Genomic DNA, 53,969 nt, shown 5'->3' on the forward strand with positions numbered 1-53,969 from the left:
GGGCTTTCTTTCGCATAGGCGTTCTTGTCGAGCATGGCGCGGGTGACTTCGGCTTCGGAGATATCCGGACTGCCTTCCGGGTGGCCGGCGATGCCCAGGCTCTTGATGCCGTATTTTTCGAACAGGCCGAGGCGCAGAATCTGCATCGACTCGGTGAATTCCCCGACCGGATTGTCGACGCCGCCGCCGATCAGCAGGGCTTCCTCGACCCCCGTTTCGGAGGTCAGCATTTTCAGGTTTTCTTCGAAGAAATCCTTGGTCGGGATGGACCGGGCCGCGAAATGCGGCACCGGGCGCATGCCCTGGTCCTTCAGCTTCTTGACGGTGGAAACGGTATCACGGAAATCGGAGCCCGGCAGGAAGGTCACGTAAACAATCTGGCCGTCGCGCAACACGGCGCGAAAATCGTCGATCTTCGCCGCGCCGCCCGGTGTGACTTCCAGGGTCGTGGTGCTCATAAAATCGATGATCTGGTCGACTTCGGACATGGTCTTCACTTCCGTCATTTCGGCGTCTCCGTAATTTTGAACGGAGAGTGCCTCTAAACGGGACGACGGACCTTGGCGGTAGCGACAGAAAATCTATCCAAATACGACCCGTCGCATAAAGACCGAACGGGAGATAAGCCTATCGACTCAGCCTCGGCGCCGACGGCGGCGACCGCCGCCCTCGCCATCGCCCGCACCGCCCGACGTCGTTTTCTTTTCGGGCAGACGCACGACGCTGGCCAAGTTGGGGAAGGGGGCGGTCTTGTGCGGGAAGGCCATGGCGCCAACGAAATGTTCCTGGAACCGCGGCTCTACGGCGGTTTCGATCTTTTCGATATGCGTCACGATTTCCTTGATTTCGTTCCGCGCCTTTTTGTTTAGAAGCGCGATCCGCGCTCCGGTCCCGGCGGCATTCCCGACGGAAGCCACCATGTCCAGCGGGCAGTCCGGGATCAGGCCCAGGACCATGGCGTATTTGGAATCGATATGGCTGCCGAAGGCCCCGGCCAGAACGACACGCTCCACCGGTTTGCCGAACTTATCGATCAGCAATTGCGCCCCGGCGTAAAGCGCTGCCTTGGCAAGCTGAATGGCGCGGACATCTGCCTGGGTGACGCGGATTTCCGGCTCGCCCCGATTCAGGATATAGGAGAAGGTGCGGCCTTCCGGCACGATCCGGTCGGTCCGGTCCGCCAGCGATCCGTCGATAATGCCGTCTTCGGTGATGACCCCGGCCAGGAACATTTCGGCCAGGACCTCAATGATTCCGGACCCACAAATGCCGGTGACGCCGATCTTCTTAACGGCGTCGGGAAAGCCCGGATCGTCGGACCAAAGATCGGTCCCGATCACGCGGAAACGCGGTTCCAGGGTGGTGGGATCGATTCGCACACGTTCGATGGCGCCGGGGGCCGCGCGCTGGCCGGACGAAATCTGCGCGCCTTCCAGTGCCGGGCCGGTCGGACTGGAACAGGCCAGCAGACGATCCTTGTTGCCCAGGACGATTTCGGCATTCGTACCGACATCGACGACCAGCGTAACCTCGTCGCGGTATTGCGGACCTTCCGCCAGGACGACGGCGGCGGCGTCCGCGCCGACATGACCGGCGACGCAGGGTAGGAAGAAGGCGCGCGCACCGGGGTTGGTCTTGCCCTTCAAGTCCAATTCCGCGGCCGTGATACGCAACGCCTGATTGGTGGCCAGGGCAAAGGGGGCCCAGCCCAATTCCGTCGGGTCGATCCCCAGGATCAGGTGATGCATGATCGGATTGCCGACCAGGACCAGTTCCATGATCTCCGTCGGTGCGACCTGTGCTTCCGTAGAGGCCTGATTGATCAGATAGCCCAGCGTCTCGCGCACGGCGGCTGTCATTTCCGCATCGCCGCCCGGATTCATCATGACATAGCTGACGCGGCTCATCAGATCTTCGCCGAAGCGAATCTGCGGGTTCATCGCACCGACGGAGGTCACGACATCCCCGGTCCGCAAGTCGGTAAGATGCACCGACATGGTGGTCGACCCGACATCGATGGCGCAGCCGAAGGCGCGTTCATGGAAACCCGGCCAGATATAGACGAGATGATGGCCGTTGCGGATCGCCGCGGTGACCTTCCATTCGCCCTTGCGCAGGTTCTTTTGCAGCGTATGGAGGACATGCAGATCGGTTTCGTCGACCGTGATGTCCCATTGTTCCTTCAATGCCTGCTGCACCCGTTCCAGATCGCCGGACGGGTGATGCATATCGGGTTCTTCCACCTCGATATAGTGCAGGGTCGTGATCGGATTGATTTCGATGGCGCGGACTTCCGCCCGTTTGCGCACGACTTGCTTATGGACTTGACTGTCCGCCGGCACGTCGATGACCAAATCGCCCTCGATGAAGGTGGAACAGCCCAGGCGGCGCCCTTCCTTCAAGCCGCGTTTTTCCTTGTAACGCAGTTCGGGAGCGCTGGGCTCCGACAGGTTTTCCGCCCGGCTCTTGATCTTGAACTTGCTGAAATCGCCGACCGACGGCACGACCTGACAGCGACCGCAAATCCCGCGCCCGCCACAGACGGAATCGATGTCGACCCCCAATTGCCGGGCTGCTTGCAGAATCGGCGTCCCGATGGGGAAGTCGCCGTGTTTTCCGGACGGGGTGAAGACGACATGCGCCGTCTTCACCGAACCGGTATCATCGCTGGGAAGGCTCGTCGGGTCGACTTCCGCCATTTGGATACGCTACCTCCTGGTATAAATCAGGCTGCCGGTATTCAGGCTGCCGGGCGACGGCGGCGGCGTTCACCGCGGGCACCGCGTGCGCCTTCCTCACCCTCTGCCGCAGGCTCACGGAAACGCCGGATCCAGGCGGCGCAATCCTTGTCGTGACCGGCGACGACGTCGGCACCCCAAATGGCGTGCATTTCCGGTTCGTGCAAGGGGTTCATGATCGCGCTGGTCATGCCCGCGCCGACCGCCATGGACAGGAAGGCGCCGTTCAGGCCGTGCCGGTTCGGCAGGCCGAAGCTCAGGTTCGACGCGCCGCAGGTCGTGTTGACCTTCAATTCGTCATGCAGACGACGGATCAGGTTCAGGGCGCCGACACCGGCATTGCCCAGGGCGCCGACCGGCATAACCAGCGGGTCGATTACGACGTCGCACGGTTTGATGCCGAAATCCTGCGCGCGTTCGACGATTTTCTTGGCGACTTCGAAGCGGACGTCGGGGTCTTCGGAAATGCCGGTTTCGTCATTGGAGATGCCGACCACGGCACAGTTGTATTTCTTCACCAGGGGCAGCACCACTTCCAGGCGCTCTTCCTCACCGGTTACGGAGTTCAGCAGCGGGCGGCCTTCATAAGCTTCCAGGCCGCGTTCCAGCGCCTCGACGATGGAGCTGTCAATGCACAGCGGCACATCGGTCAGGCCCTGCACCAGCTTGATGGTTTTGGCCAGGATGTCCGGCTCGTCGGCCAGCGGGATGCCGGCATTGACGTCCAGCATATGCGCGCCCGCGGCGACCTGCGCCAAAGCGTCCTTTTCGACGGTTTCGAAATTGTATTCCTTCATCTCCGCGGCCAGCTTTTTGCGGCCGGTCGGGTTGATGCGTTCCCCGATGACGGTAAAGGGACGGTCGAAGCCGATGATATGGGTCTTGGTTTTGGATTCGAGTACGGTCTGGGTCATGGGGGTATTCCTTCCTCACCTCTTGTGGATAGAGCCTGCAAAAGGGCGGCAGGCTCACCGCATTTCGCAGCCGATAAAGCCCGAAGGCGCGGTCGGGGAACAGCGCGACCGCGCCTATTAACGTCGCAATCGCGTCGTCCCCGACAATTGTCGTGCCGACGACCCTTGTCGCAGGCCCTTGTCTACGTCCCGGCTCTTTTCTACGCCGTCGGACGCCGACAGTGGCGGTTAGGCGCTGATCTTCTCGGCTATGGGCGTTTTGCGCGGTTCCGGGAAGCTCACCCAACTGGAGGCCGGTTCGATCTGGTCGACCTCGCTTTCGTCGCGAATCCAACCCAGAACCGGGCGGTAGCCGTCTTCCGCGCGGTCGCGCAGCATGCGGTTCAACGCCGCTGTGTGTTCTGGTAGGGACCCGCCGCCGATCAGGTTGACGGTACCGTCCCGCAAGGCGCTGTCCAGCCAGGCCGCACGGCGCGCGTCGCCCGGACGATATTGGACGATCCCGTCGGCCAATTCGATGGTACGCGGCCCGAAACGCGGTCCGCCTTCGATGCGTTGCAGCAGGATGGCGACGCGGCTGTTCAGTTTCGCACGGGCCTTCCGCGCGCCTTCCAGCATCGCCTGGATGCGCCCGACACCCGGGAGGACGTCCAGGACGATTCCGTCGACCCCACCCGCGATCAGCCCTTCGGTCTGCACGGCGACGGCGGCTTCGACCGCACCCGGCGCGGCGTCCCAACCGTCATCGCGGATGGTGCCCAGGACGAAGCGGCGGCGGCCTCGGCCCGGGACGCTGTCCACGGCCTCGGCGGCGGCTTCGGCAGCCTTGAAGTTGATGATGAAGGCTTCGTCCTCCAACCCGTGATCGCGCAGGGTCAGCGGGTTGGCGCGCAGCGAATTGGTGCGGACGATATCCGCCCCGGCCTCCAGGAACGCCTTATGCACGGCGACGATCTTGTCGTACCGCGTCAGGTTCAGGGCTTCGGCGCAATCGGTCGCGCCGAAGAAATCCCGTGCGGCATCCAGATTCAGGTCGGGCAGTTTCAATTCCCGGGAGATGGAGCCGTCGGTCAACAAAACACGATGGGTTAGGGCTTCGGTGATGGTACGCATGATATTACGCAGCCTCCTCGGTTTTGAGCGGTTGGGCAGGCGCGGGAGCCGGAAGCTCTCCGATCCGGCCCAGTGCCCGGGAAATGGTCAGCGCGTCGCCGACCCGGTTCAGGGTGTAAAGGTGGATATGGTCGACGCCTTCGGCGATCAGCCGTTCGGCGATCGACACGGTCGTGGCGATGGACAGCGCGTGGAAGGCGTCGGGATCGTCCTCCAATCCGCCGAAGCGCGTGTCGATCCAGTCAGGGACACTCGCCCCGCAGCCGCCCGCGAAACGGTGCAGACTGTCCAGCGACGCAACGGGCAGAAGGCCCGGCACGATCGGCTTGTCGATACCCGCCGCCGCGCAGCGGTCGCGGAAGCGCAGGAACAGGTCCGGCTCGAAGAAGAATTGCGAAATCGCGCGGGCCGCACCGGCATCGAATTTCCGTTTCAGGTGGTCGAGTTCCGCAGCTTCTGACGTGCTTTTCGGATGCGTTTCGGGATAGCAGGCGACGGAGATGTCGAACCCGCCGATCCGTGTCAGCCCTTCCGTCAGATGGGCGGCGCAGGCGTATTCGTCGTCGGATTCCGCCGGGGCGTCTCCCCGCAGGGCAACGACCCGCTTCACGCCGATGGATTTCCAGTGCCGGGCCAGCGCATCAATGTCTTCGCGGCTTTGTCCGGCGGCGGTCAGATGGGCGGCGATCTGTCCCGCCAACCCGTTCTTCGACAGCACGTCGAGCGCGATTTCGCTGCGTTCCCGTCCGGAGCCGGAGGCACCGTAAGTGACGGAGACGTAATCCCCGGCGGAGGCCAGCGCCGCGACGCCGGATTCAAAGGTGACGGAGGTTCCGGCCTTGGGCGGGAAGACTTCGAAACCGATTTTGATGTTTCCGCTCATGCCACGGCTTCCTTCTCGATAACGGCCTTTCGGGCGCTCCAGATGCAGACGGTCAGGGGCCCGCCTTCCAGGCGATCAACGACGACGTCGGCGAAACCGGCGGATGCCAGCCAGGATTCCATCTGCTCGTCCGTGAAGCCGGGCCAGCGATGGGCATATTGGGCGCGCAGTTCCGCCAGATTATGGGCGGCGAAATCCACGATCAGGATACGGCCGCCGGGGGCCAGAGCACGGCTCGCTTCGCTCAACGCCAATGTCGGATCGTCGGCATAGTGCAGAACCATGTGGAAGGACGCCGTGTCGAATTCGCCATCCGCGCAGGGCAGTTCGTACATGTTGCCCTGACGGACCTGACAATGGGACAGGCCTTCCCGTTCCACGGTGGCGCGTGCGACGCGCAGCATGTCCGGCGACAGATCGATGCCGACCGCGCGGTCGGTCTGCGGCCCGAAGAATTCCAGCAGTTTGCCCGTACCCGTGCCGATATCGATATAGCGGCCCAGATGCCATCCGGCGGTCACCGTGCGCAAGCTGCCCAGCAAATCGTCTTCATCCACATGCATGGCGCGGATTTGATTCCACTGTGCCGCGTTGCGCTTGAAATAGGCCGCCGCTTCGGCATCGCGCTTTTGGCGCAGGCGATCCAGCCGTTCCAGGTCGCGGGCCAGAACCGTATCGTCATGCGGCAGCAGGTCCAGAACGGCGCTGGCGAAATCGGCGGCAATGTTTTCATCCGACAGGCCGGTCGACCCGGACAGACGATAGCGCGCCCAGGACCCTTCCTGATGCCGTTCCAGCACGCCGCCTTCCACCAGCAGCTTCAGGTGCCGGGACAGGCGCGGCTGGCTCTGGCTCAACAGGCCGACCAGATCGCTGACCGTCAGTTCCGAATGCGCGACGAGATTCAGAATCCGGAGCCGTGTCGGCTCCGCCACCGCGCGCATTGCCTGAAGAAGTTTGTCCATACTGTTTTGTTCCTCACAAGAATGAACATATAAAAATATCTTTATGTCATGCTGTCAATGAGATTCATGCTGGCGGGAAAGTTTTTAAATTCATCCCTTATTGCGGGTTGCGATTGTTGTTCGGTGCTCGATATCCTGTCGGCTTATTTCGCAGGCATATTCGGGGGAGAGAGATGCGTCCTTTATTAATCGGGTTGATCGGACTTGTTGCTGCGGCCTGCCAAACGACGGAAACCCGGATCGGGGCCGGTCCTGTTCCGAAAAACGCGACAATGGAACGATGCATTTCCAACTACATGCAACAGAACGGTTTTGCCTTGGCGCTTGCCGTCGATGGCAGTTCGTGCGGCTGGGTCTATTGCCCAGATAATGCGTGCCGTACCGGCGCAAGCATGCAGCGTGCGATAATGATATGTGAGAAGAATTCATCGGCGGACTGCGCCGTATACGCATACCGGAAGGAAGTTGTTTGGAAGACGGATGAAACCGGCCCGGTCACAAAGGACGCGCCGTGGTATGCTTCTGCGCGTTCGTTTAAAGACCTGCCAATTCGTGTGTATGACGACAATAAAACTATCCAAAATCGCAAACCGGCGCTTTTGAGCTATCGGCGCCTATTGGACGAGAACCAAAATTATTACGGGGTCTTTGCGGTAGGAGGGGCTGACACTTGGGGATACGGCGTCGCCAAAGAAAATGGCAACAAACCGCAAACTAAATTACAGGCCGCTAAAAACGCGTTGGCGTCATGCGAGGAAAAATCGAAGACAAACTGCCGTTTGTGGATCGATCACCGTACGGTGATTTCAAACGGCGTTAGCCTAGACGAGTTGGTGTCATCCTTGGAGTAAATCGGCCAGCGCCTAATCGGTTCAATCGCCTAAATAGGCAATCTCCACGACCTCGATTTCCTCGGGGCCGTTCGGGGTTTGGACGCGGACGACGTCGCCTTCGGCGGCTTTCAGCAGGGCGCGGGCGATGGGGGAAACCCAGCTGATCTCGCCCAGTTCCAGGCGGGCCTCGTCGACGCCGACGATGCGGATCGTCTTTTCCTCGCCGCGCTGGTTTTCATAGGTCACGGTCGCGCCGAAGAAGACCTGGTCGCGGTTGGTCTGTAGTTTCTGATCGACGACTTCGGCGATTTCCAATCGCTTGGTCAGAAAGCGGACGCGGCGGTCGATTTCGCGCAGGCGCTTCTTGCCATAGATATAATCGCCGTTTTCCGACCGGTCGCCGTTGCCCGCGGCCCAGGACACGATATCGACCACTTTCGGGCGCTCCTCGCGCAGCAGGAACTTCAATTCGTCCTGCAGGCGCTTGTGCCCCGCCGGGGTCATATAGTTCTTCGCCCCGCGCGGCAGCGGCTGCGCGCCTTCCGGCAGGTCTTCATCTTCCGCGTTGTCGGATTCTTTGGTGAAAGCTTTGCTCATTCTGGAAAAATAGCGGCTGTTTGCGCCTCTGCAAGAGGCGTCCTTACCAGTATTCGGTGCAAATCATTGAAAAGCGACCGTGTTTGCGTCTTTATTCGTTTCGGGAATTCGGTTCCGGAACGAAAGGGCGGCAATTGTTCGGTACAGGGTGCAGGGGTGGGCTTCGCAGGGGGAAGGGCGCTTTGAATGCCGCCATTCTTCTGATCGTCCTGGGCGTCTCTGCGGTCGCGTCGTCGCATTGGGCGTCGGCGCGGCCTTATTACGAGCCCCTGTGGAACGAGGCTGAAACCTATACGGAAGAACATGGCGGCCCGGACGAGGTGGAGGTTGGCATGTTCGTATCCTCCATCTACGACCTCGATTTCTATGACGGGACCTTCAAGACGATCTTCTGGGTCTGGTTCATCTATGACGACCCCGACTACAACCCGCTCGACGCGATCGAGGTTACGAATGCGCGCAGCTACGAGGTCCTGGAAAGTTACGGTCACGGCCGGGAGGACGGGCGCCATTACATCGCCGCGAAAATGCAGGTGACGATCAATCAGCCCTGGGACGTGTCGGACTTCCCCTTCGACAATCAGCGGCTGGAAATCATCTTGGAAAGCGTGGGCAAGGATGCGACCCAGCTCGTTTTCAAGGTGGACGACAAGAATTCCATCATTTCCCGCGATCTGTGGCTCAGCGGTTGGACGACGCTGCCGATCGAAAGCAGCCATGCGATCTATCAGTACAATTCAACCTTCGGGGAAGAATCGACCGACGTGATTTCCTTCCCCCGGCTGGAATTCGCGATCCCGATGGAGCGGAACAATCCGAAACTCTTTTTTGAGGCCTATATCGGTTATTTGATCGCGTTCCTGATGTGCGGGGCGATCTGGATTACCATTCCCTTCGGCATGGCGGATTACCGGATCGGGATGACGTTGGCGTCCCTGTTCGCGGCGATCGGGAACAAGAACGTCCTGGAAAGCAACTATCCGCCGTCGCCGACCATCGGGCTGTCTGATCAGATCGAGGTCATCACGTTCCTGCTGATCACGGTGTCGCTCTTCCTGTCCGTCGGCTGTGAGCGACTGCATATCAGCGGCCACCAGAAAATTGCGCATCGGTTGAATCTGTACGGGTTTCCCGCGATGCTGCTGCTGTATATCGGCCTGTTGAGTTTCTTCGTCCTAAGGGCCGCGAATTTATAACGCCGAACCACAGCGCCATCGGCGGAAACGGGGGGATACGTGACCGGTACGGGTAAAAGGGGCACCATCGTCGTCGATCACGGCGATCACGGGGCGTCGGTTGTGCTGGACGAAACGGTCGCCCTGGGTGTCGCGGCGCAGATCGACGGCAAGGATCTGGCCCAGGACGGGCAAACGCGGTTTTCCGACGGTGACCGTGTGGTGATCACCTCCGAAAACGTTCTCGATTCCGTGCTCAGCCGATTGGACGATCCGGAACGACGGCGCCTGATCGACGCATTGAAGAACAAGGACCGCTGCCGGGAATTGATGGCGGCGCGCTATCCCGATTTCTTCTATCGGCGGCTGCCGCTGGCGGATCTGCCCGGTCTGATACTGCCGGGAAAGGGGCGCTTCGTCGTGAAGCCGAACCGCGGGTATTTCGCGACGGCCATCAAGATCGTCACCGGCGACAGCGACCTGAGCGCCATCCGCCGGGAGATCGAGGAAGAAGTTCACCGCAACGCCGCCGTCTTCGCCGATACCGTTCTGTCCGACGCGGATGTGATCGTGGAGGAATTCATCGACGGTGAGGAATATGCCGTCGATATGTTCTTCGACGCAGCCGGGGAACCGGTGATCGTCAATATCTATCACCACCCGATCCCGGAAAACCCGGATTACCTGCACGCGCTTTATTATACCAGCAAGCCCGTCTTCGACCGGTTGCTGGGGCCGCTGACCGACTGGTTCCGGGAAATTAACCGGGCGTTGGGGGCGAAAGGGTTTCCGATCCATGGCGAATTCAAGCTCGGGGACAAGGGGCTGGTGCCGATTGAACTCAATCCGCTACGCTTCGGCGGGGACGGTCTGGTAGACCTTGCCTATCACGCGTTCGGACTGAACCCCTATATCGCTTTCGTCACCGATCAGGCACCGGATTGGGGGGCGATCTGGCAGGGCCGGGAAGACAAAATCTATACCTGGATGATGGGCTATGTCGGGACGGAGGTCGATGTCGCTTCCCATCGGCCGAATATGGGCGAGTTCCAAAGCCTGTTTTCCAATATTCTCAGCGACACGTTACTGAATTACGAGGCGCATCTGGGCTTTTCCGTCGTCTATTCGGAAGAAACCGATATCGACACCGTCAACCGCCTCGTGAATACGGATTTCAAGCAGTTCTTCCTGGGCAGCCGGGCCTTTACCGAAGGGGCGCTGACGAAACTGTATCGTTGCGGCGTGCGGGCGCATTTCGCCGCTGGGGAATGGATCTGGCGGGAAGGCGACCACGGCGATTACATGCTGCTGGTCATCGACGGCACGCTGGATGTTCTGAACGAAACTGCGGGGCTGGACCCGATCCTGTTGGACAGCGTCGGGTCGCAATCCGTGGTCGGAGAATTCTCCGTCATGGATGGCAAGCCGCGCTCCGCCGGGGTGCGCGCGGGCGCGGACGGCTGCACCGCCATGAAGATCAGCGGCAAGGCCTTCCGCAAGCTCCTGCGAGAGGCCCCCGGCCTGTTCGAAGACCTCTACTGGCAGCAGCAGACCCGCATCCGAAAAATGAACAAACGCCTGGGCGAATTGGAAGCCGAATTGGCCACCCTTAAGGGGCGTTAGGGGCGGGTAGGCGCCCGATCACGCCTTCGTGCGCCTCTGCGCGTCTTCTCAATCCTCGTAGTCACCGTCATCTACCATGATAGATTCGACTCGCTCTTCTTCCGTTACCCATGCACGAAGACCGAGAGGTTCAAAAAGGTATCCGGTCACAATACTTCCGTCTGCCATCTCGTCGCCGTCTGAAAATCGTTGACCTTTGAGTCTTAAGAAGCCTTCCAATTCGTTAAGAGTTACACCAATAAGGTTCTTACCATCCAATATTAAGGTTTCGTCACATCCTATCGTCTCAATTTTTCCATTTCCGTCGCCATATACGTCTAAATCGCATTGGATACATTCATACCATTCGTAGTCTTTGGACCATTCATCTGGGTCGACCTTTTCGAAACCCGTGATATCGTTCAGCACGTCAATCGGTTGCCCGAAGCGAATTGGTCCAACACCGATTTTAGGGGTTAATACACAATCTTCCTGCTTCATCGCTTGCGTCCTCTTGAATGATTCTCGCCTTTTTTCCGGCGGTTGCTGTTTTTATTGATTTTCTGAATTCGGTTTCTCAGTTCCCTCTTTTCTCGCCGAGTCTTCGCGCTGCTTTGTTTTTGTTGTAAGGCTTCAATTTGTTTTTGCGTTTTTTGCGCGGTCCGCCCGCCGTCACCATGGGCTTCGTTTTTACCATGGTCGGTTGCTTTTTTCGTCTTTGCTGAAAATACCCGGTCGGTAATCGTCTGGAGAGGCGGGCATCCATAGACGGGCGATGCCGGGTCGGTAAGCGTCAGATTGATATACAGAGAGGCGCACGGATATTCGTTCGTGCGCCTCTCCGTGTTGGTGTTCAATCTTCGTAGTCGCCGTCGTCAAGACTTGCAGAAAGGATTTCTCCGTCGGACGTTGTCCACAAGCTCATACCGAGCGCCTCAATATTGTAGATATCTTGGACTTCTCCCTCCCAAAGCTCGAAATCTTTTTCCAATTCGTATTGCGGATTTCCTAAGAGCCGAAGGGCGTCATTTATTTGCATGCCGATAATGTTCTCCCCATCGACGTACAGATATTCGTCACAGGAGATCGACCTGACTTTTCCATCTTCATCTTGGTACACGGTCAGATCAAGGGGATCGTTATCGTAGGTTGGGGGGGTGTCCGGATCGGGGTCGAATCGCTTTAATTTAAATCCTCTTATGTTTTTTATAGCGGTGAATGATTGACCAAAGTTAATCGGCCCGACGCCTTTTTTGGGGTGAAAAATGCATTCAAAGGGCTTCATTTCTTACCTTTCCGGGAATGGTTCTCTCCCTTTCCTTGGCGATGAGCGTTTTTTGTAATTTTATCTACTTTGCTTCGCGCCTTCTCTTTCTCCTTTCTGGTTGTCGCCGTTTCCAGTTTCTTCTTCCAGGCGCTGATTCTGGGCTGAGCTTTCTATAGCGCGTCCTTGTCACCATGGGCTTCGTTTTTACCATGGTCGGTTGCTTTTTTTCCATCCTTGCCGTTGACGTGTTTCCGGGCTTCCAGGAGGTTGGGCAAGACTGCGGCGGCGCCAATGCCGAGAATGGCGCCGGCGGCCCCGCCGGGCGACAGCATGCCGTCCTCATCCTGGTCCTGCCAGTTGTTCGGGTAGAGCGGTTCGAAATCCTCATGGGTTAGACCGAAGGGGTCGTCCAAGGTCCCTTCCGCTGCTTGGGCGAGCTGGATACCGACGGCGTCGGACGGTTTGGGTAAGACGGGAGTCTCCGTTTTCTCCACCTGTTTCGGGAGAAGTTTATCCGCGAGGCTCAAGGCCTGCCCGGTGGAAATGACGGGGCGGTCGCCCTTGCCGAAACTGCCAGGGCGGTATTCACCGGGATAGGCGGCCTTCCATAGGCGGGCGATGCCGGTTCGGTAGGCGTCTCGTTGCGGATGGTTCGGCTGCCAATAGCGGGCGTCCTTCATCATCTCCGTAATGGCGGCGTCGGCATCCTCCGACTCCGCTATGCCGGGCGGTTTCGCAGGCGTTTTATGTGCGAGGGCGGTGTCAACGGGTTGGATGCCGGAGGCTTGCCGCGAGGGCGGCGCAGTGCGTTTCTCCTCCTGCCGTTGGATCGAAAAGCGGTGCAGACCGGCTTCCAAGCGGGATCGGAACGGGCCGTCCGGTCCGATCCCATACGGGGTACCAGCCATGCTCTCCGTCTCTCGATCGCGGGGAAGAAGGGGTGAGGTGCGCCCCTTTCTTCGGCGCGTCGGATCAGGAAATTCATGCATAAAAGTTCCCTTTTTGTTCTTTGTGTGTTTGACATAAAAGGCGGGGGTGAAGCCGCCTTTTATAGGATCGATTTCTCACTATCACGGGCAATTATTATAGTCAATATAAAAAGAACATAAAAGGAATAATTATGCGACTTCTCTATTCATGCCTCAGGGCCTCTATCGGATTCAGATGGGCGGCGCGGCGGGCGGGAAAGTAGCCGAAGACGACCCCGATCAGGGCCGAAAACCCGAAGGCGAGCAGAACGATGTCGGCGTCCAGAATGAACGGAATTCTCATCAGTCCCACCGCCGTTCCGGCAAGGCCCAATCCAAGCACCACACCGGACACGCCGCCGATCAGGGAGAGCACGACGGCTTCCACCAGGAACTGCATCAGGACCTGATTTTCCGTCGCACCGATGGCCAGACGGATACCGATTTCTCGCGTCCGTTCCGTCACGGATACCAGCATGATATTCATGATGCCGATCCCGCCGACCAGCAGGCTGACACCCGCGACCGCGCCCAGAAGGATGGTCATGCTGGACGTCGTCGCGGTTTGGGCGGAAATGATCTGCTGCATGTCGGCGACGGCGAAATCGTCATCCTTGCCCGCCGTGATCCGGCGGCGTTCGCGCAGCAGCCATTCGATATCCTTTTGCACCTTCGCCGTTTCGTCCTTGGTGGCGGCGGAAACGTAAATCCGACCGATATCCGAATTCCCAGCCAACCGCCGCTGGAAGGTGCGCAGCGGCATCAACACGACATCGTCCTGATCCTGGCCGAAGCCGGACTGCCCTTTTGCGGCCAGCAGGCCGATGACGTCGCAGGACACGGTATCGACGCGGATCGTTGCCCCGACGGGGTTCAGCGACCCAAACAGCTTTTCCCTAACCGTCTCCCCGATCAGGCAGACCGCCTGTCCGCCGCGCAATTCGCTGTCCAGGAATTGGCGCCCGTCGGTAATATCCAGCGCCTGGGTGGTGAAATAGCCGTTATCCGTGCCGATAACGGTGACGGATCGATTCTCCGATCCGAAAACGATGGTCTTGCTGCTGCTGGATACCGGGGCGACGGCCTGAACGTTGCGCAACTGGTCGCGCAGGGCATCGACGTCGCGGGCATCGAAAGGTTGCGCGGTGGCGCTGGCCCGCCGCGGCCCCAATTGGCCCGGGATGACGAAGAGCAGGTTGGAGCCCAGCTTGGACATCTGCTCTTCGATCTTGGCCGTCGTGCCGTTGCCGATGGTCACCATGGCGATGACCGCACCGACGCCGATGACGATCCCCAGCAGCGTCAGAAAGGATCGCAGGACATTTCGCCGGATGGCCTGTAGCGCGAGTTTCAGGGTTTCATAGATCATGCGGAGACCTTCCCGTTGCGGGCGTCGGAGTCGATCAGTCCATCGCGGAATTGGATGATACGCTGGGCGTATTCCGCCATGTCGGGTTCATGGGTCACCATCAGGATGGTGATCCCCCGGTCGGCGTTCAGGCGGGCCAGTAGCTCCATAATCGCCACGCTGGTTTTGGTGTCGACATTCCCGGTTGGTTCGTCCGCCAGCAGGACATAGGGGTCGGTGACGATGGCCCGCGCGATGGCGACGCGCTGTTGCTGTCCGCCGGACAGCTCGTTCGGGGTATGCGTTGCACGGTCCGCCAGACCGACGGATTCCAGGGCCTGCAACGCCCGTTCCCGCCGTTCCGCCGCGCGCATGCCGCGATAGATCAGCGGCAGTTCGACATTCTCCACCGCCGTGGTTCGGGCCAGCAGGTTGAACCCCTGAAAGACGAAGCCTAGATAATGCCGCCGCAATAGGGCCAGTTGATCGCGGTTCAGCGTGCCGACATCGACCCCCTTGAAGCGGTAGGATCCGCTGCTGGGCGTGTCCAGGCTGCCGATGATGTTCATGCAGGTGGACTTGCCGGACCCGGACGGCCCCATGATCGCGACGAATTCGCCTTCGTCGATGCGCAGGTCCACCCCGGCCAGGGCATGCACCAGGGCCTCGCCGGTACCGTAGCTTTTGGTGACCGCGTCGAAGGCGATCAGCGGTGGATCCGTCGCCATGCCCCGGTCCCTCACCGTGTACCGGTTTCAGTATCGACGAGGACGCCCTGACCATCTGAGATGGCGCCGTCTACAATCTGTGTTCGGCTGCCGTCGCTCACCCCGATCCGTACCGGGACGCCGACCGGCGCGCCGTTTTCCAGCACCCAAAGCGTTCGGTCCGGGCCGGAAACCGCCGGTTTGCTGGGGGCGCGTAATATGCGGCGCGGACCGGGCATCAATATGTCCAGGAAGCTGCCGCTGTCGGCCTCCTGCACAGGGGGGCTGAAACGTAACGCGGTGTTCGGCACGGTGATGACACCGCGCAGGTCCTCGATCACGATTTCCGCCGTCGCGGTCATGCCGGGGCGAAGCAACAGGTCCGGATTGTCGGCGGTCAGGATCGCCTTATAGGTGACGACGCCCTGAATGGTTTCCGATCCGTAGCGCAATTCCCGGATCGTCGCCTCGAAGTCCCGGTTGGGATAGGCATCGACGGTGAAACTCGCGCGCTGGCCTTCTCGGACCTGACCGACATCGGCCTCGTCCACATCGACCTCCACCTGCATCTTCGTCAGGTCTTCCGCCAGGGTGAACAGGACCGGCGCTTGCAGGCTGGAGGCAACGGTCTGGCCGGGTTCGGCGGCGCGGTCCAGAACGACACCGCTGATCGGGGACAGGATATTGGCCTTCGACAAATTGGTGACATTGACTTGCAACTCCGCATCCGCGACGGCGACATCGGCCTTCGCGCTGTCGATGGCGGCGGCGGCGCGGTCGTAATCGGCCTGCGCCGTGTCCACGTCCTGGGGCGATACGGCCTTGCGGCTGACCAGCGCGGCCATCCGGTCCAGCGCCAGTTTCTTTTCGCGCAGGGTGGCCTCTGCCTCCCGCACGCGGGCCTTCGCGGCGGCAAGCTGCGCCCGGGAACTGGCGACGGTCGCCTGCAGCTTGTCCGTATCCAGGATGGCGAGAATCTGACCTTCCGTGACCGGGTCGTTGAAGTCGACCGATACGGTGCGCAGGATTCCGGACAGTTCGCTGGATACCTCCACCACGTTCAAGGGTTCGATGGACCCGGTGGCGGTCACGACGACGATCAGGTCGGTTTTTTCCGCCGGTTGGGAAATGAAGCGGATTTCCTGCCCCGATCCGGATGGCCCCCACCCCAGATACCAACCGCCGCCCAGGGCCAGCAGGACCGCGGCGATCAGCAAGGGGCGCCCCAGGCGGTGCCGGGCGGGGCGGCCCGATTTACCGATGCCGAGGGTTTTCTGGATGTCGGAAGGATCGGATTGTGAATGGGTCACCGTTGCGCCTCGTCTCAACACCGGCCGAACGGCCGAAAAGGAAAGGGAAAGAAAGTCTTCCCCTTGTTAAGACGACGCTACACCGGAATTCCGTCGCAAAAAGCGACCGGCGGCGATCGGTCGCGTGCCGACGCCTTATTCGGCCAGGACCAACGTGTCGCCCCGGTTCCAACTGACCCAGCGACGGTCGCCGTGATTGGCGATATCGTCGATGGTGCGGGTGCGGTTCGGGCAGGTGACGGAAACGGTTAGGCCGTTATCCGTCTTCACGAAGACATGGCTTTCGTCGCCGTGATAGGCGATCTGGATGATCGTGCCTTCGATGGCGACCGTGTCCGCCCCTTCCGGCTTTTCGGCGCTGACGGATGCTTTTTCCGGGCGTATGGCGATGCCGATTTCTCCCGAGGCCGCGCCGTCATGCGGTACGCGGATATCGCCGATCCCATCGACGCCGACGGTGATTTCCCCGGACGCGCTGTTCGTGACCTTGCCCTGGAACAAGTTCATCTTGCCGATGAAATCCGCCACGAAGCGGCAGGACGGATATTCGTATAGGTCGCGCGGCGGGGCCAGTTGCTTCACCACCCCGTTTTCCATGACCGCGACCCGGTCGGCCATGCTCAATGCCTCGTCCTGATCGTGGGTGACCATGACGAAGGTGATGCCGACCGTGGCCTGCAGGTTGCGCAGTTCCAACTGCATCGCCTCGCGCAATTTGGCGTCGAGGGCAGACAGCGGCTCGTCCAGCAACAGGACCTTCGGTCGCTTTACCAAGGCGCGGGCAAGGGCGACGCGCTGCCGTTGACCGCCGGACAATTGATCCGGCATACGATTGCCATAGCCCGGCAGTTGGACCAGTCCCAGGGCTTCTTCCACGCGACCGGCGGCATCCGACTTGGAAACGCCGTCCATCTTCAAGCCATAGGCGACATTGTCCGCCACCGTCATATGCGGAAAGACGGCATAGGATTGGAAGACCATGTTCACCGGCCGCTTGTTCGGCGGAACGTTGCTCATATCCTGACCGTCGATCAGGATCTTGCCCGCGCTGGGAACTTCGAAGCCCGCGATCATGCGCAGCAAGGTGGTCTTGCCGCAGCCGCTGGGGCCCAGAAGGGCGAAGAATTCGCCGGGTCGGATGTCCAGGGACACGTCGTCCACGGCCAGCACTTCGCCGCCGTAATTCTTGGTAATCGATTGGATGCCGATGATCGGGGTCATTTCTTGGCAGTCCCTTTATTCTGCAGCCACAGGCCGATGGCGGTTAGGAGAACGGTGATGACGATCAGGACGGTGGAGGCCGCGTTGACCTCCGGCGTGACGGAGAACCGCACCATGGAATAGACCTTGACCGGGAAGGTCACGGTTTCGGGGCCGGAGGTGAAGAAGGTGATCACGAAATCGTCTAGCGACAGGGTGAAGGCCAGCAACCCGCCGGCCACCAGACCCGGCTTCATATGCGGGATGATGACATCGCGGTAGACCTCCCAATCCCCGGCGCCCAGGTCGCGGGCCGCTTCCTCCTGCTCCCGATTGAACCCGGCGAGGCGGGCGCGGATGATGACCGCGACGAAGGGGAAGGTGAAGCTGATATGCGCGATGATGATATTCGCCAGATTAATCGGCCAGATCAGATCGTTGGGCCATCCGATCCGCGCGAAAAAGGCCAGCATCGCGACCCCCATGCAGATTTCCGGAATGACGATCGGCAGGGCCATCGTACCTTCATACAGCGGCTTCAGCGGGAACTTGAAACGCCACAGCAGGATGGCGACCATCGCCCCCAGCACCAGCGAGAAAATCGTCGAGAAAAGCGCGATGGTGAGCGAGTTCCCGAAGGCGATCATCAGGTCGGTGTTGTTGAAAAGCTTCCCGTAATAATCCGTCGTGAAGCCGCGCCAGACGATGTTGCGGCGGCTGTCGTTGAAGCTGTACGCCATCAGCGTCAGCAACGGCACATACAGGAAGATGAAGGTCGCTGCCATGACCGTCAGCAACGGCCATTTCCGCAGGTAGTCCAGCGGTCCGGCGGGATCTTTTCCGAATAGGCTGCGTCGTGCCATGGGTCAGCCCTCCAATCCGTCGCTGCCGCCGCGCTTCGCCATGACGGCCCTAAGCGCAAGCGCACCGAAAGTGATGTACATCAGCAGGAAGGACAGGGCCGATCCAAAGGGCCAGTCATTCGCGGATTTGAACTGACGTTCGATAATGGTTGCTATCATCGCGCTGTCCGGCCCGCCCAAAAGGTCCGGCGTCAGGAAGCTGCCCAGCGCCGGGATGAAGGTGATGATGATGCCGGAAATGATGCCGGGCAGGGCCAGTGGTACGACGACGTTCCACAAGGTGCGCAGATGCCCGGCACCCAGGTCCAGGCTTGCCTCCAGATATGAACGGTCGAGGCGTTCCAGCGCGGCGTAGAGCGGCAGGACCATGAACGGCAGGTGCACGTAGACGAGGCCGAGAATGACCGCATTGTCGTTGTACAGAAGTTCCAGCGCTTGGAATCGCTCGCCCAGCAACGCCGTGGCGATACCACCCATGCCGAACAGATCGAACAGGACGCGGATTTTCGCGTCGAACCATTCCAGCGTGAAATTGACGTAACCGCGCGTTCGCAACACCGCGATCAATGCATAGGTGCGGATCAGCAGGTTGGTCCAGAACGGCAGCATGATGCCGAGGAGCAGCAGCCCCTTCCATTTGGACGGCGCATAGACGATGCCCAATGCGACGGGCAGGCCGACGAACAGGCATATCACGGTCGCTGCGATCGCCAGCCAAAGGGACTTTGCGAAAATCTTCAGAATGTCCGGATTGAACGCCCGGATATAGTTATCGATCGTCCAGGTGATATCGATCCCGACGACGCCGGTCTTTTCCCCGAAGCTGAACACCCAGATCAGAGCGAGCGGCACCAGAAAGAAGGCGACCAGCCAGAAAGTCGGCGGAACCCCGACCGATAGAAAGACGCGTTTGAATTTATACCAGGAATCCATACCCGCCAGCTTTCCCCCAATGGACCGACCCGAATGGGCGGGTCCGCACCGGATTATGCCTAAATTAGACGCCCGAAAGAAAGACCCCGCCGGAACCTGTGGTTCGGCGGGGCCTGTCGGATCGGGTTAGGCGGCCAGGAAGCGCGTCCAGGCTTCATCCTTCATGCGCGAGATTTCCTCGCCCTGATAGATTTGCCATTCGCATTTGGCCAGAACCTCATCCGGCGGGAAAACCGAGGGGTTCTTGTTATAGCTGTCGTTCAGCAGGGCGCGGGCGGCCTGGTTCGGCGTCGCGTACTGGATGTAGTCCGCGATCAGCGCACCGGCCTGGGCGTCGAGGATGTAGTTGATGAACTTATGGGCGTTCATCGGATGCGGCGCGCCCTTCGGAATGCACAGGTTATCCGCCCAGATCAGGGAGCCTTCCTTCGGGATGACGTAATCGATGTCGTCGTCTTCCAACATGACCTGACCGATATCGCCGGACCATTCGATGGTGACGTCGACTTCGCCGGACGCCAGCAAATCCTGGCCGTTGTCTTCGGCAATCGCCTTGAAAGCAGGCTTCTGCTTGATCAACAGATCGACGGCGGCGTCGATATCGGCCTGGCTGGTCGGGTTCATGCCGGTACCGAGATACATGGACGCCATGCCGATCATCGCCGTGCTTTCTGACAGGATGGCGATGCGGCCCGCATATTTGTCGCTTTCGAAGACATCTTTCCAACTGGTAATGCCGTCCGTCGCACTCTTCCGGACGCCGAGGCCCATCGTGCCCCACATATAGGTCACGGAATGCTTCCGGCCCGGATCATAGGCGGCGTCGGTGAACAGCGGGTTCAGGTTCTTCGTGTTCGGGATAAGGCTGTAATCCAGCGGTTCCAGCATGTCGGCCGCCAACATGCGCGCGACATAGGTGTCGGACGGGACGATGACGTCGAAACCGGGATTGCCTTCGCGCAGTTTCGCGAACAACTCGTCATTATCCGCAAACAGCGACATGTTGGCTTCGACACCGGTCAGGTTTTCGAAGTCGCCCAGCGTCGTTTCGCCGATATAGGTATCCCAGTTATAGAAATTGACCTTCGCTTCTTCGTCGGCGAAGGCCTTCGGCCCGAAGCTGATACCGGCCCAGGCGGCACCCGCGCCAGCGATCGACGCCTGCAGCATGCTGCGGCGGGTCAGGCCGTTACGAATTTTGTTAGACATACCCTGTTCTCCTTCAGTTTGGATCGGCACCCGAACCTCATTTGACGGATCCGGGTTGCCGGAAAATTTGATCCGGTCGGTGCCGAGGCTAGCTCGCGGTTGAATCAGGGCATTGAAAGCAAGGCCCTGTCAATGCGTTCCTCGGCCTCCGACCGCGATCCCGCGTCACATTACCCCAATATCCTTCGCGGTGGCGTCGATGCATTCCTTCGCGACATCGATCAAGGCGTCGATTTCCGCCGGGGTGATGACCAGCGGCGGCGACAGAACCATTGTGTCGCCGCAAGCGCGCATGATCGCGTTGCGCTTGAAGAAATGGTCGCGGCACATGGTGCCGACCTTGCCCAGCGGATCGAACCGTTCGCGGGTTTTCTTGTCCTTCACCAATTCGATGGCGCCGATCAGGCCGACGCTGCGGACCTCGCCGACCAGCGGGTGGTCCGCCAGTTCGGCCAGACGCTTCGCCAGATGCGGTCCGGCGACGTCGCGGGTGTTCTCGACCAGCTTTTCCTCTTCCATGATCTCGATGTTGCGCAGCGCGACCGCGCAGGCCACCGGATGCCCGGAATAGGTATAGCCGTGATAGAATTCGCCGCCGTTTTCGATGATCGTGTTCGCCACCCGGTCCGAAACGCCGGTCGCGGCGATTGGCAGATAGCCCGACGACAGGCCCTTCGCCATGGTGATCAGATCCGGTTCGATGCCGAAAGTTTCCAGACCGAACCAGTTACCCGTCCGACCGAAGCCGCAGATGACCTCGTCGCAGATCAGCAGGATGTCGTATTTCTTGCAGATGCGGTTGATTTCCGGCCAGTAGGTCGACGGCGGAATGATGACGCCGCCGGCGCCCTGGATCGGTTCGCCGATGAAGGCGCCGACATTTTCCGGACCCAGTTCCAGGATTTTGTCTTCCAGGGACTTGGCCGCCGCCAGACCGAATTCCTCCGGCGTCATGTCGCCGCCCAGCTTGTACCAATAGGGCTGCATGACGTGGTGGATCGTCGGGATCAGCTTACCGCCTTGTTTGTGCATCGGTCCCATGCCGCCCAGGGACGCACCCGCGACCGTGGACCCGTGATAGGCGTTTTCGCGGCTGATGACGAATCGCTTTTCCGGCTGTCCGGCGCATTGCCAGTAGTGATGGACCATGCGCAGCTGCGTGTCGTTGGCTTCCGACCCGGAATTGGCGAAGAAAACGTGGTTGAAGTTCGCGGGCAGCTTGGACGCGACCTTGGCCGCCAATTCGATGGACGGTGCCGTCGCGGTTTTGAAGAAGGTGTTGTAGTAGGGCAGCACCTTCATCTGCTGCATGGCGAGTTCCGCCAGATCGTCCCGGCCGTAACCGACATTGACGCACCACAGGCCCGCCATGCCGTCGATGATCTTGTTGTTGTGCCCGTCATAGAGGTAGACGCCTTCCGCCCGCGTGATGATCCGGGAGCCGCCTTCCGCGGCCAGCGCCTTGTAATCCGTGAAGGGATGAAGGTGATGGGCCGTGTCGAGGCGTACCAGTTCCTCGATATCCAGATTCCGCAGGGGTTCAGTCATGAAAGGGTCCTCGCAAACTACGATGAATAAAGATCGCCGATCTGGCAGTGGCGCGTAGGCTAGCAAATGTGATCACATTATGAAAGTCTTGTGATCACATTCCGAACCGGGGTTTGCGAGAATCCTTTCCTGACCGTGTTTTTCCCTTATGCGCTGCGCAGTTTACCCAAGAAGCCGTCGACCGCTTTCGACAGTTCCGCAGATCCACGATCCAATTCTTCGACATCGCCCATCAGGTCGTCGGCCAGGGAACCGGTCGTTTGTGCCGACTCTCGAACCGACCCGATGCTGCCGACCATCTGCGATGTGCCGTCCGCCGCACCTTCCGCACTGCGGGCGATTTCGGCGCTGGCGGAGCCTTGCTCCTCCATGGCCGAGGCAACGCTGGAAATGACCTCGTTCACCGAATTGGCGGTTTCGGCGATCCGTTTGATGCGGGACACGGCGTCGTCCGTACTGCCCTGGATCGCCTTGACGAGGCTGGAGATTTCTTCGGTTGCGCTGCCGGTCTGGTTGGCCAGGGATTTGACCTCGTTCGCGACGACGGCAAAACCCTTGCCGGCCTCGCCCGCACGGGCCGCCTCGATCGTCGCGTTCAGGGCCAGCAGGTTGGTCTGCTCCGCGATATCGGAAATCAGCCGCACCGCCTCGCCGATCTGGTCCGCCGATTTGGCCAGTTCCTGAATGGCGGTATCCGTTTCCAGGGCCGAATTCCTCGCTTCCGTCGCGACTTCCACACAGGTGGAAATCTGGCGCCGGACTTCGGACACGGTCGCGGCCAGTTCCTCCGCCGCCGCCGCCACGGCCTGAACATTGTCGCTCGCCAGTTGCGAGGCGGAAGCCGCTGTGTCGGTGGATTGCGTCGTCCCGGCAGCGCTTTCGCGCATGGAGGATACGGCGGTGCGGATTTGCTTCGTCGCATCCCCAACCGCGTTCAGAACGCCCAGTACGGATTGTTCGAAAGACGCGGCCAGGGCTTCGGTCGCCTTGCGTTTTTCTTCTTGTGCGCGGTGTTCCATATCGGCCTGTTCGGATTCCAGACGGGCCTTTTCCTCGCCATTCTGTTTGAAGACCTCGACCGTTTTGGCCATGTCGCCGATTTCGTCGCCGCGGGTCGCCCCCGGCACCTCTACGCCGGTATCGCCGTCTGCTAGATACTTCATGGCGTCGGACAGCCGGGCCAGCGGCATCGTGATACGGAAATGGGTCAGCAGACCGTTCCCCGCCGCCATCAGCAAGGCGATCACGACGCCCAAACCGATCATTACGAGGCTTTGGTTCTGGGTTGACTCCAGGATTTCACCGCCGGTTTCGGCAAGCGTGGCGCTGGCGGTGCCGAGGTCCCGGGCGGCCGTTTCCATCGCGTCCGTGGCAGCCAGACCGACCAGGGCCTGGTCGTGGAGAACCTGATAGTCCACGCCATAGGCCTCGGTCGCGGTTCGGATATGTTCCATGGCCTGCTGCGTTTCCGGTTCGAACAGCATGGATTTGATCCGGTTCGACTCGCGGCCCATGTTCAACAGGACTTCCTGAACGCGGGACAGATTTGTGTCGTAGTCTTCCTGGTTGTTCGCAAAACCGAATTCCAGTTTCAGGTCGTTTAATTGCAGGCTGGTCATCATCAGCGACGACGCCTGACGTTCCACCAATTGCAGACGGGCCAATTGGCTGGTCACACGGGCGGCCTCACGTGTCGCCCGGCCATACGCTTCGTGCTGTATGCCGGCGATTTTGGATACCGCGGCCATGAACCGGGCGAGTGCGCTATCGGCCTCGATCGAGGCGGAGAAACTGTTCGGATTCTTCACGACCTTGTTGAAGGCCTTCTGGTAATCCTTGATGGATTTCGCGATCACATTGCCTTCGGTTTCAAGGTCGGTACCCACGATCATATCGACGACGACTTGCGTGTCCTCGCCGATCGTCTCCATCAGTTTCGCGACGATATCCGCCGAATCCTGACGTTGGGTATAGCGATAGATGGACGCCTCCAAGGCCGCCTGCCGAACTTGATCGCGTAATTCATTGACCCGGTCCAGCAGGGTGAAGGCGACCTCCTGAGCGTCCTTGACGGTCTTCGCGGCGTTTTGTGCCTCGGTCAGACTTTCGCGCTGACGGTTTGCGGTTTCCTCAACCGCGTCCAGGATGAAGGACAGGGTGTTGTCGAGTTCCTGTTCCTGCTTGGTCTGTTCGTCCCGGGCTTCGTGATAGCCGCTGAAATTCTGTGCGAATGTGTCGAGCGCTGCGGAGGCCGATTCCAAAACGGCGGTTTCGCTGCCAGACAGTTTATCCGCCAGTTCGGATAGCAGTTCCCGCGTGGCATCGATCTGCGCGATGGTTGCGTCGTGGTCTGCGATATCGCCGGTCCGGACATAGCGTTCGGAAAAAACGCGCGCCTGTGCCAGCGACCCGGTGACCTTGTCGCTCAGTTGTACCGTCTCGCCCCCTTCGGAAAAAGCCGACAACCCCCTGTAGCCGACAAAACCGACAACCAGGATCAGAACGGCCATGAAGGCAAACCCGATACCGAGCTTCATCGATATCTTGATATCGTCGATGCGCATGAAACTTCCACCCTGTGTTTTTTTAAACCGCGTTATCGCCATACTATCGATGATGTCCAATTCGTAAATTTTTGATGAAGGTTTTTTGAGTTTTTCTCACAATTCGCAATTTTGGGGCGCCAGATGCGCCAATTCGCCCCTTGTCGGAACGCGGCCTTTCCTGAAAACTTTCCGCAAAGGTCAAATAATGGAAGCGTTGAACAGCGGCTTGCGAGCAGTTCATCGAGGGAGAAGCGTGGAAAATGGGCGATCTGGATCGGATTTATCGGCAAAGTATCGACAACCCGGAAGCGTTCTGGGGCGAGGCTGCACAGGAAATCGACTGGTACAAACCGTGGGACACGGTCCTAGACCGGTCGGGGGCACCGCATTTCTACAAGTGGTTCGCGGGGGCTGAGTGCAATACCTGCTACAATGCCGTCGACCGGCATGCGGATGGTGAGCGTGGCGATCAGGCCGCGATCATCTACGACAGCCCGATCACCGGCCGTCAGAAGACGATCACCTATTCCGAATTGAAGGATAAGGTCGCGCGCTGTGCCGGCGTTTTGCGCGATATGGGCGTCGAAAAGGGCGACCGCGTTATCATTTATATGCCGATGATCCCGCAAGCGGCGGTCGCGATGCTGGCCTGCGCGCGGATCGGCGCCATTCATTCCGTCGTTTTCGGCGGGTTCGCGGCGAATGAGCTGTCGACCCGTATCAAGGACGCGAAGCCGAAGGCGATTGTCACTGCGTCCTGCGGGATCGAGCCGGGCCGCGTTATCGCCTATCAGCCGCTTGTCGAAGCCGCAATGAAGCTTGCCCCCGGTATCGTGGAAGGGCTGCTGGTCGTCGCGCGTGATGAGGCTTCATGGGAACTGGCCGAAGGCCGCGACCGCGATTGGAAGGCGGCGCTGGAGACGGCGACGCCTGCGGATTGCGTGCCCGTGAAGGCGACGGACCCATTGTATATCCTTTATACCTCCGGCACGACCGGGCAGCCGAAGGGCGTGGTGCGCGACAATGGCGGCCATATGGTCGCCCTGAAATGGTCGATGAAACACATCTACGACGTCGACCCGGGGGAGGTCTATTGGGCCGCGTCCGATGTCGGCTGGGTCGTCGGGCATTCCTATATCGTCTATGGCCCGCTGCTGCATGGCTGCACGACCCTGATGTTCGAAGGAAAGCCGGTCGGCACACCCGACGCCGGTACCTTCTGGCGGGTGATCGAAGAACACGGTGTGACAACGCTGTTCACCGCGCCGACCGCATTCCGCGCAATCAAGAAGGAAGACCCGAAAGGCGCGCTGATCGGTAAATACGATCTGTCCAAATTCCGAATGCTGTTTCTGGCAGGCGAACGCTGCGATCCGGACACGCTGGCCTGGGCGCAGGACATGCTGAAAGTGCCGGTCATCGATCACTGGTGGCAGACGGAAACCGGCTGGTCCATCGCGGCCAATTGCATGGGGATCGAACCCCTGCCGGTGAAGCCCGGATCGCCGACGCGCGCCGTCGCCGGATACGATGTGCAGGTGATCGACGAACATCTGAAGGAAGTGCCGCGCGGCGATATGGGGGCGATCTGCATCAAGCTGCCGCTGCCGCCGAGCTGCCTGCCCACCCTGTGGAATGCGGATCAGCGGTATATTGACAGCTATCTGGCCGATTATCCCGGTTACTATAAGACCGGCGATGCGGGCTATATGGATGAAGACGGCTATATCTTCGTCATGTCGCGCATTGACGACGTCATCAACGTCGCCGGGCACCGCCTGTCCACCGGCGGCATGGAGGAGGTCTTGGCCTCCCACCCCGATGTTGCGGAATGCGCGGTGATCGGCGTGTCCGACGCCTTGAAGGGGCAGATGCCCGTCGGTTTCCTGGTTCTGAAGGCGGGGGTCGACCGCCCGGACGCGGAGATCGTGAAGGAAGTCGTCCAACTGGTGCGCGACAAGATCGGCCCGGTCGCCGCGTTCAAATCGGCTACCGTCGTCAAACGGCTGCCGAAGACGCGGTCGGGCAAAATCCTGCGCGGCACCATGGTGTCCATCGCCGACGGCAAGGATTTCAAGGTCCCCGCGACGATCGACGATCCGGAAATCCTGGACGAGATCGCCGAGAACCTGAAAGGAATCGGCCTCGCGGGCGGACGTTGAGACCGGGGTCTAATACCCTTTCGCCGGGTCCACGATATTGGTCATTGGCTCACCCTTGAGCCATTGATCGAGATTGTCGGCGAAGGCGCGGGCGAAGTTCAGCTCCCAACTGGTCACCGTATCCGCCATGTGCGGCGTCACGATAACGTTCGGATGCGTCCATAGCGGGCTGTCTTCGGGCAGCGGTTCCGTTTGAAAGACGTCAAGGATGGCCGTGCGGATTTTTCCCGAATCCAAGGCGTCGATCAGCGCCGATTCGTCAACCAGAGCCCCACGGGCGGCATTGACGAAGATCGCGCCGTCCTTCATCGCGGCGAAGGTATCGGCGTTGAACATGCCTTCCGTTTCCGGCGTATGCGCGGCATGGACCGATACGAAATCCGCCCCCTCCAAGGCCTTCGTCAGGTCGTCCGCGCCGTAGACTTCGTCGACATGGTCGGTTGGGCGGGCCGTGCCGCGTGTGCCGGTCGTCACCATGCCCAGTCCCTTTGCGAGGCGGGCGACTTCCTGGCCGATCTTGCCCAGTCCGGCGACGCAAAACCGGCGGCCCTCGAACGGCACCCAGGGATGGACGAGCCAGTTCTTGTCTCGCTGCTGTGCGGCATAGTCGGGCATGCGGATATTCGCCGACATATGCGCGGCGATCGTATATTGCGCCAAATAGCGGGCGTTGACGCCCGACGCATTGGTGACCGTGACTGCCTGCGGATCCCATTGTCCCAGATGTTCGACACCGGCCGCCCCGTTGGAAAACCATTGCATGGCCGGGGTGTAGAGAATCTTCACGAAATCCGGTTTCGGCATATGGTCGCTGACCGTCACAAAGGCGATGGTCGGCGCGAATCGCTCCATGACCTCCTCAATCCGGTCTTCGGCCCGGAAAACATAGGTTTCCAGGGCGGGAAAACGCGATCGGATCATGGGTTCGATCGCTTCCTGATCTTCGATGACGAGAAGAAGGCGGTGTTGGTCGGTCATGGAAACTCCTGTTCGAATGGACGGCGACGCTAGCAATAGAAGCCCGGTTCGTCAGGCTTTTTTCGCGTCTGCGAGACGGCGGGAAGGCGGAAATCGGGGAGTGCGTCATCAAAGCTTCCAATAAAAACATTTTGCGTCGATAAAACCGCTATGGCAGTCTAGTTCTTGTGCTAAGTCGCGGTTGGGTTCACCAGATGTCGCGGTAAACACGATATCTGGAACGCTTTGGAGAGAAGCTGGCCAAACCGGTTCGGGCACGGACGGCGGAGAGTCCGCCGGGTCCTTCGGTCCCGGAGTTCGCGTGGGATCGGGTCGGGTCGGCGGAGTGTTCCCCGCATCATCGAAGGGGAGAGGACCCATGACCAGTTTGCAGGTCGACCATCTCGACCAACGCGCCAATCCACTCGATATCCTGGAAGCCATGTTCCAAGCCAACGAATGGCCGTTCGAACGGTCGGACGAGGAGGAATTGGTGGTTGAGACGACCGGGGGGTGGTGTGACTACCGCCTGCTGTTCGTCTGGCGGGAGGACATGCATGCGTTTTATTACACATGCTCTTTCGAAATGAAGATCCCGACCGAACACCGAAAACCGGTGTGCGAATTGCTGGCACTGATCAATGAAAAAATGTGGATGGGGCATTTCGACCTTTGTTCGGAAAGCGGCTCCCCCACTTATCGCCATACGATCCCGACCCGTGGCATGAGCGGATTTTCCGTCGAGCAGTTGGAAGATTTGATGGATATCGCGCTGGCGGAATGCGAGCGATTTTATCCGGCGTTCCAATTCCTTCTATGGGGCGGATACAAGCCGGAAGAAGCCGTGCAGGCGGCGCTTTTGGACTGTCAGGGCGAAGCGTAGCATACAGCGGGCCGGAGTGTAGGCCGCAGCAGAGAATTGCCGAAAGGCCCTTTGGCTTTCCTGCCGGAAATATCGGGGGATAAAGTCAAAGGGTCTTTTCGCGTCGATACTGTTTGCGGTACTAGGGGGTATTGCTGTTAAGTATAGGCAAGTATTGGACGTGGCGACGGGGAGGGCGCTAAGGATGAAATGGGCGCCGTGGCGTACGAGGCCGGGGGATGTGACCGTGTTCTTCGAGAAATTGAGCATACGCCAGAAGACCGCCCTCCTTGCGCTGGCGAAACGGATGATGATCGCCGACGCGAAAATCCGGATTGAGGAAGACGCGCTGTTCACCCTGTTGCGTGCGGAAGTCGGAGCGGGATTGGAGCCGCCGACACAGGACGTGTTCGGCAAGATCGACGTGTCGTTGTTCGACGACCGGTATTCCCAGCTTGTCCTTTTGATGACCCTGGCCGTCATGGCCTTCGTCGACAATCATTTCCATGCCAGCGAATCGTCGGTCCTGAACGAAGTGATCGCGCGCCTGGATTTCGACGAAGAGACGATTGCCCAGGCGATGGCGATGGCGGAACGGCAGGGCGCCCTGATCCGCGAGGTCGAAGATTTCTTTCAGGCCAAGGTCTGATAGAACGACGATTGCGCCTCAGCGTTAAATCGAATTCGAAATAGGTGATGTCATGAGTGAACGGTTGGAACGGCCGCTGGTTCTTGTTGGCTGCGGAAAAATGGGCGGCGCCATGCTGGAAGGCTGGTTGTCCTCCGGGATCGCCGGTGGCGGCGTCGTGATCGTCGACCCGACCGGCGCGAAAGCCTTCGACGGACGCAGCGGCGTCAGCGTCGTCGCGGACGGCAAGGATCTGCCGGGCGACTTGAATCCGGAATTCGTCGTGCTGGCCGTAAAGCCGCAGCAGATGGATGGCTTGCTGCCGGATTACAGCCGGTTCGCCGGCCCGGATTGCGTCTTCCTGTCGATCGCGGCGGGGAAGACCATCGATTATTTCGAAAGTCATTTGGGGCGCGAGGCCGTCGTCATCCGTGCCATGCCGAATACGCCTGCGGCCATCGGTCAGGGCATCACGGTGGCCTGCCCCAACGCCCACGCCAGTTCGGCGCAATCGGCGATTGCCGAAGCCCTGTTGCGCGCGGTGGGGGAAGCGGTCAGCGTCGATGATGAAAGTCTGATCGATGCGGTCACGGCGCTCAGCGGCGGCGGGCCCGCTTATACTTTTCTGTTGATGGAAGTGATGGCGAAAGCCGGGGTCGCGGCGGGCTTGCCGGACGACCTAGCGGCGCGGCTGGCGCTGGTGACGGTCGCCGGGGCCGGGCAATTGGCCTTGGCCAGCGACGAACCGCCCGCGACTCTGCGTGAGAATGTGACGAGCCCGGGCGGCACGACCTTGGAAGCCCTGAAAGTCCTGATGCGCGACGGCGACGGACTGCCGGACCTGATGGTGGAAGCCATTGCGGCAGCGACCCGGCGGTCCCGCGAGTTGGGCGCGAAAGAGTGAGCACCGACGCGCCCGAACCCGCCGCCGCCGAAGGGTTGAATCAGAGTTTCGGTATCCTGACCATGATCGGGTCGATCCTCGTTTTCGCCTTCATGGATACGACGGTGAAGTGGTTGGGCGACTTTTATCCGACCTCTCAGATCGTGTTTTTCCGGTGTGCCATGGCGATGCCGGCGGTTCTGGTCTTCGTGCATTTTGCCGGCGGCTTCAAGATACTGAAGACACGGCGACCGTTGCTGCATGCCGCGCGGTCGGCTATCGGCTTGACGGCGATGGGACTGGTCTTCTGGACGTTCAGCCAGATGCGTCTCGCCGATGCGATCGCGATCATGTTCGCCGCGCCCATTCTGATGACGGCCCTGTCCGTGCCGTTGCTGCGCGAACGGGTCGGTATCCGGCGGTGGAGCGCGGTGATCGTCGGTTTCGGGGGCGTGATGGTGATCGTCAATCCGGGCGGCGGCGTATTCGAACTGTCGGCGATCACCGCCCTGGGCGGGGCCTTGTGCATCGCGCTGGCGATGATCACCGTCCGGCGCTTGTCGGCGACGGATCAGGCTGCCTCCATCTCCTTCTGGTTCACGCTCAGCGCCGGGACGGTCAGCGCCGTCTGGGTCCTGATCGACGGATGGGTTGCGCCTGCAAGCACCCTCGATTGGGCTCTGTTGATCGGTGTGGGGCTGATGGGTGGGGTGGCACAGTTTCTGATGACCGTGTCCTTCCGCCATGCGGAAGTCGCGCTATTGGCACCTTTGGAATATCTGTCGATCCTGTTCGCGACGGTTTTTGCTTATGTCATCTGGGGCGAGGTTCCGGGCGCGCGGGTGTGGATCGGCGCAAGCATCGTGATTGCCAGCGGTCTTTATATCATTCATCGGGAAACCCTGGTTATGCGCGCGCAACGCCGCGTACCGAAAATCCGCCGTTAGGTCCGAAGCCACCCGTCTTCGAACCGGATATCCGACAGGCCGCCGAACTTGCGGTGCCGGTCCAATTCCGATTCCAGGCGCGCCATCCGGCCCTTGCCCAGCGAGGTGCCGGGTTCCGCCCACAGGGCGGTGATCTGTAGGCAATCCGTCGCCCGATCCGACTTCATGTCGATCCGCCCGATCATCCGATCGCCTTCAAGGATCGGGAAGACGTAATAGCCGTAGCGGCGCTTCGGAGCCGGGACGAAGACCTCTATCGTATAATCGAAACCGAACAAGCCTTTCAGGCGCTTGCGGTCGCGCAATACGGGGTCGAACGGGTTCAGGATGCGCAGGACATTGGGCGGCGGCCCGACGTCGGATAGGCGCTGTTCCAAGTCGGTCAGGGCATATAGGCGTCGCGGGCGGCCTTCGATCTGTTCGACCTCCACGATCATCACGTTGGTGCCCAAATGTTTGTCGCACCAGGCTTTGGCCTCGTCGGCGGTGATGTGGTCCCAATATCCGGCGATTTCCCCCGGTGTGCCGAATCCCATGCGGGCCAAGGCCGATCGGCAGGACCAGTCGATCAACTCTTCATGGGTGATCGGGGCGGCGCGATGCGGTTCGGGAATGACCCGATGGGTCAGGTCATAGACCTTCTGAAACCCGTCACGGCCGCTGATGGCCAAATCGCCGGTCCGCCACAGATATTCCAGCGCCGTCTTGGACGGGTGCCAGTTCCACCACGCGCCAGGGCCTTTGCGTTCCTCCGGCGACAATTCGCGGGACAGGACAGCGCCCTTGTTTTCGATATGGGACAGGACCGTTTCGGTTTCACTGTGGAAGTCCGGGCCGTGCCAGTTGGTATAGCGTTCCAGCAGATGCGCCCGGCGGTTTTCGAAACGCCGCATCCAATAGGGAAAGAAATCCGCCGGAATGATCGACGCGTCATGGGTCCAGTTTTCGAACAGGCGGCGTTTCTTTTCCAGAAGGCGCTTCAATTGCTTCGGCTTATAGCCGGTCGCCCGTGAAAACAGGATCATGTGATGGGCACGTTCCAGCATATTGATGCTGTCTACCTGCACGAATCCCAGACGGCGGATCAAATCCGTCAAGGCGTCGTCGTCCAGGCTGCGCCGATGCGGTTCGGAGAGCGCTTGAAGGTCTAGGATTAAGTGACGGGCCTGTTCCGCGCTGACGGTCTTGAAGGCCGTCACGCCGATTTCTCCATGGTCAGGACGGTCAATTCGATCTGACCGATATTGACCGCGTCGCGCGCGACGGTTCGGTAGCCGAGGTTCTGGTAGAACCGTTCCGCCCGCCCATGGGCGCGGACACTGAATTTCGTCTTGCCGTTCCGCCGGGCCAGGGCTTCCACCCGCAGGACCAGGGCGCGCCCCAGCCGGATGCCGGCCGCATCGGGATGGACCATCACCTTACGGATATAGGCGCATTTCCGATCCTTCGGATCGCTGAACCAACCGGCACTGCCATGCAGGATGTTCGTATCCCGCGTCCAGGCAAGGATCAGGTGATGCGATAGCAGGGTTTCGGCATCGTCGGGGTCGGCGGTCAACGCGCCCGGCCCGTCGATCTTCTCCGTCGTCGGAAGCTTCGCCGATTGGCTGGCCCAGGTCGCCCGCTGCAAGTCGCGCACGGCGTCGACATCTTCGGGACGGATCGGGGCGATACGATAGGCGGAAAGCATACGATCCGTCCCCGCCTTTACCCGGATACCGGGCGGTTTTGCCGACGCCGACGGGGACGCAGGTCGCTGTCGGAAACACGACCCGCCGCGATCCGGCGCTGTTTAAGCACTTGCAGGATTTCGAACCGGCGCTCATTCGTTGCCCCGCCCCATTCGCGGATTTCGGCAATCGTGCGCAGGCATCCCGTGCATTCGTTGGACGGGCCGTCCAATCGGCATATCCCCACACAGGGAGAGGGTATGTTGGGCAATTGCGCCATTATTGCTGTCGTCTCCAGGTTGCCTTCATTCAGCTAAGCCGGTCCCGTCTGGAATTCAAGCAAGATTCGCGTTTCGGCGGCCAATATTTCGAATATTCTAGAAATATGGTTGACGCTGGATTTCGATCTGATAGGATGGCGGCATGAAAGAACTAGAAGCGACAGCGGCCTGTCTGGAGGCCCTCGGCAACCCCACGCGCCTTGAGATCTACCGTCAGCTTGTGCGGGCGGGGGAGGAAGGTAAAAGCGTCGGCACGATTCAAAAGGCCGTCGGCGTTCCGGCATCGACCTTGTCGCATCATTTGAAGCATCTGGAACTCGTCGGGCTTGTCGAACGTCGACGGGCCGGAACGACCCATACCTGCGTCGCGAACTACATGACGATGGACGAGGTGCTGGGATTCCTGACGGAAGAATGCTGTGCGGACAGCGCATTGCGCCGTGCCCACGATCACGACCACCGTGCCCACAAACTGAAAGCCGGATAGAACGGAGAACGATCATGTCCGATCATGCTCATCACAGTCCCGATTTACCCAGTAATTTCGATTTTTCTGGAAATTTGGTATCATGGCTCCGATCACTTCGAACGGATCGGGTGGTTTGGGCTTTCTTGATCCTGACGGCGGTGACCGTCCTCGCCGTCGGATGGGACGAAACGTCAGGTCTGTTGGGCGCGACATGGAACAGTGTCGTTGAAACCGGGCCCTTTATCCTGCTCAGCGTCGTGATCGCCGCGACGGTGAAGGCGACCGGGGCGGATCGTTTGATCGCGGTCGCCTTGTCCGGGCGGCAAACGGTGGCGGTCTTTTCCGCCGCGGCGTTCGGGGCTCTGTCGCCGTTCTGCTCCTGCGGGGTGGTGCCGTTGATTGCGGCGCTGCTGGCGGCGGGTGTGCCCTTGGCGCCGGTTATGGCGTTCTGGTTGGCGTCCCCGATCATCGATCCGGAAATGCTGGTTCTGACCTGGGGTGTGCTGGGGCCGGAAATCGCCATCGCGAAAACGCTGTCGGCGATCGGGATCGGTCTGGTCGGCGGCGCGGCGGTCATCGCCCTTCAAAAGGGTGGGCACCTGCAAGACGTCCTGCGGTTCGAAAAGAAACCGGCCACTAGCTGCGGTTCCTCGCCGGTTACGGGCGAAAAGCCGGTCTGGCGGTTCTGGCGGGAAGCCCCGCGCCGCACGGCCTTCGTTACGGAAATCGGCACGATGGGCTGGTTTCTGCTGAAATGGCTCAGCATCGCCTTCCTGTTGGAGGCCATGATGGTGGCCTGGGTGCCGATGGAAAACCTTGCCGGCTGGGTGACGGGGCTGGGTGTCTGGTCCGTGCCCGCGGCGGCGGCGGTCGGTGTCCCGGCCTATCTCAACGGTTACGCCGCCATCCCGTTGGTCCGCGGCCTGATGGAAGTCGGATTGCAACCGGGCGCGGCACTGGCCTTCATGGTCGCGGGCGGTGTGACGTGCATCCCCGCCGTGGTGGCGGTGCGGGCCCTGGTGAAGACGCCGACCTTCCTGCTGTATCTGGGGGTCGCCGCCGCCGGGTCCGTCGCCAGCGGTCTCCTATACAGCCTGATCGCGTAACTCTAACCGCGTATATAGGCCCAAACCCGTTCCGGCGTCAGGGGCTGATCGATATCGGTCAGTCCCAAGGCGTCGGATACGGCGTTCACGACGGCGGCGGGCACCCCGATACTGGCGATTTCACCCGCCCCCTTCATCCCCAAGATATTGATGTCGGTCGGCCGGTCGGTGGCGAGTAGGTCGAAAGCCGGCAAATCCGCCGCGCGGGGCAGTTGGTAATCCATGAAAGATCCGCTCAGAAGCTGCCCCGTTTCGGGATCGTAGACCGTGCGTTCGAACAGGGCCTGACCGATCGCCTGCGCCATGCCGCCATGAATCTGGCCTTCGGCGATCAACGGATTCAGACGGCGGCCTAGATCATCCGCACCGGTCATACGTTCCAGACTGACGAAGCCGGTGTCCGGGTCGACCTCGACCTCCGCGATATAGGCGCCGTGCGGAACCGTTTGGACCTCGTGATCGCTTTCGGCCAAACCGCACAAGGCGTCGCGTTCTTCCGCCGGGGTCAAGGCGGCCAGTTCCGTCAGGCTGACCCGGCGGTCCGTGCCGACGACGCGGAAAGCGCCCTCGCCATATTCCAGATCGACGACGGCGGTTTCCAGATGCTCCGCCGCCCGTTCCTTCAGCCGGTCCAACAGGACATCGCTCGCCTTCATGATCGTCACGCCGGCGATGGGCAGGGACGAAGACCCGCCGGTGCCGCCGCCGGTCGCGATCTGCGCGGTGTCGCCTTCGACGACGCGGATGCGATCCATATCGATTTCCAGCTTGTCGGCGACCAATTGCGCGAAGGCGGTTTCATGCCCCTGACCCGATGCCTGTACGCCGGTCAGGATCAGGATATCGCCGTTTTCTTCCAGACGAACCTCGCTCTTTTCCTCCGCCGATCCGCCGGTAAGGTGCAGGTAAAGGCCGATACCGATCCCGCGCTTCAAACCTCGCGCTTCGGACTGGGCGCGACGGGCGGCGAAACCGTCCCAATCGGCGGCCTTCAACCCATCGTCCATCGCGGCTTCGAAATGGGCGGAATCGTAAATGAATCCGTTCGCGGCGGAATAGGGCATCTTCTGCGGCGGGACCACGTTCCGGCGGCGGAATTCCACCGGCCCCAGACCCGTTTCGCGGGACGCCTTGTCGATCAAGCGTTCGACCAGATACTGGGCTTCCGGCTTTCCGGCGCCGCGATAAGCGTCGGTCGGCGCGGCATTCGTATAGACGGCTTTCACCCGCGCATGTAGAACCGGAATGTCATAGACATGGCCCAGTGTCTTGGTAAAGCCCTTGGTGAGAACGCTGACGCCCAGGGCGGAGGCATAGGCGCCCATGTCGCCGACGGTTTCAGCCCGCAACGCAAGGATTTTGCCGTCCGCATCCAGGGCGATTTCGGCACGGCTCGCCTGACCGCGGCCATAGGCGTCGGTCAGGAAGGCTTCCGACCGGCTGGACACCCAGCGTACCGGACGCCCGACCTCCCGCGCGGCCAGCAGGACGAGGCTGTGTTCGGGGTAGTTGGTGATCTTGATGCCGAAACTGCCGCCCACATCGGCGGTCACGGTGCGCAGGCTTTCGGGGGCGATGCCCAGCGTACCCGCGACCATCTTGCGCAGGAAGTGGACGCCCTGGCTTTGCGTATGCAATTCGTAGCGTCCGTCCTGATGGAATCCCAGGGCGGAGCGGGTTTCCAGCGGGCTGACGGATACGCGGTCGGTATGTTGTTCGATCGAAACCGTCCGCGCGGCGGCGGCAAAGGCCGCATCGACGGCGGTGGCGTCGCCTTCTTCCCAGAGGACGGCCAAATCGTCGGATTGCTCCGGGTCGGTGCAGACCGGCAGTTCCTCATAATCCGCGACGATGGCTTCCATCGCGTCCAGGGCTTGGGCTTCCGTTTCGGCGACGATGAAGGCGACGGGGTCCCCGGCGAAGCGGACCACGTCGCGGGCCAGCAAGTCCCGGGTTGGGCTTTTGAACGGGGTGCCGTCGCTGCCGTCATGGGCGGCGGGACAGATCATCGGGTGGCAGCCCAACCGGTCTAGGTCCCGTCCGGTGAAAATCGCCAGCACGCCGGGCATTTCCAGGGCGTCGGCAATATCCAGTTCGGTGATGCGGCCATAGGCGACAGGCGCACGCAGAACGACCGAATGGGCCATGCCGGGGGCGCGTAGATCTTCGACATAACGGCCCTTGCCGGTCAGAAGACGGGCGTCTTCGACACGGGGGATGGGTTTTCCGACATATCGGCTGCTCATTGTCTGATCTCCACTATGACGTCCGGCGCTTGGCGTGGGGGAAGGGCCCCGCCGGGTTTAGCAAGACGGGCAGGGGGCGACAAATACTAGTTTCAACCCGCAAATCGCTTTAAACTGAACCGATTATTCCAATATCCCGTGAGGCGAGGCCATGGCCCGTACCAAATCGTTCGACCCGGATACCGTTTTGGACAAGGCGGTCGAGGTCTTTTGGAGCCGCGGCTTCGAAGCCGCCTCCGTTGAGGATCTCGTGGCCGGAACGGGCGTCAATCGCGCCAGCCTGTATGGAACTTTCGGGGACAAGAAGGATTTGTTCCTGAAGGCGATCGATCGCTACAACGACCACAGTTCGATCAAGGCGACCGCGGAAACCACCGCACCGGTGCGCGCGGTTCTGGAAAATCTGTTCGGCGGGCTGATCGAGCGGTCGACCGATGGCCGATATGCCGGGTGCCTGATCACCAACACGGTTGCCGAATTCGGCAGCAGCGATCCCGAAATCCTGGCCCGCGTCCGAAGCTCCCTGGCGGAACGGGAAAATGCCCTGGACCGGTTGTTGCGGCGCGGTCAGGAGGAAGGGGACGTGCCCGTTAACGCGGATATCCGGGCCCGCGCCCGGCATTTATTGGCGGCCATCCAGGGCATTCAGGTCATCAGCAAGATCAATCCGGATCCCCGCGCCTTGCAGAAAATTGCCGACGAAGCGGTCGAGTCCGCGTTGCGGTAAAATATTGGAACGATAATTCCAATATAATTGGAATCTGGTGGCACCCTTCGCTTTTCTGAAACCGGCCCTTGCCCCTTTTCAAGGCGTGACTATTTGATACTGTCCCGCGCGACGAAATCCAATTTCCGTAACATAAGGAGCGCTTACGTGCCCAATCTGACCGACTTCTACATCGATGGCGCCTGGACTGCCCCGGCCGTCGCAAATCCGCTGGACGTCATCAACCCGGCGAATGAAGAAAGCTTCGCCGTGATCTCCCTCGGCTCCAAGCCGGATGTGGACCGTGCCGTCGCCGCGGCGAAAAAGGCGTTCGAAACCTGGGGCTTCACGACCCCGGAAGAACGCATGGGCTACCTGACCAAACTGGTCGAAGTCTATGAGCGCCGCGCCGATGAAATGGCGAAGGCGATTTCCCAGGAAATGGGCGCGCCGATCAGCATGGCCGGAAATGCCCAGTCCCCGGCGGGCAGCGGCCATTTGCGCGCCTTTATCGAGGCGATGAAGGACTTTCCCTGGGAGCACGCGCTGAATGACGCGACGCCGGGTGAGCATATCGTGCATGAGCCGATCGGCGTCGCCGCCCTGATCACGCCGTGGAACTGGCCGATGAATCAGGTCGCGCTGAAGGTCGGCGCAGCGCTGGCCGCCGGTTGCACCATGGTGCTGAAGCCGTCGGAAATCGCGCCGATTTCGTCCATGCTGTTCGCTGAATTCGTGGACGAGGCCGGGATTCCCGCCGGTGTCTTCAATCTGGTGAACGGCGACGGTCCGACGGTGGGCGACGCGTTGAGCCGCCACCCTGATGTCGACATGGTCTCCCTGACCGGGTCCACCCGTGCCGGTATCGCGGTCACCAAGGCCGCGGCCGATACGGTGAAACGCGTGGCGCTGGAGCTGGGCGGCAAAGGCGGGAATATCGTTTTCGCCGATTCCGACCCGGCGAAATCCGTGAAGCGGGGTGCCATCGGCGTGTTCTACAATTCGGGTCAGTCCTGCAACGCCCCGACCCGTATGCTGGTCGAACGGTCGATCTATGAAGAGGCCGTGGAAATCGCCAAGGCGACCGCCGAAGCGACCAAGGTCGGCGATCCGTCGGAAGAAGGCCGCCATATCGGGCCGGTCGTCAGTGCCGCGCAGTTCGAAAAGATTCAGGGTCTGATCCAGAAGGGCATCGACGAAGGCGCCCGTCTGGTCGCCGGTGGCGTCGGTCGTCCGGAAGGCGTCAATCGCGGCTACTACGTTCGTCCGACGGTCTTTGCCGACGTGACCAACGACATGACCATCGCGCAGGAAGAAATCTTCGGCCCGGTTCTGTCGATGATCCCGTTCGACGACGAAGAGGATGCGATCCGCATCGCCAACGACACGGTTTATGGTCTGACATCCTATGTCCAGTCCGGCGATCAGGCCCGGGCCCAACGGGTCGCGCGCAAGATGCGGTCCGGCATGGTCATCCTGAACGGCGCGGCGCGCGCGGCGGGCAGCCCGTTCGGCGGCTACGGTCAGTCGGGTAACGGCCGTGAAGGCGGTTACTGGGGCATCCTGGATTTCTTGGAAGTGAAGGCCGTCGCGGGCTGGGACCCGAACGCCTAACCCCACCGAACGCGGATCGAAACAGGCGCAGGGCAGGAATGTCCTGCGCCTGTTTCATTTCGTGTGTAATTTGTCCCGATACGTCGATGAGGGGGGCCATGTCGGATAAATCCGTTTCGGAAACAGTGTATCAATTGGCGACGGGGGAGGATGACGCCCGCCTGTGTCGCGATATCCCGGACAGTCAGTGTAACGACCAGCCGGTGAATTTCGTCCTGCAGACGGTTGCCCAGGCGTTGAGCAAGACCGGCGATGCCCTGGCGGACGCGAAGGTCGTGCTTCCCTGGCTGATCGGCGCTGTCGGCGGTCCGGCATTCTTGATCGGCTTTCTGGTGCCGATCCGGGAATCGCTGGCGCTGTTGCCGCAGATATTGGTCGGCAGCCTGCTGCGGCGCTATCCTGTGCGGAAATATTTCTGGTCCATCGCCAGCGTATTGGAGGGACTCTGTATCTTCGGCATGGCGCTGATCGGCCTGTCCGGAATGTCCGGTACGGGGGCCGGTTGGGGTATTGTCGCCCTGTTGACCCTGTTCAGTCTCTCGCGCGGCGTCGCGTCGATCGCGGCAAAAGATACGCTGGGCAAAACCGTGTCGAAAACGCGCCGGGGCCGGGTCAGCGGTTATGCCGCGACAGCGTCCGGGGCGATCGCCAGTCTTGTCGGGTTCTATCTGGTATTCGCGCCCGAAGCCGCCCGACCGGATTGGTTGCTCTACGCCTTGCTGGTCTCCGCGGCGGTGGCGTGGTGTCTGGGGGCATCGTTTTATGCGCGGTTACGCGAACATCCGGGGGCGACGGAAGGCGGTCAGGGCCTTGGCGATGTTATACAGAGCCAATGGGCTACATTGCGCTCCGACAGGCAGCTTCAATTGTTTCTGGCGGCACGGACACTGATGATATCGACATCTCTTCTGGGCCCGTTATTCGTGGCAATGGCGCAGTCGAATACCGGACAAAGCCTGACCGGCTTGGGGTGGCTCGTCCTCGCCAACGGTTTGGCGGCGGCGGCCAGTTCCAGTTTCTGGGGGCGGCTGTCCGATACGTCCAGCCGGAACACGATGGCGATCGCGGCGGGGGCGGCAGGGCTTCTCGGCGTGGTTTGCGTTTCCGCCAGCGCGATGGTGCCGATCCTGACTGGCTCCATGTTGTTCTATGCCGGCCTGTTGTTCCTGCTGGGGATTTGTCATGCCGGCGTCCGGATCGGGCGCAAGACGCATATCGTCGATTTGGCAGGTAAGGATAAGAAGGCGGAATATGTCGCGCTCAGCAACAGCATTATCGGCGTGTTGTTGCTCGCGGTCGGTGCGGTGTCCGGGCTGACGATGATGGCGGGGATTTCAGTGGGGATCGCCGTTCTGTCCGTGCTTGCCCTATTGGGCGCCGGCACCGCGTTGACCCTGCGCGACGTGCAGAATGCGGAATAGGAAAAGGCGCGAAACTTGGCGCCGCGCCTTTTATTTTAGGTTCTATGCGTAGTTTCGCTTGAAACTACATATGCTGTTTGATGGCCTCGTCGAACTGGGCCTTCTTTTCCGGCGTCGCGTCGGTCTGGTATTTGTCGCGCCATTCGGCATAGGGCATGCCGTAGACGATTTCCCGTGCGTCGTCCTTGTCCAGGTCGATGCCCTTTTCGGCGGCCGCTTCGCCGTACCAGCGGCTCAGGCAGTTCCGACAGAACCCGGCCAGGTTCATCATATCGATATTTTGAACGTCGGTGCGGGCGCGCAGATGGTCGCGCAGCTTCCGGAAGGCGGCGGCTTCCAGTTCCAGCGTGGTCTTTTCGTCGATTTCGGTGGTCATCTTTTTCTCCCTAACATGGGCCTGACCCTAAAATGGGTTCCGCGTCTGAAATTACAAATCCTGAACGGTCGCCGCGATGAGCCAATCCGTCACATCCTTGAACGCCGCCGTTTCGTCCTTTCCGGCGGCTTTTGCCTCCCGGTAAATGCGGACTTGATTGTCGGCGCTGGTGCCGCGTTCCAGGATTGTGCGGGTATGCAGAACCTCGTCCATGCAGTTCAGGCGGTCCGCGTCTTCCGCGACCAGATCGATAATTTCTTCCAACAGGTCCGGATAGGGGACCTCGCTATTGATCCCGAAATCGATTAACCCCCGATCCTTGCCGTAGCGCTGCGCGCGCCAGCGGTTTTCCTGGATCAGCATGTTGGAATAATTGCGCCATCGCTGATTCTTCCGACGCAACCGCTGCAACATCGACAGAAGGCAGGCATAGGTCGCGGCGACCGCGATGCCGTCTTCCATCCGCGTGCAGATGTCGGCGATCCGCATTTCCAGCGTCGGGAATTTGTAATGCGGGCGGATGTCCCACCAGATTTTCGACCCGTCCTCCACTGCCCCGGCCCGGACAAGCGCGGTGATATGCTTTTCGTAATGGGACCAACTGTCGAAGCTTTCCGGCAATCCGGTGCGCGGCAATTCGTCGAAAACCGCGAGGCGATAGCTTTTCAGTCCCGTATCGCGCCCCTGCCAGAAGGGGGAGGACGTCGTCAGCACCAGCAGATGCGGCAGGAAATAGGCGATCTGGCCCAGCAGGTCGATGCGGTGTTCGTTGTCCGCGATTCCGACATGGACATGCATCCCGCAAATGACCAGACGGCGCGCGACTTCCTGCAGGTCGTTGGCCAGCATGGAATAGCGTTCCTTGTCCGTATGCTGAAGTCGCGACCACATGGCCGTCGGATGGGTGGATGCCGCGATGGGCGCGAGACCGCGCTTGTCCGCCGCTTCCGCCACCGCCAAGCGCAAGGCGCGCAGCCGGTCGCGCACGGATTGAACGGAAGTGCAGACGGACGTTCCGACCTCCACCTGCGCCTTCAGGAATTCCGGCGTCGCCATGCCGATATCTTCGGACAGGCTGGATTTCACGTCGTCGATGATGGCTTCCTGAACGGCCTGGTCGCCCACCAAATCCCCGCTTGCCGGGTCGAGCAGCAGATACTCCTCCTCAATCCCGATGGTGAAGGAGGCTCCGTCTATCGTGGTCATGGGCGCGCCGTTTCCGTTGTTTCTGCCCAAGGGTGACCGGGCGTCGCGGGCGGCGTCAACCGGTAAAGCGCGTGAAGATGCTGGGATCGCCCAGAACTTCCTCCAGAACGGTCGCCAGAAGGTCGCCGAATTCACGCTGTCCTTCGGCATGTCCGATCAGGTCCTGGCGGACCTCGAACAGCACATTCGGACGGCCCTGCGGCAGGGCGTGACGTTCGATCGTGTGGCCATAGGGGGCCATGCCGGAATAGGGCAGATTGTCCCCGATGACGAGGTCCGGGCGGTGGGCCGCCAACCGTTCCAGCACGCGGTCGGCCATACGACGGTCGCGGTTCGACAGGACCCCGATATGCCAGGGGCGGTGAAGGCCCTGATATTCGTCGGTGCAGCTATGGATCGAAATCACCGCCGGATGTCGGACGGTCTTTTCCTTTTCCGCCAGCAGGCGTTCCACTGCATTGTGATACGGGTGCAGGATGCCTTCGATCCGCGCGGCCATCGCGTCGGGTGACAGGCGGCGGTTTCCGGGAATGACAGCCCCGTCGTAAATTTCGCGGATGCAGGTGAAATCGTCTTCCGGGCGGTTCAGGTCGATGACCAACCGTGAAAATCCGCCGATCACGGCGGGCATGGCAAGCCTGTCGGACACGATTTCGGCGATGCCCCGCGCCCCGATGTCATAGGCGATATGACGGCGCAATGCTTGCGGCGGCAACCCCAACCCGTTCAAGCGTTCCGGCACGGCGTTGGAGGCATGGTCGCACACGATGACGCCTTGCCCCGGTCCATCCTCGTTGCACAGGGCCACCGGGGGCGGATCCGCCGGGGTGAAGAGTGTCTGCGCGGAGGTCGGATGGTCGGGGATAGTCGACATAGCGCGCGCACTATACCGACTGTTTTGGAATTGAAAAGCTCGGTGGCCTGACGGGGGAACTCACGATAAAGTCAGGGTTTCCAGGCATGAGTGGAGCCACGAGTGGAGCATCGAGAGCGGCAATGAAGGCCCGCGGATTCGACGATAGGGAGAAAGAACGCTTCCGCAAGATTGTCGGCGTCATGGACGGCGCGACGATCGACGGGGAGCGTGCCGCCGCGAAGGAAGCCGCGACGCGGCTTGCCGCGATCTATGGCATGACCCTGGAAGAAGCCAAGCGCGAAGCCATGCCGGAAACCGATGACGGTCGGATTTCCGACGAAGAACGCCGCGCCCGTCGGTCCGATTTCGACGCTTGGGCCGCCAGCCGCGCCCGAATGACGGAAGCCCAGGAACGGGCCGAACGCTACAGATACGAACAGGCGAAGCGGGAGGCGGAAGCGCGTGGCCTGGACAAGGACCGCCCCAGCCGGGGACCGGCGAAACCCCGTGTGACGCGGGCATACCGGCCCAGCCGCTATCGCCCGACGGATGAAGATCGCTTCCGGTTGATCGCGGGGCTGTTGCGGGATGGGGCCAGCCTGCGCCGCGCGGCGGATTTGGCGGATGCGTCGGCGAATGAGGTCGCGCGGATCTGGCTGTTGATTCGATAGGATCGGTAAGGGCCGATACCGGACGTTTGCAGCGGCAATTGATTTGCGTGCAGGCCCGTTATACGAAGAAGCGCGGTTTGAACGGGTGACGGGTGGGACACGCAATGTGTAAACAGCGATGAATTCGGATCGGGTTGGTGTCGCGCCATCGGCGATACCGCCCCGGCAATATGCGGAGCTGGCGGCGGTGATCGGCACGATCTGCGCCTTTTCGTTCTGTATCGGATTTGTCTTTCCGGTGATTGCGCTGGCCCTGGAAGCGCGCGGTTTTGATGAGGCAGCCATCGGCCTAAACGCCTCCGCCGGTGGCGCGGGCGTGTTTTGCGGCGGCCTGATGATGCCCCGCCTCGTTCACCGCTTCGGGACCTTCACGATGCTGGCTGTCGGCGTGATTACCGCCGTCGTGATCTTGATGCTCTTTCCGCTGATCGATCACTATTGGGGCTGGGTGCTGTTGCGCTTCCTTTTAGGGGCGGCAATTACCGCGCTGTTTTCTCTGGGGGAAGCCTGGATCAACGCGATCGCGGGCGAAACCCATCGCGGGCGCACCATGGCGGTCTATACGGCGGCCATGGCGGGCAGTTTTGCGGTTGGATCATTCGTGGTCAGCCTAGTCGGATATGAAGGGATGGCCCCCTTTATTCTCGCTGCGGCGATCATCCTCGTCTTCTTTGCGCCGGTTCTGCGGTTCCGCCATCGCGATCCGTTGGAAGATGCGGACAGCCTGGAAGGTCACGGAGACGTTCTTTTGATCGTCTTGAAGCAGGCGGCTATTCTGATGATCGTGGTCGCCCTGTTCGGTATTTTGGACGGTGTGGCCTTGGGTTTGCTGCCGTCCTATTCCCTGGCTGTCGGGGTGCCGGAAGCCCTGGGATCGGTGCCTTTGGGGGCGATGGCACTGGGGGTTCTGCTGTTCCAATTGCCGCTAGGCTATTTAAGCGACCGAATGCGGCGTGAGACATTGCTGTCCCTGGTCATGTTTGCCGTGGTCGGGTTGGCGGTGCTGATGCCGCATGTCGATCTGAACCATTGGACGGGTCTTGTCTTCATGGCCCTTTTTGGCGGATTGTCTTTTTCGCCCTACACGCTGGCGCTGACCATGCTGGGCGACCGGTTCAAGGGCCGTAAGCTGGCGGCGGGCAGCGCGCTTTTCGCGGTCATGTGGGGAACCGGGGCCACTCTGGGACCCTTCGCCTTCGGCTTTGCGATGGAAGAATGGGGAATCCGCAGCCTGCCCTATGGCTTGGCCTTGCTGTTCCTGCTGTCAGGCGCGGTATCCCTACGAGATCGGACGGGTCGTTAAAGCCGGGCCGACCGTTAGAGGCGGCAGGCGCTGACCAGTTTCATCAGGGAATCCGGCCAGTCTTCGATCGGCGCGCGGTAGAGGACGATCGTGCCGTCGGACGAGCGGCGCAGGATACGCCCTTCGACCGGCATGCGGATATCCTGCCAGCGCGTCGTGAAGATCAGGCGCAGGTTCACACCCTGTCCTTCGATCATCCATGTCGGTGAGTGGTTCAGGCGAAGCCCGATACGGGAAATGTCGATTACCCGTGTGTTGTTGCGGTCGATTTCCGCGCGAACGGCATCCACTTCGTGCCGTTCGTGGGCGCGGCGGTTGACCGGCAGCGGCTTCTGCTCGCGGACATACTTCCAGATCATCGGACCCCTTCCTTTACCGACGAACCATTTTGCTGGCCTTCTGGCCGACGCGAATCATAACGCCGGGCGGGCGTTCTTGATACAATTTTCTATGCATTTTATGTATTTTTTCCGACTATTCTGGGGAAGTGTCGGAAAACAGGGAATTATTCGGCCGGGCTGGCGGCGCTGCGGGGGCGCAAATGGGCGTGCCAGTGCTTTTCCCAAAGCTTGAAGCCCCGCGAAATTAGGAAGACCAGGGTCAGGTATAGGATCGCCGCCGCCAGGAAGCCTTCCAGATAGATATAATATTTCGCGTTCACCGTGCGGCCTGCGCCCAGGATATCGACCACCGTGACGGTGGAGGCGATCACCGATCCATGCAGCATGAAGATCACTTCATTGGAATAGGCGGGCAGGGCGCGCCGGAAAGCGCTGGGCAGAATGATCCGGCGCATCATGGTCAGGCGCGACATGCCGCTGGCCTTTGCCGCTTCGACCTCGCCAAACGGGGTCGCTTCGATGGCGCCGCGGAAGATTTCCGTCTGATAGGCCGCCGAATTCAAGGAAAAGGCGATCAACGCGCACCAATAGGCCTCCCGCAGAACCGGCCAGGCGAAACTATCCCGGATGACCTCGAACTGACCCAATCCGTAATAGATCAGGAAGGTTTGAATCAGCAGCGGCGTGCCACGAAATAAATACGTGTAGCACCAGATCAGCGGACTGAAGATCGGGTGTCGTTCAGCCCGGAACACCGCCAGCGGTACGGCCAGCAACCCACCGAACAGCAACGACAGGGCCACCAGCGTGATCGTGTTCCAGATGCCGATCAGGAATGTCTCGTAATTGTCGACGACGACGGTGTAGTCGAAAATCGCGGAGACAATGAAATCCTGGATCGGGCTGATTTGGGCTGCGTCGGCCATGTGTCGATCCTTATGCCCGCCGGATGCCGGCGGAATAGCGGCGTTCCAACAGTCTTAGGGCGATTTCCGAAACCGCCGTCAGGAAAAGGAAAAAGACCAGCGCGGCGAATAGAAAGGTAAACGGTTCGCGCAGCTTCCGCCCGATCGCATTGGCGTTGTAGACGATGTCTTGAAGTCCGATCAGGCTGACCAGCGCGGTGGTCTTCAACTGAACCAGCCAATTATTCGTGAAGCTGGGCAGGGCGTAGCGCACCAACTGCGGCCAGATAATCCGGCGGAAGATCAGTGGGCGGCTCATCCCGCAGGCGGTCGCCGCTTCGATTTGGCCGGACGGGATCGACAGAAAGGCGCCGCGAAAGGTCTCTGTATAGTAAGCGCCCATGATGAAGGCGATGGTAAAGACGCCGGCCGTCATGGGATCGATTTCAACGAAAGTCCAAAGCCCGGTGCTTTCGCCGAACCGGTTCAGAAGAATTTGGCCTTGAAAGAAGATCAACAGCATCAGAACCAGATCGGGGATGCCGCGAATAATCGTCGTGTAACCGTCGGCGCCGGCGCGGGCGACCTTGTTCTTGGACAACTTCGCCCATGAGCCCAGAAGGCCGAAAATCGTCGCCAGGATCAGGGAATAGACGGCGACTTCAACTGTCAGAAGCCCGCCCTTGATAAAAATAAGGTCCCTGTATTCCCAGATCGCTTCCATACCGCCGGTCAGCCTTGGTTCAAAGAAAATGACGAAAGAAAAAGGCCCCGGGTTACCGATCGGCGTCCCGGGGCCTTTCTATGACGGATTAGCCGCCGTAGATGTCGAAGTCGAAATACTTCGCCTGGATTTTGTCATAGGTGCCGTCGGCGCGGATCGCGTCGATCGCGTCGTTCAGCTTTTCGCGCAGTTCGTCCTCGCCTTTACGAATGGCGATGCCCGCGCCCTCACCGAAATATTCGACTTCCGAATGGTCGGCGCCGAAGAAGGAATAGCCCTTGCCGGCGTCGGTTTTCAGGAAGCCTTCATCTATGGCCAGCGAATCCGCCAGCATGGCGTCGATACGGCCGGCCGTGATGTCCAGATAGACTTCGTCCTGGGTCGCGTAGCGGACGATTTCGGAATCCTTGTAGACCGAGGTCAGGAAATCGTCGTGGATCGTGCCGCGCTGTACGCCGATGCGCTTGCCGGCCATGGCGGCCGGGGAATCGTCGGAGAACATGCCGTCCTTCGCCGCGAATTTGGCCGGGGTGTTGTAGTATTTCTTCGTGAAGTCGACGACCTTCTTGCGGTCTTCCGTGATCGACATGGACGCGACGATGGCGTCGTACTTCTTCGCCTGCAGCGCCGGGATGATGCCGTCCCAATCCTGCTCCACCAGTTCGCAGGTCACGCCCATCTTTTCGCACAGCGCATTGGCGATATCGATGTCGAAGCCGATCAACTCGCCGCTGGCGGTCTTTTCGGAGAACGGGGGGTAGGCGCCTTCAACGCCGATCCGCAGGTCGGCGGCTTGGGCGGTGCCGATACCGATCGCGAGCGCGCCCGCCAGGACGGCGCCCGAAATGACGGACTGAGCCAGTTTCGTGAAACGCATTTATTCTGCTCCTTCTGCATGGGCGGGGCCCTTTGAGGCCTTCGCCACTCCCTGTCACGAGACCTTCGCGACGCCCGGCAAGACGTGGTCCCCATCCGGAGCCGTCGCGAACTCTCTTCCCTCCCGGCGGAACATAGCCACGGCCGGTCAGCCGCGGGTTTTCGCCAGGAAACCTTTAAAACGCTCCGACGTCGGATTGTTGAACATATCCTGTGGCGCGCCTTCTTCCTCCACCTTTCCTTGGTGCAGGAACATGACCTTGTTCGATACGTCCCTGGCGAATCCCATTTCGTGGGTCACGACGAGCATCGTGCGCCCTTCGTCCGCCAGGTCGCGCATCACTTTCAAAACCTCCCCCACCAATTCCGGGTCCAGCGCGGATGTCGGTTCGTCGAACAGCATGACGTCCGGGTCCATCGCCAGGGCCCGCGCGATCGCCGCGCGCTGCTGCTGGCCGCCGGAAAGATGGGCGGGATAGTAATCCTTTCGGTCCAGGATTCCGACCTTATCAAGCAGTGCGCAGGCCTTGTCCGTCGCTTCCGCCTTGGAAACGCCCAGCACATGGACGGGGGCCTCGATCACATTCTGCAGGACGGTCATATGGGACCAAAGGTTGAAGCCTTGGAACACCATGGCCAGTTTTGTGCGCAACCGTTCGACCTGCTTTCGGTCGACCGGAATGGGCTCTCCCGCGTCGGGGTAGCGCATGCCGATGGTTTCGCCGTTCACGGTGACGCGTCCGGAATTCGGCGTTTCCAAAAGATTGATACAGCGAAGGAAGGTACTTTTCCCCGAACCCGAGGAGCCGAGGATGGAAATGACATCCCCTTTTTCCGCCGTTAGGGAAATTCCCTTCAGAACCTCGACGGAGCCGAAGCTCTTGTGAATATCTTCGACGACCAATGTCGCATTAGACATATTCATTGCGTACGGCTGCCCTGCGCTCGCTCGACCCTAGTTCGCATCCCAGGCCGGAAGTCTTTCCGGACTAATGACGATACGGTTCCGCTGTCGTTGGGTCGGGCAACATCACCTTTGTCGGGTGAGCCGCCCGATGCAGGAAATCCGTGCCGCCGGGCCGGAGTATGAAGTCTTTTTGACTGTGCCACAACACGCAATTGCCGCGCCGCACGGGGCGTCGATGGGGAAGCCGTCGTCGGCATTCCGCAATCTTCTGTGCTACCGAATCGACCAATGATTCGGCTTAAATGAGAACGAAAGGGGGTGAAATCGTGTGTTAAAGACAGGTGCCCCCTTTGTTTGGGCGATTATTTGATTCTACAAGACTCACATGAGTAGAATTTCGAGTCTGAAAGTGAATTTTTGACATTTTCGACAATGATTTGGGGTGAATATCTTTTTCGTCTCGTTGCGAGGACGGGGCACTTCTCATAATATATTCTGTGTCAGACACTATCTTTTGCGGTCTGCTGGCGTGTGGACGCTAGGGGGAGGGGCCGCGTACCGGGCAAGGCGCCGTTTCTCGTCTTTGTCCGATTCGGAGGCGTTTTGGGATGCAGTTTGGACAAAACCCGACGGCAGTTGCGGTGAAGCAGAGCGCGGGAAGCTTGAAATACGGCTTGCTCGCAAGCGTGTTTGTCTTCGCCGCCGCGCCGCAGGCCCATGCTATTTCTCTGGCCGACGCGGTACGGTCCGCGCTTCAGACCAACCCGGATGTCGGGATCGTCGCCGAAAACAAGCGCGCCGTCGAATACGAACTCATCCAGTCCGAAGGCCAGTATCTGCCGACCTTGGATTATGTCGGGCAGGCGGGCTATGAAGCGACGCGGGACGGCACGACGTTCGCGCGCGGCGAAGGCGAGGGCAGCTTCGGCATGCCGACCTATCAATCGAGTCTGACGCTGACGCAGATGCTGTTCGACGGTCGTGCGACGGATGCCGACGTTGCGCGTCAGGAAAGCCGCGTCGTTTCCGCCACCCGTCGCGTTCGCGAAACGTCGGAATTCATCGGCCAGGACGCGATTGAGGCATATCTTGAATCGCTGCGTCAGCGGGAACTGGTGTCGATCGCCGAAGAAAACGTCCGCAGCCATGAGACGACGCTGGAATTGGTCGAGACCAAGGCCGCGGGCGGTGCCGCTACGACGGCGGATGTGCAGCAGGCGGAATCCCGCCTCGCCGCGGCACAAGCGACCCTGACGGAGGCGGAGGCACGGCTGCGCGACGCAGATGCGACCTATGTTCGTATTATCGGGGAATCGCCGAAGGAGCTCGTGCGGCCGGTCCCCCCGACCTGGGCGCTGCCGAAAACGTCGGAAGCCGCGGTCGATCTTGCCTTGCGCAACAACCCGACGGTCGCGGTGACCCGCGCGGATCTTGAAACCACACGCCAAGAATACCGGACGGCGAAAGCGGCCTTCTGGCCCACCGTCAATTTGGAAGTAACGGGCAATGCCGCACGGAACGAAGACGGGTCGCGCGGGGCCGACTTGAGTGCGTCCGCCATGCTCGTGGTAAACTACAATCTGTTTCGGGGCGGTCAGGACAGCAACAAGGTGCAGGAACTGGTTCACCGGATCGGGGAGTCGCGTCAGCGGCACAACCGGGCCCTGCGCCTGACGGAAGAAGAAATGCGCTTGGCCTGGAACGCGCTGACCAGTTCGCGCGACCGTCTTGCCGCCCAGCGCCGTGAAGTCGAAGCGAACGACCGCGTTCGGGAAACCTATCGCCAGCAATTCGATGTCGGCGGCCGCAACCTTCTCGAATTGCTGGACGCGGAAAACGAACTGTTCATTGCGCGCGGGAACTTGGTGACAACCGAATTCCTGGAGCTGTTCAGCATCTATCGGATTTTGGCCACGGGCGGCGTTCTCATGTCCGCCTTGGATGTCCCGCAGATCGGGGAGGGGCGCACCGTTCTGGATCCGCTGCCCCCGGAAGATGTGGATTTGGAGAAGTCCTTCGGTGCGACCGGTGCGTCCGGCGGCGGGGGAGAGGTCCTGGATCCGCAGATGAACACCATGACGCCGGTCGATCCGTTGGCGCCGTTGGATCCGAATGCGCCGCTCGGCCCGTCTCTTGATCCGAATGCGCCGTTGGACCCGTCTCTCGATCCTCTGGCGCCGCTTGATCCGCTGGCGCCGTTGGACCCGAACCTGACGTCGGAACGGCCCGTCGACGATCCCGCTGTCGTCGACCCGGTGGTCCGGGCGAATGAAGTGCGCCCGTCGTTGCCGACAGTGGCGATGATCGGGCCGCAAGTCGATTACGGCGCCTTTGAGTCAGGGGGCGACGGGAAAGCCCGGTTTACGGAAGATGATCTGCAATCTTCTTCCGTCGTTACCAATATGCCCAAAATAACGGCGGTTCCGTCGCAAGCGGTGACTGTGGAAGCCCGCGATTTGAACGCGCTTCCCTACGGATTGTTCGAATAGCGCAAACGTCCCGTTCCCCTTTGATTTCCTTATAATACATGCCACCTTTGGAAGGTGGTTCGTTTTGTTTATGCGATAAAGCTGATGCTCTAATTTAGGGCTAGTGCTATTGCACATCCATGCCATGCCGAAGCGACTGACGCTGGTCGAAATCCATGAAAGATGCGCGTATGACCCGGCTATTGAAGCGTGTCACGCGCGGCCTGGTGTCTATGAGGGTATGCAATTCAGGTTTCTAGTGCTTTGAAAATAAACGGAGTTTTAAAATATAACATTTTATATAAAATTTAATAAAATATTGCGATGTTTTTCTGGAAATCTGATCGTAGCTGTGAGCATTCTACTAGTGGAAAAGTGCGCGCGGGCCAGAAGTCCGTCCATGCTTCGCCGAAACGGTTCCAAAGCCTAAGGCAGCGGGGCGGAAACGACGAGGCACTATCGGCAAGATGCCGTGCACGAAAAAGATCCGCCGGGTTTTCCGGTTGGAAGAGCGAAGATGAAAAGGGCGAGTGACCATGGCTGTTGAGGGTCAAATCCCGAAGATGGGTCTCGAAAATGGAGCGGACGATCAGTTCGACTACATCAGCGAGGAAAATCCCGTAGCGTCGAGCGCGATCTCCATCCCCGAACCGGGGGCGGGGCAGACGGTGGAAATGTCCGTTCTGCCAGGGCAGCCGATCCGCACCGACTTCGACGTCGAAAGCTCTACCATCTCCGGTGACGGCACGCAGATCATCATGAACTTGGTCGATGGCGGCCGGGTCATCCTGAACTCGCCGGAACCCGGTGCGTTCACGGGCGATCCGCCGGTCCTGCTGACCCCTGAAGGCGCCTATGACGAAGCCGTCGCGCTCTACGGCTTCGATGGGTTCGGCAATCAGTCGGAGTTCACGGAAGAAGACGTCAACAGCATCTTCCAGTTCGGCTCCTCCAACGATTCCCAACTCGTCGGCGACTCCCTCACGATCGAACGCCCGCCGGGCGGCGAAAGCCTTCTCTATGAAATCGGTCCCGGCCAGCCGCTGCAACTGACCTTCAGCCTCGACGATGTCGAGGAAATCCTGCAGACGGACGAAGACATCATCCTGACTTTCGCAGACGGCGGTCAGATTACTTTCTCGTCGATGGTCGATGCGGCCTTTTCCGACACCCCGCCGATCCTGCTGATGCCGGATGGGGCGCTGATGTCCGGGGAAGAGCTGCTCAACCTCGGTTCCGACATCAACGCGCTGGCCGATGCCCTGCAGGGTATCGATTCCGCTGCGGGTGGCTCCAATGTCGGTCCGGTGACCAGCTACGGCGATGGCAGTGGGGAAGACTATTCTGGATCTTCTCTCGGCAGCTTCGTTAATCCGACGATTAACTCGGCACCGCCGCCGCCCCCTCCGCCGCCGCCCCCGCCGCCGCCCCCGCCGCCCCCGCCGCCTCCGCCGCCTCCGCCGCCTCCGCCGCCTCCGCCGCCTCCGCCGCCGGAGCCGGATACGGTGCCTTTGGCGACGCCCAGCAATCTGACGCTGGACGAAGACGATTTGGCGATTGCCGATGGCGACGCCGTGAACGGCACGGATTTCGACAACGCGTCGCAATTCTCGACCGGTACGCTGGGTATCAACGTCAATTTCGGTGCTGATGGTCCGGCAGCCACGTCGCCGCTGGTATTCAGCAGCGCGACTCCGACGAATATGCTCTCCGCCGGTGTCACATCCGACGGAGAGGCGCTGTCTTATTCCTTGTCCTCTAACGGCATGGTGCTGACGGCGAGCACGTCGGAAGGTACGGTCTTCACGCTGACGCTGTCTCAGACATCGTTCAATGCCACGACCAACGTCGCGACCTACGACATCGCCTTCGATTTGGTGCGTCCGATCGATCATACGGGCGGTTCGGATGCGTTGCTTGAATATGTCAGTGGTTCCACCGGGCTGCTGGGCCTTGTCGTTACCGACGGTGACGGGTCCCAGGCGACGGCGCGGTTCTCGATTGCGATCCGTGACGACGTTCCGGAATTGTCCGTCGACCCGAATGCGGTCGTTACCTCCGGTGCTGTCGTCCTGGATGAAGACGACTTGTCCGACGGCACCGACGGGTCCGATTCGCTGGTTGCTTCCGCCGATACCGGTATTGCGGCTGGCGATTTGGTCACCATTGACTATGGCGCGGACGGTCCCGCTGCCGGTGCGCCGTCGGCCCTGCAATACGACGATTTCGACTTCACGATTTCCGGCCCGACGGGTCTGACATCGAACGGCGAGGCGATCACATATAGCCAGACCGGAAACGTCCTGACGGCGGAAGCCGGCGGTCGCGAAGTGTTTACGGTTACCCTGAACGCCGACCGGACTTATACATTTGAGCTGAAAGACACTCTCGATCACGACACCGCCGATGGTCAGAACCTCGAAACTCTGACCTTCACGCTGAACGGCACGCCGAATGCGGCGACTCAGGCAGCGGCTGTCGATGGCGACGGCGACAGCGCCGCGGGTCTCGACGGCGTTCTGATTTCCCAGAATATCGGCGTCACGATCGTTGACGACATTCCGGTAGCGAGTGTTGGTCACACGGAGAATGCGGCGCAGTTGGCTGCGACGGTAGACGAGGACGATTTGTCGGACGGGACGGACGGGTCTCAGGGGACCAGTGT

50 protein-coding genes (1 of these 50 only partly in view) are annotated in these 53,969 nt (G+C 60.5%); 17 read left to right on the forward strand and 33 right to left on the reverse strand.

The genetic code is table 11. From position 1 onward, the window contains the following. The 6 genes from HH303_RS15500 to HH303_RS15525 all read right to left on the reverse strand — a co-directional run. A protein-coding gene (locus HH303_RS15500; RefSeq protein WP_227421846.1) for a methylenetetrahydrofolate reductase crosses the window boundary here: on the reverse strand, positions 1-506 show its 5' portion. 415 nt of this gene lie to the left of the window's left edge; 506 of the gene's 921 nt are visible here — the first part of the coding sequence; its start codon is at positions 504-506; the stop codon falls past the left edge of the window. 129 nt (positions 507-635) lie between these two features. Next, positions 636-2,699, reverse strand: coding sequence for an ASKHA domain-containing protein (locus tag HH303_RS15505; protein ID WP_169626277.1), 2,064 nt, complete (start codon positions 2,697-2,699; stop codon positions 636-638). Positions 2,700-2,740: 41 nt separating this feature from the next. After that, positions 2,741-3,652 carry a methyltetrahydrofolate cobalamin methyltransferase gene (locus HH303_RS15510; RefSeq protein ID WP_169626278.1) on the reverse strand — a complete coding sequence of 304 codons (912 nt, stop codon included), beginning with the start codon at positions 3,650-3,652 and terminating at the stop codon, positions 2,741-2,743. Positions 3,653-3,880: 228 nt separating this feature from the next. Continuing rightward, entirely contained in the window at positions 3,881-4,765 is an 885-nt protein-coding gene (locus tag HH303_RS15515) for a homocysteine S-methyltransferase family protein (protein WP_169626279.1), read from the reverse strand. A 4-nt stretch (positions 4,766-4,769) separates the two neighbouring features. After that, the gene (locus HH303_RS15520; protein ID WP_169626280.1) at positions 4,770-5,648 is read right to left on the reverse strand and encodes a methylenetetrahydrofolate reductase; all 879 of its coding nucleotides are present in this window, start codon (positions 5,646-5,648) and stop codon (positions 4,770-4,772) included. Next, the gene (locus HH303_RS15525; RefSeq protein WP_169626281.1) at positions 5,645-6,613 is read right to left on the reverse strand and encodes an ArsR/SmtB family transcription factor; all 969 of its coding nucleotides are present in this window, start codon (positions 6,611-6,613) and stop codon (positions 5,645-5,647) included. Before HH303_RS15525 ends, HH303_RS15520 begins: the two co-directional genes overlap by 4 nt. Before the next feature lie 173 nt (positions 6,614-6,786). Here HH303_RS15525 and HH303_RS15530 point away from each other — a divergent pair, with 173 nt between their 5' ends. Continuing rightward, on the forward strand, positions 6,787-7,464 hold the full coding sequence (locus tag HH303_RS15530) for a hypothetical protein (RefSeq protein ID WP_169626282.1): 678 nt from the start codon (positions 6,787-6,789) through the stop codon (positions 7,462-7,464). A 21-nt stretch (positions 7,465-7,485) separates the two neighbouring features. Here the strand turns inward: HH303_RS15530 and greB are convergent, their stop codons facing one another. After that, positions 7,486-8,043, reverse strand: coding sequence for a transcription elongation factor GreB (gene greB / locus HH303_RS15535; protein WP_169626283.1), 558 nt, complete (start codon positions 8,041-8,043; stop codon positions 7,486-7,488). A gap of 182 nt (positions 8,044-8,225) precedes the next feature. On the opposite strand from greB, the gene HH303_RS15540 reads away from it, so the two are divergent. Then, positions 8,226-9,239 carry a ligand-gated ion channel gene (locus HH303_RS15540; protein ID WP_169626284.1) on the forward strand — a complete coding sequence of 338 codons (1,014 nt, stop codon included), beginning with the start codon at positions 8,226-8,228 and terminating at the stop codon, positions 9,237-9,239. A 39-nt stretch (positions 9,240-9,278) separates the two neighbouring features. Continuing rightward, positions 9,279-10,841: an ATP-grasp domain-containing protein gene (locus tag HH303_RS15545; protein ID WP_169626285.1), complete on the forward strand. Its 1,563-nt coding sequence runs from the start codon at positions 9,279-9,281 to the stop codon at positions 10,839-10,841. A 48-nt stretch (positions 10,842-10,889) separates the two neighbouring features. Here HH303_RS15545 and HH303_RS15550 read toward each other — a convergent pair whose 3' ends face one another. The 13 genes from HH303_RS15550 to HH303_RS15610 all read right to left on the reverse strand — a co-directional run bounded on the left by HH303_RS15550 (position 10,890) and on the right by HH303_RS15610 (position 24,737). Then, positions 10,890-11,321: a hypothetical protein gene (locus tag HH303_RS15550; protein WP_169626286.1), complete on the reverse strand. Its 432-nt coding sequence runs from the start codon at positions 11,319-11,321 to the stop codon at positions 10,890-10,892. Then, entirely contained in the window at positions 11,318-11,677 is a 360-nt protein-coding gene (locus tag HH303_RS15555) for a hypothetical protein (protein ID WP_169625824.1), read from the reverse strand. Before HH303_RS15555 ends, HH303_RS15550 begins: the two co-directional genes overlap by 4 nt. Then, positions 11,674-12,105: a hypothetical protein gene (locus HH303_RS15560; RefSeq protein WP_169626287.1), complete on the reverse strand. Its 432-nt coding sequence runs from the start codon at positions 12,103-12,105 to the stop codon at positions 11,674-11,676. The genes HH303_RS15555 and HH303_RS15560 overlap by 4 nt, the downstream gene beginning before the upstream one ends. 152 nt (positions 12,106-12,257) lie before the next feature. Next, complete coding sequence (locus HH303_RS15565; protein ID WP_169626288.1) at positions 12,258-12,995, reverse strand: hypothetical protein; 738 nt, start codon at positions 12,993-12,995, stop codon at positions 12,258-12,260. A 223-nt stretch (positions 12,996-13,218) separates the two neighbouring features. Continuing rightward, positions 13,219-14,424, reverse strand: a complete 1,206-nt coding sequence (locus tag HH303_RS15570) for an ABC transporter permease (protein ID WP_169626289.1) — start codon at positions 14,422-14,424, stop codon at positions 13,219-13,221. Then, positions 14,421-15,131, reverse strand: coding sequence for an ABC transporter ATP-binding protein (locus HH303_RS15575; protein ID WP_169626290.1), 711 nt, complete (start codon positions 15,129-15,131; stop codon positions 14,421-14,423). Before HH303_RS15575 ends, HH303_RS15570 begins: the two co-directional genes overlap by 4 nt. An 11-nt stretch (positions 15,132-15,142) precedes the next feature. Continuing rightward, positions 15,143-16,420: an efflux RND transporter periplasmic adaptor subunit gene (locus HH303_RS15580; protein WP_169626291.1), complete on the reverse strand. Its 1,278-nt coding sequence runs from the start codon at positions 16,418-16,420 to the stop codon at positions 15,143-15,145. Between the two features lie 135 nt (positions 16,421-16,555). Next, positions 16,556-17,641, reverse strand: coding sequence for an ABC transporter ATP-binding protein (locus HH303_RS15585; protein WP_169626292.1), 1,086 nt, complete (start codon positions 17,639-17,641; stop codon positions 16,556-16,558). Next, on the reverse strand, positions 17,638-18,483 hold the full coding sequence (locus HH303_RS15590) for an ABC transporter permease (protein WP_169626293.1): 846 nt from the start codon (positions 18,481-18,483) through the stop codon (positions 17,638-17,640). Before HH303_RS15590 ends, HH303_RS15585 begins: the two co-directional genes overlap by 4 nt. 3 nt (positions 18,484-18,486) lie before the next feature. Continuing rightward, entirely contained in the window at positions 18,487-19,416 is a 930-nt protein-coding gene (locus HH303_RS15595) for an ABC transporter permease (protein WP_169626294.1), read from the reverse strand. 126 nt (positions 19,417-19,542) lie between these two features. Further along, a complete protein-coding gene (locus tag HH303_RS15600; protein ID WP_169626295.1) occupies positions 19,543-20,625 on the reverse strand; it encodes a polyamine ABC transporter substrate-binding protein in 1,083 nt (360 codons plus the stop codon). A 165-nt stretch (positions 20,626-20,790) separates the two neighbouring features. Then, positions 20,791-22,173: an aspartate aminotransferase family protein gene (locus HH303_RS15605; protein ID WP_169626296.1), complete on the reverse strand. Its 1,383-nt coding sequence runs from the start codon at positions 22,171-22,173 to the stop codon at positions 20,791-20,793. Positions 22,174-22,319: 146 nt separating this feature from the next. Next, positions 22,320-24,737: a HAMP domain-containing methyl-accepting chemotaxis protein gene (locus HH303_RS15610; RefSeq protein WP_169626297.1), complete on the reverse strand. Its 2,418-nt coding sequence runs from the start codon at positions 24,735-24,737 to the stop codon at positions 22,320-22,322. A gap of 242 nt (positions 24,738-24,979) precedes the next feature. Here HH303_RS15610 and HH303_RS15615 point away from each other — a divergent pair, with 242 nt between their 5' ends. Further along, complete coding sequence (locus tag HH303_RS15615) at positions 24,980-26,881, forward strand: propionyl-CoA synthetase (RefSeq protein WP_169626298.1); 1,902 nt, start codon at positions 24,980-24,982, stop codon at positions 26,879-26,881. Between the two features lie 9 nt (positions 26,882-26,890). Here the strand turns inward: HH303_RS15615 and HH303_RS15620 are convergent, their stop codons facing one another. Further along, a complete protein-coding gene (locus HH303_RS15620) occupies positions 26,891-27,859 on the reverse strand; it encodes a D-2-hydroxyacid dehydrogenase (protein ID WP_169626299.1) in 969 nt (322 codons plus the stop codon). Positions 27,860-28,217: 358 nt separating this feature from the next. Here HH303_RS15620 and HH303_RS15625 point away from each other — a divergent pair, with 358 nt between their 5' ends. From HH303_RS15625 to HH303_RS15640, 4 genes are all read left to right on the forward strand, one after another. Next, on the forward strand, positions 28,218-28,721 hold the full coding sequence (locus tag HH303_RS15625; protein ID WP_169626300.1) for a type III secretion system chaperone family protein: 504 nt from the start codon (positions 28,218-28,220) through the stop codon (positions 28,719-28,721). Positions 28,722-28,905: 184 nt separating this feature from the next. Further along, on the forward strand, positions 28,906-29,349 hold the full coding sequence (locus HH303_RS15630; RefSeq protein WP_169626301.1) for a hypothetical protein: 444 nt from the start codon (positions 28,906-28,908) through the stop codon (positions 29,347-29,349). A gap of 52 nt (positions 29,350-29,401) precedes the next feature. Further along, on the forward strand, positions 29,402-30,232 hold the full coding sequence (gene proC / locus HH303_RS15635; RefSeq protein ID WP_169626302.1) for a pyrroline-5-carboxylate reductase: 831 nt from the start codon (positions 29,402-29,404) through the stop codon (positions 30,230-30,232). Then, positions 30,229-31,158, forward strand: a complete 930-nt coding sequence (locus tag HH303_RS15640) for a DMT family transporter (protein WP_169626303.1) — start codon at positions 30,229-30,231, stop codon at positions 31,156-31,158. Before proC ends, HH303_RS15640 begins: the two co-directional genes overlap by 4 nt. Here HH303_RS15640 and HH303_RS15645 read toward each other — a convergent pair. The 3 genes from HH303_RS15645 to HH303_RS15655 are packed head-to-tail and all read right to left on the reverse strand — an operon-like array spanning position 31,155 to position 33,108. Beyond that, positions 31,155-32,357 carry a winged helix-turn-helix domain-containing protein gene (locus tag HH303_RS15645; protein ID WP_169626304.1) on the reverse strand — a complete coding sequence of 401 codons (1,203 nt, stop codon included), beginning with the start codon at positions 32,355-32,357 and terminating at the stop codon, positions 31,155-31,157. The genes HH303_RS15640 and HH303_RS15645 overlap by 4 nt on opposite strands. Continuing rightward, positions 32,354-32,848: a GNAT family N-acetyltransferase gene (locus HH303_RS15650; RefSeq protein WP_169626305.1), complete on the reverse strand. Its 495-nt coding sequence runs from the start codon at positions 32,846-32,848 to the stop codon at positions 32,354-32,356. Before HH303_RS15650 ends, HH303_RS15645 begins: the two co-directional genes overlap by 4 nt. A 17-nt stretch (positions 32,849-32,865) precedes the next feature. Then, positions 32,866-33,108, reverse strand: coding sequence for a DUF1289 domain-containing protein (locus HH303_RS15655; RefSeq protein WP_169626306.1), 243 nt, complete (start codon positions 33,106-33,108; stop codon positions 32,866-32,868). Between the two features lie 143 nt (positions 33,109-33,251). On the opposite strand from HH303_RS15655, the gene HH303_RS15660 reads away from it, so the two are divergent. Together HH303_RS15660 and HH303_RS15665 are read left to right on the forward strand one after the other, a co-directional pair. Continuing rightward, positions 33,252-33,596, forward strand: a complete 345-nt coding sequence (locus HH303_RS15660) for an ArsR/SmtB family transcription factor (protein WP_169626307.1) — start codon at positions 33,252-33,254, stop codon at positions 33,594-33,596. 110 nt (positions 33,597-33,706) lie between these two features. Further along, on the forward strand, positions 33,707-34,684 hold the full coding sequence (locus HH303_RS15665) for a permease (RefSeq protein WP_319637427.1): 978 nt from the start codon (positions 33,707-33,709) through the stop codon (positions 34,682-34,684). Positions 34,685-34,686: 2 nt separating this feature from the next. Here HH303_RS15665 and HH303_RS15670 read toward each other — a convergent pair whose 3' ends face one another. Then, the gene (locus HH303_RS15670; RefSeq protein WP_227421847.1) at positions 34,687-36,930 is read right to left on the reverse strand and encodes a xanthine dehydrogenase family protein molybdopterin-binding subunit; all 2,244 of its coding nucleotides are present in this window, start codon (positions 36,928-36,930) and stop codon (positions 34,687-34,689) included. Between the two features lie 151 nt (positions 36,931-37,081). On the opposite strand from HH303_RS15670, the gene HH303_RS15675 reads away from it, so the two are divergent. The 3 genes from HH303_RS15675 to HH303_RS15685 all read left to right on the forward strand — a co-directional run bounded on the left by HH303_RS15675 (position 37,082) and on the right by HH303_RS15685 (position 40,671). Next, a complete protein-coding gene (locus HH303_RS15675) occupies positions 37,082-37,657 on the forward strand; it encodes a TetR/AcrR family transcriptional regulator (RefSeq protein WP_169626309.1) in 576 nt (191 codons plus the stop codon). Positions 37,658-37,804: 147 nt separating this feature from the next. After that, on the forward strand, positions 37,805-39,250 hold the full coding sequence (locus tag HH303_RS15680) for an aldehyde dehydrogenase family protein (RefSeq protein WP_169626310.1): 1,446 nt from the start codon (positions 37,805-37,807) through the stop codon (positions 39,248-39,250). Between the two features lie 98 nt (positions 39,251-39,348). Further along, positions 39,349-40,671, forward strand: coding sequence for an MFS transporter (locus tag HH303_RS15685; RefSeq protein WP_169626311.1), 1,323 nt, complete (start codon positions 39,349-39,351; stop codon positions 40,669-40,671). A gap of 64 nt (positions 40,672-40,735) precedes the next feature. Here HH303_RS15685 and HH303_RS15690 read toward each other — a convergent pair whose 3' ends face one another. Genes HH303_RS15690 through HH303_RS15700 form a run of 3 tightly spaced genes read right to left on the reverse strand, consistent with a single transcriptional unit; the run spans position 40,736 to position 43,127 of the window. Further along, positions 40,736-41,047, reverse strand: coding sequence for a DUF1244 domain-containing protein (locus HH303_RS15690; protein WP_169626312.1), 312 nt, complete (start codon positions 41,045-41,047; stop codon positions 40,736-40,738). Positions 41,048-41,098: 51 nt separating this feature from the next. Beyond that, entirely contained in the window at positions 41,099-42,253 is a 1,155-nt protein-coding gene (locus tag HH303_RS15695; protein WP_264465906.1) for a carboxylate-amine ligase, read from the reverse strand. Positions 42,254-42,308: 55 nt separating this feature from the next. Then, a complete protein-coding gene (locus HH303_RS15700; protein ID WP_169626313.1) occupies positions 42,309-43,127 on the reverse strand; it encodes an N-formylglutamate amidohydrolase in 819 nt (272 codons plus the stop codon). Positions 43,128-43,249: 122 nt separating this feature from the next. On the opposite strand from HH303_RS15700, the gene HH303_RS15705 reads away from it, so the two are divergent. Further along, positions 43,250-43,780 carry a hypothetical protein gene (locus tag HH303_RS15705; protein ID WP_169626314.1) on the forward strand — a complete coding sequence of 177 codons (531 nt, stop codon included), beginning with the start codon at positions 43,250-43,252 and terminating at the stop codon, positions 43,778-43,780. A 118-nt stretch (positions 43,781-43,898) separates the two neighbouring features. Continuing rightward, positions 43,899-45,083, forward strand: a complete 1,185-nt coding sequence (locus tag HH303_RS15710; RefSeq protein WP_169626315.1) for an MFS transporter — start codon at positions 43,899-43,901, stop codon at positions 45,081-45,083. A 14-nt stretch (positions 45,084-45,097) separates the two neighbouring features. On the opposite strand, the gene HH303_RS15715 is transcribed toward HH303_RS15710, so the two are convergent. The 5 genes from HH303_RS15715 to HH303_RS15735 form a co-directional block, all read right to left on the reverse strand. After that, positions 45,098-45,442 carry a PilZ domain-containing protein gene (locus tag HH303_RS15715; protein ID WP_169626316.1) on the reverse strand — a complete coding sequence of 115 codons (345 nt, stop codon included), beginning with the start codon at positions 45,440-45,442 and terminating at the stop codon, positions 45,098-45,100. A gap of 146 nt (positions 45,443-45,588) precedes the next feature. Continuing rightward, positions 45,589-46,350 carry an ABC transporter permease gene (locus HH303_RS15720; protein WP_169626317.1) on the reverse strand — a complete coding sequence of 254 codons (762 nt, stop codon included), beginning with the start codon at positions 46,348-46,350 and terminating at the stop codon, positions 45,589-45,591. Positions 46,351-46,360: 10 nt separating this feature from the next. Further along, positions 46,361-47,053, reverse strand: coding sequence for an ABC transporter permease (locus tag HH303_RS15725; RefSeq protein ID WP_169626318.1), 693 nt, complete (start codon positions 47,051-47,053; stop codon positions 46,361-46,363). An 88-nt stretch (positions 47,054-47,141) separates the two neighbouring features. Continuing rightward, positions 47,142-47,930 (reverse strand): ABC transporter substrate-binding protein, encoded by a 789-nt coding sequence (locus tag HH303_RS15730; RefSeq protein WP_169626319.1) that lies wholly within the window; start codon positions 47,928-47,930, stop codon positions 47,142-47,144. A gap of 147 nt (positions 47,931-48,077) precedes the next feature. Then, the gene (locus HH303_RS15735) at positions 48,078-48,854 is read right to left on the reverse strand and encodes an ABC transporter ATP-binding protein (protein ID WP_169626320.1); all 777 of its coding nucleotides are present in this window, start codon (positions 48,852-48,854) and stop codon (positions 48,078-48,080) included. Positions 48,855-49,444: 590 nt separating this feature from the next. Between HH303_RS15735 and HH303_RS15740 the strand changes: the two genes are divergently transcribed. Together HH303_RS15740 and HH303_RS15745 are read left to right on the forward strand one after the other, a co-directional pair. Further along, positions 49,445-51,325, forward strand: a complete 1,881-nt coding sequence (locus HH303_RS15740) for a TolC family outer membrane protein (RefSeq protein ID WP_169626321.1) — start codon at positions 49,445-49,447, stop codon at positions 51,323-51,325. Positions 51,326-51,840: 515 nt separating this feature from the next. Further along, the coding region (locus HH303_RS15745) for a T1SS-143 repeat domain-containing protein (protein WP_227421848.1) at positions 51,841-53,969 on the forward strand (2,129 nt) is incomplete at its 3' end.

Origin of the sequence: Pacificispira spongiicola, assembly GCF_012926505.1 — a bacterium.
Lineage (GTDB): Bacteria > Pseudomonadota > Alphaproteobacteria > UBA8366 > Aestuariispiraceae > Pacificispira > Pacificispira spongiicola.

Excerpts from the sequence above, each read along its gene's own strand:
- HH303_RS15685 (WP_169626311.1), top strand. The coding sequence starts at position 39,349 with ATGTCGGATAAATCCGTTTCGGAAACAGTGTATCAATTGGCGACGGGG.
- HH303_RS15715 (WP_169626316.1), bottom strand. The coding sequence starts at position 45,442 with ATGATCTGGAAGTATGTCCGCGAGCAGAAGCCGCTGCCGGTCAACCGC.
- HH303_RS15565 (WP_169626288.1), bottom strand. The coding sequence starts at position 12,995 with ATGGCTGGTACCCCGTATGGGATCGGACCGGACGGCCCGTTCCGATCC.
- HH303_RS15620 (WP_169626299.1), bottom strand. The coding sequence starts at position 27,859 with ATGACCGACCAACACCGCCTTCTTCTCGTCATCGAAGATCAGGAAGCG.
- HH303_RS15525 (WP_169626281.1), bottom strand. The coding sequence starts at position 6,613 with ATGGACAAACTTCTTCAGGCAATGCGCGCGGTGGCGGAGCCGACACGG.
- HH303_RS15615 (WP_169626298.1), top strand. The coding sequence starts at position 24,980 with ATGGGCGATCTGGATCGGATTTATCGGCAAAGTATCGACAACCCGGAA.
- HH303_RS15560 (WP_169626287.1), bottom strand. The coding sequence starts at position 12,105 with ATGAAGCCCTTTGAATGCATTTTTCACCCCAAAAAAGGCGTCGGGCCG.
- HH303_RS15625 (WP_169626300.1), top strand. The coding sequence starts at position 28,218 with ATGACCAGTTTGCAGGTCGACCATCTCGACCAACGCGCCAATCCACTC.
- proC (WP_169626302.1), top strand. The coding sequence starts at position 29,402 with ATGAGTGAACGGTTGGAACGGCCGCTGGTTCTTGTTGGCTGCGGAAAA.
- HH303_RS15505 (WP_169626277.1), bottom strand. The coding sequence starts at position 2,699 with ATGGCGGAAGTCGACCCGACGAGCCTTCCCAGCGATGATACCGGTTCG.
- greB (WP_169626283.1), bottom strand. The coding sequence starts at position 8,043 with ATGAGCAAAGCTTTCACCAAAGAATCCGACAACGCGGAAGATGAAGAC.
- HH303_RS15575 (WP_169626290.1), bottom strand. The coding sequence starts at position 15,131 with ATGGCGACGGATCCACCGCTGATCGCCTTCGACGCGGTCACCAAAAGC.
- HH303_RS15600 (WP_169626295.1), bottom strand. The coding sequence starts at position 20,625 with ATGTCTAACAAAATTCGTAACGGCCTGACCCGCCGCAGCATGCTGCAG.
- HH303_RS15730 (WP_169626319.1), bottom strand. The coding sequence starts at position 47,930 with ATGCGTTTCACGAAACTGGCTCAGTCCGTCATTTCGGGCGCCGTCCTG.
- HH303_RS15660 (WP_169626307.1), top strand. The coding sequence starts at position 33,252 with ATGAAAGAACTAGAAGCGACAGCGGCCTGTCTGGAGGCCCTCGGCAAC.
- HH303_RS15610 (WP_169626297.1), bottom strand. The coding sequence starts at position 24,737 with ATGCGCATCGACGATATCAAGATATCGATGAAGCTCGGTATCGGGTTT.
- HH303_RS15515 (WP_169626279.1), bottom strand. The coding sequence starts at position 4,765 with ATGCGTACCATCACCGAAGCCCTAACCCATCGTGTTTTGTTGACCGAC.
- HH303_RS15630 (WP_169626301.1), top strand. The coding sequence starts at position 28,906 with ATGAAATGGGCGCCGTGGCGTACGAGGCCGGGGGATGTGACCGTGTTC.
- HH303_RS15700 (WP_169626313.1), bottom strand. The coding sequence starts at position 43,127 with ATGTCGACTATCCCCGACCATCCGACCTCCGCGCAGACACTCTTCACC.
- HH303_RS15605 (WP_169626296.1), bottom strand. The coding sequence starts at position 22,173 with ATGACTGAACCCCTGCGGAATCTGGATATCGAGGAACTGGTACGCCTC.
- HH303_RS15690 (WP_169626312.1), bottom strand. The coding sequence starts at position 41,047 with ATGACCACCGAAATCGACGAAAAGACCACGCTGGAACTGGAAGCCGCC.
- HH303_RS15550 (WP_169626286.1), bottom strand. The coding sequence starts at position 11,321 with ATGAAGCAGGAAGATTGTGTATTAACCCCTAAAATCGGTGTTGGACCA.
- HH303_RS15695 (WP_264465906.1), bottom strand. The coding sequence starts at position 42,253 with ATGACCACGATAGACGGAGCCTCCTTCACCATCGGGATTGAGGAGGAG.
- HH303_RS15655 (WP_169626306.1), bottom strand. The coding sequence starts at position 33,108 with ATGGCGCAATTGCCCAACATACCCTCTCCCTGTGTGGGGATATGCCGA.
- HH303_RS15520 (WP_169626280.1), bottom strand. The coding sequence starts at position 5,648 with ATGAGCGGAAACATCAAAATCGGTTTCGAAGTCTTCCCGCCCAAGGCC.
- HH303_RS15720 (WP_169626317.1), bottom strand. The coding sequence starts at position 46,350 with ATGGCCGACGCAGCCCAAATCAGCCCGATCCAGGATTTCATTGTCTCC.
- HH303_RS15675 (WP_169626309.1), top strand. The coding sequence starts at position 37,082 with ATGGCCCGTACCAAATCGTTCGACCCGGATACCGTTTTGGACAAGGCG.
- HH303_RS15590 (WP_169626293.1), bottom strand. The coding sequence starts at position 18,483 with ATGGCACGACGCAGCCTATTCGGAAAAGATCCCGCCGGACCGCTGGAC.
- HH303_RS15705 (WP_169626314.1), top strand. The coding sequence starts at position 43,250 with ATGAAGGCCCGCGGATTCGACGATAGGGAGAAAGAACGCTTCCGCAAG.
- HH303_RS15595 (WP_169626294.1), bottom strand. The coding sequence starts at position 19,416 with ATGGATTCCTGGTATAAATTCAAACGCGTCTTTCTATCGGTCGGGGTT.
- HH303_RS15670 (WP_227421847.1), bottom strand. The coding sequence starts at position 36,930 with ATGAGCAGCCGATATGTCGGAAAACCCATCCCCCGTGTCGAAGACGCC.
- HH303_RS15530 (WP_169626282.1), top strand. The coding sequence starts at position 6,787 with ATGCGTCCTTTATTAATCGGGTTGATCGGACTTGTTGCTGCGGCCTGC.
- HH303_RS15740 (WP_169626321.1), top strand. The coding sequence starts at position 49,445 with ATGCAGTTTGGACAAAACCCGACGGCAGTTGCGGTGAAGCAGAGCGCG.
- HH303_RS15570 (WP_169626289.1), bottom strand. The coding sequence starts at position 14,424 with ATGATCTATGAAACCCTGAAACTCGCGCTACAGGCCATCCGGCGAAAT.
- HH303_RS15710 (WP_169626315.1), top strand. The coding sequence starts at position 43,899 with ATGAATTCGGATCGGGTTGGTGTCGCGCCATCGGCGATACCGCCCCGG.
- HH303_RS15585 (WP_169626292.1), bottom strand. The coding sequence starts at position 17,641 with ATGACCCCGATCATCGGCATCCAATCGATTACCAAGAATTACGGCGGC.
- HH303_RS15735 (WP_169626320.1), bottom strand. The coding sequence starts at position 48,854 with ATGAATATGTCTAATGCGACATTGGTCGTCGAAGATATTCACAAGAGC.
- HH303_RS15725 (WP_169626318.1), bottom strand. The coding sequence starts at position 47,053 with ATGGAAGCGATCTGGGAATACAGGGACCTTATTTTTATCAAGGGCGGG.
- HH303_RS15510 (WP_169626278.1), bottom strand. The coding sequence starts at position 3,652 with ATGACCCAGACCGTACTCGAATCCAAAACCAAGACCCATATCATCGGC.
- HH303_RS15650 (WP_169626305.1), bottom strand. The coding sequence starts at position 32,848 with ATGCTTTCCGCCTATCGTATCGCCCCGATCCGTCCCGAAGATGTCGAC.